This window comes from Streptomyces sp. NPDC001634 (genome assembly GCF_040298185.1).
Lineage (GTDB): Bacteria > Actinomycetota > Actinomycetes > Streptomycetales > Streptomycetaceae > Streptomyces.
On record NZ_JBEOZU010000082.1, the window covers coordinates 1 to 42,142 of the forward strand.

Genomic DNA, 42,142 nt, shown 5'->3' on the forward strand with positions numbered 1-42,142 from the left:
CCGCGCGACCCGCACGCCGCTGGTGCGCCACGGCGAACGCACGGGCCTGGCCGACCTGGTCCCGCCCGCCGAGGCCGAGGTCCACGCCCGTACCCTTCTCGCCCCGCTCGGCGCGAACCCCGCACTGACCGAGACCCTGCGCACCTGGCTCTCCCTGCACGGCAGTTGGGACCGGACAGCCGTGGCCCTGACCGTCCACCGCAACACGGTGCGGCAGCGGATCGCCCGCTGCGCGGCGCTGCTGGACGCGGACCTGGACGACCCGGACGTCCGTATGGAGCTGTGGTTCGCACTGAAGCGGACGGAACAGGACTGAGGCGCAGGCCCCGCACCCCCACGCATCCGCCGCCCACGGACGGCCGCGGCTGCGAGTGACGAACGTCCCACGCTGCGAAACGACGGCTGCCCGAGGGGGGCGCCCCGGCAAAATGGGTGCCATGCCGATACCCGGGATCCCCAGCCGCACCGAGCTCGTCGACCACCTCGTACGGACTCGTATCGCAGGCGACGTCGCCACGCCCCGCGAGAACAACCTCTCCCACTACCGCAAGCTCGCCAACGGCGACCGCAACTACTGGCTGGGCCTGGAACTCGGCGACCGCTGGAGCGACGAGCAGGACGTCCTCGCGGTGATGGCGGAGCGCTGCGGCGTCAGCGACGACCCCGGGTACCGCTACGGCCAGGACACCATCGACCCGGAGCTGACGGTCGACGCCCTGGAGCGCATGGCGGCCCGCCTGCGCAAGGCCGCCGACGGCGAACAGCGCGTCCTGTTCGCGACCGGGCACCCCGGCGGACTCCTCGACGTGCACCGGGCCACCGCCGCCGCCCTGCGCGCCGTCGGCTGCGAGATCGTCGTCATCCCGGACGGCCTGCAGACGGACGAGGGGTACGTCATGCAGTTCGCCGACGTGGCCGTCCTGGAGCACGGTGCCACCCTCTGGCACACGCACTCCGGCGAGCCGATGCGCGCGATCCTTCGGGGCCTGGAGGGCCAGGGCCGCCCCCTGCCCGACCTGGTGGTCGCCGACCATGGCTGGGCGGGCTGCGCGGGACAGCTCGGCATCGACTCCGTCGGGTACGCCGACTGCAACGATCCGGCGCTCTTCCTCGCCGAGGCCGAGGGCACCGTCCAGGTGACGGTGCCCCTCGACGACCATGTCACGAGCCCGCGGTTCTACGACCCGCTGACGGCGTACCTGCTGAACGCGGCGGGGCTGACGGACGGCGACTGAGACCCGTCAGCGGGGGACGCGGACCACGCCCTCCTGGATCACCGAGATGGCCAGACGTCCGTCCTGCGTGTAGATCCGGGCCTGGCCGAGCCCGCGTCCGCCGTACGCCGACGGGGACTCCTGGTCGTACAGGAGCCACTCGTCGGCGCGGAACGGCCGGTGGAACCACATCGCGTGGTCCAGCGAGGCCCCGACGACGTCGCCGACGGCCCAGCCGCCGCGCCCGTGCGCGAGCAGGACGGAGTCGAGGAGCGTCATGTCGGTGATGTACGTGGCGAGGGCGGCGTGCAGCTGGGGGTCCCCCCAGACGGAGTCCGGGGGAGGATCGTCGTCGAGCTTGCCGTTGGTGCGGAACCACACCTGGGAGTGCGGCTCGCGCGGCTCGCCGAACTTCCCGTACGGCGGCTCGTCGACGTACCGCAGGTCGACCGCCTCGCGCGCCTCCAGGAACCGCTCCACCACGTCGGGCGCGAGGTGGCCGTAAGCCCGCAGCCGCTCCTGGGAGGTGGGCAGCGTCTCCGGGTCGGGCGCGGGCGGCATCGGGGCCTGGTGGTCGAGGCCGTCCTCGTACCTCTGGAAGGACGCGGACAGGCCGAAGATCGGCTTGCCGTGCTGGACCGCGACGACCCGGCGCGTGGTGAAGGAGCGGCCGTCGCGGATGCGGTCGACGTTGTAGACGATGGGCGCGCCCGGGTCGCCGAGACGCAGGAAGTATGCGTGCAGCGAATGGGCCAACCGGTCCTCGGGGACCGTACGCCCGGCGGCGACCAGCGCCTGGGCCGCCACCTGTCCGCCGAAGACGCGCGGGACGACGGCGGAGCGGGACTGGCCACGAAAGATGTTCTCCTCGATCTGCTCGAGGTCGAGCAGATCGAGGAGATCCTGGAGTGCCTGGCTCATGGAGTCAGTTGTATCCGCCAGTAATTGCGTTCGGCTTACAGGCCCATGTCCTTCGCGATGATCGACTTCATGATCTCGCTGGTGCCGCCGTAGATGCGGTTGACGCGGTTGTCCGCGTACAGGCGGGCGATCGGGTACTCGTTCATGAAGCCGTAGCCGCCGTGCAGCTGGAGGCAGCGGTCGATCACGCGGTGGGCGACCTCGGTGCAGAACAGCTTGGCGCTGGCGGCCTCGGCGGGGGTCAGCTCACCGGCGTCGAGGGCCTCGGTCGCGCGGTCGGCGACGGCCTCGGCCGCGTCCACCTCGGCCTGGCAGGCGGCCAGCTCGAACTTGGTGTTCTGGAAGGACGCGACGGTCTGGCCGAAGACGGTGCGCTGCTGGACGTACTCCTTGGCGAACCGGACGGCGGCCTTGGCCTGCGCGTATGCGCCGAAGGCGATGCCCCAGCGCTCGGAGGCCAGGTTGTGGCCGAGGTAGTAGAAGCCCTTGTTCTCCTCGCCGAGGAGGTCCTCGACGGGCACCTTGACGTCGACGAACGCCAGCTCGGCGGTGTCGGAGGTCTTCAGACCGAGCTTGTCGAGCTTGCGGCCGACGGAGTAGCCCTCGGCCTTGGTGTCCACGACGAAGAGGGAGATGCCGTGCCGGCGGTCCTCGGGGGTGGGCGCGGAGGTGCGGGCACAGACGATCATGCGGTCGGCGTGGACACCGCCGGTGATGAAGGTCTTGGCCCCATTGAGGACGTAGTGCGTGCCGTCCTCGGAGAGCTTGGCGGTGGTCTTCATGCCCGCGAGGTCGGAGCCGGTGCCCGGCTCGGTCATCGCGATGGCCCACATCTCCTCACCGGAGACGAACTTCGGCAGATAGCGCTTCTTCTGCTCATCGGTGGCGAGCAGCTTGATGTACGGCAGGCCGAGCAGGACGTGCACGCCGGAGCCGCCGAAGGAGACGCCCGCGCGGGCGGTCTCCTCATACAGGACGGCCTCGAACTTGTACGAGTCGATGCCGGCGCCGCCGTACTCCTCGTCGACACGGATGCCGAAGACACCGAGCTCGGCGAGCTTGTAGTAGAAGTCGCGCGGCGCCTGGCCCGCGGCGAACCACTCGTCGTAGACGGGGACGACCTCGGCCTCGATGAAGGCCCGGATGGTCTCCCGGAACGCCTCATGATCCTCGTTGAACACCGTACGGCGCACCGCCGCCACCCTTCTGTGCGCCTAAACCGGCGCCGCTCTCGCGTACGTGGTTGCTCGCCGTGGGGGTTCCTCAATTGATGGTTGCGGCCCCATGGCTAAGCGCTTGCTCAGACAGAACCGTACCGGCGAGTACGGACAACCGTCCAGGGGAGTGGCCCCGTAACGCTCGTCACGCTTGCGGAGCAGCCGGCTCAGTCCGGCCCGGCCGCCGCGAACGCCCCTCTGGCCATCCGGTGCAACAGCTCCGCCGTCGCCCCTCGCCCCGGCAGCGACCCCGGCCGCCCCAGATGCGGTGTCGAGTTGAGCAGCCCGAAGACCGAGTGCACCGCGGAGCGGGCGGTCGGCTCGGTCAGGTCCGGATACACCTCGCGGACGATCTCCACCCACAGCTCGACGTACTGCCGCTGCAGCTGCCGTACGAGCTTGCGGTCGCTGTCCCGGAGGCGGTCCAGCTCCCGGTCGTGCAGGGTGATCAGGGGACGGTCGTCGAGCGCGAAGTCGATGTGCCCCTCGATCAGTGAGTCGAGGACCACCTCGGGGTTCCGCCCCGCCGGCCCCCCGTCGGCCTCGGCGACCCGCCGCCTGGCCCCGGTCAGCAGCTGCCCGCTGATCCCCACGAGCAGCTCGGCGAGCATCGCGTCCTTGCCCGCGAAGTGCCGGTACAGACCGGGTCCGCTGATGCCGACCGCAGCTCCTATCTCGTCGACCCCGACGCCATGGAAGCCGCGCTCGGCGAACAGCCGCGCGGCCTCCTTGAGGATCTGCTCGCGACGGGTGGGGGCGTCGGTTCTGGTGGCCATGGAAACAATTCTAGACAGGGAGGTTAGCGGTCGTTAACCTGAAGGAAATGCGTTAACGCTCATTAACAAGGTGAGGGGACCGCAGGATGCACGAGGCACCCGAGCTGACGAGCGCGGCAGATCCCGCGTCGGAGGCCTGGCGGGCCAATGAGGCGGCGCACCGCGGGCTGGTCGAGGAGCTGCGCGGCAAGCTCGCCGCGGCCCGGCTGGGCGGCGGCGAGAAGGCCCGCGCGCGCCACACCGCGCGCGGCAAGCTGCTGCCGCGCGACCGTGTGGACACCCTGCTGGATCCGGGGTCGCCCTTCCTGGAGCTGGCCCCGCTGGCGGCCGACGGAATGTACGACGGGCAGGCACCGGCCGCGGGGGTGATCGCGGGCGTCGGGCGGATCAGCGGGCGCGAGTGCGTGATCGTCGCCAATGACGCCACGGTCAAGGGCGGCACGTACTACCCGATGACGGTGAAGAAGCACCTTCGGGCGCAGGAGGTGGCGCTGGAGAACCGCCTGCCCTGTGTCTACCTCGTCGACTCCGGGGGCGCCTTCCTGCCCATGCAGGACGAGGTCTTCCCCGACCGCGAGCACTTCGGGCGGATCTTCTACAACCAGGCGCGGATGTCGGGTGCGGGCATCCCCCAGATCGCGGCCGTCCTCGGCTCCTGCACGGCGGGCGGGGCGTACGTCCCGGCGATGAGCGACGAGGCCGTGATCGTCCGCAACCAGGGCACGATCTTCCTGGGCGGCCCGCCCCTGGTGAAGGCGGCCACCGGCGAGGTGGTGACCGCCGAGGAGCTGGGCGGCGGCGAGGTCCACGCGCGCGTTTCGGGTGTCACGGACCACCTCGCGGAGGACGACGCGCACGCGCTGCGCATCGTGAGGACCATCGTCTCTACGCTCCCCGCGCGCGGGGAGCTGCCCTGGGAGGTGACCCAGGCGCTCGACCCGAAGGCGGACCCGTTCGGGCTGTACGGCGCGGTGCCGGTCGACTCCCGCACCCCCTATGACGTACGCGAGGTCATCGCGCGCGTGGTGGACGGCTCACGGTTCGCCGAGTTCAAGGCGGAGTTCGGGCAGACCCTCGTCACCGGCTTCGCCCGGATCCACGGCCACCCGGTCGGGATCGTCGCCAACAACGGCATCCTTTTCTCCGAGTCCGCCCAGAAGGGCGCCCACTTCATCGAACTGTGCGACCAGCGCGGCATCCCACTGGTGTTCCTGCAGAACATCTCCGGCTTCATGGTGGGACGGGACTACGAGGCGGGCGGCATCGCCAAGCACGGCGCCAAGATGGTCACGGCGGTCGCCTGCACGCGCGTGCCGAAGCTCACGGTCGTCATCGGCGGTTCGTTCGGCGCGGGCAACTACTCGATGTGCGGCCGGGCCTATTCACCGCGCTTCCTGTGGATGTGGCCGAACGCCAAGATCTCGGTGATGGGCGGCGAACAGGCCGCGTCGGTCCTCGCGACCGTCAAGCGCGACCAACTGGAGGCGGCCGGGGAGTCCTGGCCCCTGGAGGAAGAGGACGCCTTCAAGGCCCCGATCCGCGACCAGTACGAGCGCCAGGGCAACGCCTACTACGCGACGGCCCGCCTCTGGGACGACGGTGTGATCGACCCGCTGGAGACCCGGCAGGTGCTGGGCCTGGCCCTGACCGCGTGCGCCAACGCGCCCCTGGGTGAACCCCAGTTCGGCGTCTTCCGGATGTGAGGGGGATCCATGTTTGACACGGTGCTTGTGGCCAACCGGGGCGAGATCGCCGTACGCGTCATCCGTACGCTGCGGTCGCTGGGCGTGCGCTCGGTGGCCGTCTTCTCCGACGCCGACGCGGACGCCCGGCACGTCCGGGAGGCCGACACGGCGGTACGGATCGGGCCGGCGCCGGCGGCCGAGAGCTATCTGTCGGTCGAGCGGCTCCTTGAGGCTGCCGCACGGACCGGCGCCCAGGCGGTCCATCCGGGATACGGCTTCCTCGCGGAGAACGCGGCGTTCGCGCGTGCGTGCGCGGAGGCGGGGCTGGTGTTCATCGGGCCGCCCGCGGAGGCCATCTCGCTCATGGGCGACAAGATCCGCGCCAAGGAGACGGTGCGGGCCGCCGGCGTCCCGGTGGTACCGGGGTCGAACGGCAGCGGGCTGACGGACGCCGAACTGGCCGACGCCGCCGGTGAGATCGGCATGCCGGTGCTGCTGAAGCCGTCGGCGGGCGGCGGCGGCAAGGGCATGCGGCTGGTGCGGGACACCTCGGTGCTGGCCGAGGAGATCGCCGCGGCCCGACGCGAGGCCCGCGCCTCCTTCGGCGACGACACGCTCCTCGTCGAGCGCTGGATCGACCGTCCCCGCCATATCGAGATCCAGGTCCTGGCGGACGCCCACGGGAACGTGGTGCACCTGGGCGAGCGCGAGTGCTCCCTCCAGCGCCGCCACCAGAAGATCATCGAGGAGGCGCCGAGCGTGCTCCTCGACGAGGCCACGCGCGCGGCGATGGGCGAGGCGGCGGTCCAGGCGGCCCGCTCGTGCGGGTACCGGGGCGCGGGCACGGTGGAGTTCATCGTGCCGGGCGGTGACCCCTCGTCGTACTACTTCATGGAGATGAACACCCGCCTCCAGGTGGAGCACCCGGTCACCGAGATGGTCACGGGCCTGGACCTGGTGGAGTGGCAGCTGCGGGTGGCGGCGGGAGAGCCCCTGTCCTTCGGCCAGAAGGACGTCACGCTCACCGGGCACGCGATCGAGGCCCGGATCTGCGCCGAGGACCCGGCCCGCGGCTTCCTCCCCTCCGGCGGCACGGTGCTGTCGCTGCACGAGCCACAGGGTGATGGCGTACGGACTGATTCGGGGCTCTCGGCGGGCGGCGAGGTGGGCAGCCTGTACGACCCGATGCTGTCGAAGGTCATCGCGTACGGCCCGGACAGGGCGACCGCCCTGCGGAAGCTGAGGGCGGCCCTCGCTCGGACGGTCACCCTGGGCGTGCAGACCAACGCCGGTTTCCTGCGCCGTCTGCTGGCCCATCCCGCGGTCGTGGCGGGCGAGTTGGACACAGGGCTGGTGGAGCGGGAGGTGGACGGTCTCGTCTCCGCGGAGGTGCCCGAGGAGGTGTACGAGGCCGCGGCCGCCGTACGTCTCGACGCGCTGAAGCCGCGCGGCGAGGGCTGGACCGACCCGTTCTCGGTGCCGAACGGCTGGCGACTCGGGGGCGAGCCCAAGCCGATCGCCTTCCCCCTGCGGGTGTTCGAGCCGGTGGAGTACGCCCCCCGGGGCACCCACACGGTCACCGACGACCGGGTTTCCGTCGTGCTGGACGGTGTACGCCACACCTTCCACCGCGCCGCCGACTGGCTGGGCCACGACGGCGATGCCTGGCATGTGCGCGACCACGACCCGGTGGCCGCGTCGCTCACGAGAGCCGCGCACTCCGGCACCGAGTCGCTGACCGCGCCCATGCCGGGCACGGTGACCGTCGTGAAGGTGGCCGTGGGGGACGAGGTGGCGGCCGGGCAGAGCCTGCTGGTGGTCGAGGCGATGAAGATGGAGCACGTCATCTCCGCCCCGCACGCCGGAACCGTCGCCGAGCTGGACGTCACCCCCGGCACGACGGTCGCCATGGACCAGGTGCTGGCCGTGATCGCACCGCACGAGGACGACGACGAGGGCGGCCACAAGCACGGCGGCGCGGACGACCGCGAGGACACGGAGGCGGAGGAATGACCGCTCAGCAACTGCCCATGGTCGTACCGTCCGAGGACCTGCCCCCGCGGGTCAGGATCCACGAGGTCGGCGCGCGCGACGGGCTGCAGAACGAGAAGCGCACGGTGCCTACGGAGGTGAAGGCGGACTTCATCCGCCGGCTGGCGGACGCGGGCCTGACGACGATCGAGGCGACCAGCTTCGTCCACCCCAAGTGGGTACCCCAACTGGCCGACGCGGAAGATCTGTTCCCGCTGATCAGCGAACTGCCGGTGGCGCTGCCGGTGCTGGTCCCGAACGAACGCGGCCTGGACCGCGCCCTCGCGCTGGGCGCCCGCCGGATCGCCGTCTTCGCCAGCGCCACCGAGTCCTTCGCAAAGGCCAACCTCAACCGCACGGTGGACGAGGCCCTGGCGATGTTCGAGCCGGTGGTGGCCCGCGCGAAGGCGGACAAGGTGCACGTCCGCGGCTATCTGTCGATGTGCTTCGGCGACCCCTGGGAGGGCCCGGTGCCGATCCACCAGGTCGTCCGCGTCAGCAAGGCGCTCATGGACATGGGCTGCGACGAGCTGAGCCTGGGTGACACGATCGGGGTGGCGACCCCGGGCCACGTCCTGGACCTGCTGTCCGAGCTGAACGAAGAGCGCGTGCCGACCAGTGCGATCGCCGTGCACTTCCACGACACCTACGGCCAGGCGCTCGCCAACACCCTGGCCGCGCTCCAGCACGGCGTGACGACGATCGACGCCTCCGCGGGCGGCCTCGGCGGCTGCCCGTACGCCAAGTCCGCCACGGGAAATCTCGCCACCGAAGACCTCGTGTGGATGCTTCAGGGCCTCGGTATCGACACCGGGGTCGATCTCGGCCGGCTCACCGCCACGAGCGTGTGGATGGCCGCGCACCTGGACCGGCCCAGCCCGTCCCGAACCGTCCGAGCCCTCTCCCACAAGGAGTGACCCCCATGGACCACCACCTCTCCCCCGAGCTGGAGGAACTCCGGCGTACGGTCGAGGCGTTCGCTCACGACGTCGTTGCGCCCAAGATCGGCGACTTCTACGAGCGCCATGAGTTCCCGTACGAGATCGTCCGCGAGATGGGCCGCATGGGCCTGTTCGGGCTGCCGTTCCCGGAGGAGTACGGCGGCATGGGCGGCGACTATCTGGCACTGGGCCTGGCCCTCGAGGAACTCGCCCGCGTCGACTCGTCCATCGCCATCACCCTGGAGGCGGGCGTCTCCCTGGGCGCCATGCCCGTGTACCGCTTCGGCACGGAAGCGCAGAAGCGGGAGTGGCTGCCGCGGCTGTGCTCGGGCGAGATCCTGGGCGCATTCGGCCTCACGGAACCGGACGCCGGCTCGGACGCGGGCGGAACCCGCACGACGGCCCGCCTCGACCCCTCCACCAACGAATGGGTGATCAACGGCACGAAGTGCTTCATCACCAACTCGGGCACGGACATCACGGGCCTGGTGACGGTCACGGCGGTCACCGGCCGCACGGAGGACGGCCGCCCGCAGATCTCCTCGATCATCGTTCCGTCCGGCACACCGGGCTTCACGGTGGCGGCCCCGTACTCGAAGGTCGGCTGGAACGCATCCGACACCCGTGAACTGTCCTTCGCGGACGTCCGCGTGCCCGCGGAGAACCTCCTGGGCGAAGAGGGCCGCGGCTACGCCCAGTTCCTCCGCATCCTGGACGAGGGCCGCATCGCGATCGCGGCCCTGGCGACGGGCCTGGCCCAGGGCTGTGTGGACGAGTCGCTGAAGTACGCGAAGGAGCGCCAGGCCTTCGGTCGCCCGATCGGCGCGAACCAGGCAATCCAGTTCAAGATCGCCGACATGGAGATGAAGGCCCACACGTCCCGCCTGTCCTGGCGCGACGCGGCCTCCCGCCTGATCTCCGGCGAGCCCTTCAAGAAGGAGGCGGCCCTGGCGAAGCTCTACTCGTCCACGATCGCGGTGGACAACGCCCGCGACGCCACCCAGATCCACGGCGGCTACGGCTTCATGAACGAGTACCCCGTGGCCCGCATGTGGCGCGACTCCAAGATCCTGGAGATCGGGGAGGGTACGAGCGAGGTGCAGCGGATGCTGATCGCCCGGGAGCTGGGGCTGGCGGGCTGAACGGCCCGTAGCGGGAGCCTCGGTACGCTCGGAGCGTGCCGTACGTCAAGATGCGAGCCATCGCCGAGGAGTTGATGGCATACGCGGAGTGCCTGGAAGGGGCCTGGAAGGTCGAGATCGGCCCGTCCGGCCCCTTCCTCGCGATGACGGTCCCTTCGAAGCGTCATCAGGGCACGGTTCGCCGCATCCGCGACCAGCTGAACATGCAACTTCCCACTACCCACCCCGGCTACATCTGCGCGAACGGCCCCGAGATCGAGCATCCGTCGATCGGACGCATGCGGCGTCCGGACGCAGTTGTCATCCCTGAGCACGTACTCGACGAGGAGGGCCTCGCCGTGGACGCAGCGGAGGTGCTGGCGGTCGTCGAGATCGCGTCACCTTCCAACCCGGACAACGACCACGGCGAGAAGCTCACCGAGTACCCGGCCATCGGCATCGCCCACTACATGATCGTCGATCCCCGGACGGGCACCGTTGAGGTGCACTCCGATCCGTGCAAGGACCGCTACACCCGCAAGGGGCCCTACATCTTCGGAGACTCGGTGCCGTTCGGTCCCTGGACGGTGGAAACGTCTGCCTTCCGCCGGTACGGCAAGGCCGGAAACGGCACGAGCTGACGGTCGGCGACAGGCTACCGAGCGATCTCTCCGACAAAGGCCTGCCACGCCCCGACGGACACCGTGATCACCGGCCCGTCGGGGTTCTTGCTGTCCCGCACGGGCACGACACCGGGGAAGCCGTCGGCGACCTCGATGCACTCGCCGCCGTCCGCGTTGCTGTACGAGGACTTGCGCCAGCGGGCGGAACGCAGATCACGCGTGCTGTTCATGGTGTGTAGTCCTCCGCGAGTCGGCCAATGAAGGCGAGGGTCGCCTCCGGGGACATGGCGGCGGCCCTGGCCAGATCGTAAGACCTGGCGTTGTTCGTGACCACGGCCGGATCCTCGATCAACTGCCCTGAGTAGGCGCTCTCGGTGTACACCACGGGCGGCTCCTCGGCGAAGCTCATGAGCGTCATCGAGCCGTACAGGAGCGGATTCAGCCCACCCGAGAACGGCATGACCTGAACGATCGCCTGGTGGCTCCGGGACACATCGGCAATGTGCTCCAACTGCCCGCGCATCACCTTGTCCCCACCGACCGGCACCCGCAGCGCGGCCTCATGGATGACGAACCACAGCTCGGGATCGACCGGGTCCTTCAGCAGCGCACGCGCCCGCTCCTGCCGCGCGGCGACATGCTGTTCGATCAGTTCCTGGTCGACCAGCGGCCGCGCGGAGCGGATGAGAGCCCGGGTGTAGGCCTCGGTCTGCAGCAGGCCCGGCACCACCATGGTGGCGAAGTGACAGATCGTCTTCGCCCGCCGCTCCAACTCGGCCGCCGCCGCGAAGTAGTCTGCGTACTTCGACGCTTTGAGGATCGCCTCACACAACCGCCGGAAGAACCCGTCCGCCTTCAGCACGGCGTCGATCCGCTCGGACAGGTCCAACTGCGGCCTGCGGATGGCGATCTCGATCTGCCCGATATACGGCCCCGAGCAGTACACCAACTCCCCGAGCCCGCCCTGGGTCAACCCGGCGTCCTCCCGCCGCCTGCGTAGCTCCGCGCCGTAGAACTCCGCCATGGAGGCGGGGTCCAGATGCTTCGGCTGAGACATGCTGCCCCTCCTTCTCCGGCCCCGACATCGTCGTCAGAACCGACCACCCAAGCCTAGTCACCACGAGCAGCGACACCGACACAGAACGTAATATTGCTGCGCCGTCAGGACGTCACGTACCCACCGGGCTACCGCTCGGGCTCGCCGCTTCCCCGGCCTGTGAACCCCGCACGCTCCGCGTGCAGTTCGGAACGGAGGAATTCGAGGAGGCGGCCGGTCCAGTTCCGGCCGCGTCCGCCGTTGTCGCCCCAGAAGCCGGAGTCGGAGTCGTCGTAGATGAGTGTCGCGTCCTCCGTAGCCAGGAGAATCCGCGCCAGGGCCGGGTGCTGGGCGAACTTGGCCCGCAACAGGCCGGTCATCACAGCCGTACGGGCCTGCTCCCAGCCTTCGCGTCGGGAGGCGCCGACGGCCAGCTTCCGGGCGGCCGACGCGCTGCCGACTCCCGCGATCGCGGCCCGGGCGTCCGGGTCGGCAGTCGAGAGGGCCCAATATGCGTGGGCGGCGGAGGGGTAAGTGACACCGTCGACGTCTATCGGTGCCGGATAGTCGTTGCGAAGCGCCTTCGTGCCCGGATCGTCCGACGGTTTCATTGGATAGCTCTGGTAGAGGTGGATCGCAGGGGCGACCGGAGTCGCAGGTCCGTCCGCGGGGACCCGCGAAGACCGCTCGGCCATCCACTTCGCCCGGTCCTCGAAATAGGCGACCGCCTCGTCGTACGCCTCCTGGGTGACCGCTTCGTCCGGCCAGGCCTTCAGGTAACCGCCCGGACCGGCCACCAGGACTTGGAGCGGCCAGTCCTTGCGGTCCATGTCGCCAAGCGCATAGCGGCGCTGCGTTTCGGGGATGGCAAGGTAGGCGGCGCGAGCCGCGGTCCGTTTTTCCTCGGTCCGGTCGGCGAGGAATTCGTCGACAGCGGCCAGGCAACGCCCCGTTGAATCCGGGCGCCCGTTGAGCTGGTCAATGGTGTCGCGTACCTCGGCGAGAAGCAGCTCGGGGGTGAGCCAGGTGCGCGGCTCGCTGAACTTCCAGCCGGCCAGCTCGTGGCCGGATGCCCTAGCGCCGTCCGGGAGTTCGGTGGCGACCCAGCCGCTGCGCAGCTTTTCCTCGAACTCCTCGAGGGTGACCAGGCCCCAGCAGTTGACGAGTCCGTCCGCGTAGATGAACAAGTCGGTCAGGAAGTAGTCGCCGTTGCGGATGAAGGCATGCCGCCAGGTTCCGGGTACGCGTATGCCGTCCGCCATGCGGTAGGTGATCCGTTTGCCGATCATCGCGACATTGTGACGGACCCCTTGGCGGCGCGACGCCCCATTTCGCCCCCCCGGCTCATTCGCGTGCTCCGGGGCCCGAGTCGGTCCCACCCCCTGGACAACTACTAAGGTTAGGCTAACCTACCTTCGAACTTGCCCGGCGGACGCTCCGCCCCGTTCGAAAGCAGTCATACCCATGCCCAACGTCCGTGCCCCCCGCCCCACCCGCCGCGGCATCCTCGCCGCCGCCGGCGCCCTCGGCCTCGGTGCCGCGCTCGCGGCCTGCGGTGACGACAAGGGGAAAGACAGCGGATCGGACAGCAAGGCGACGGCCGCCTCGTCCGGCCCCTGGTCCTTCAAGGACGACCGAGGGCAGACCGCGAAGGCGGACAAGGCACCGTCGGGCATCGTCGCGTTCGTGGGCGTCGCCGCCGCGCTGCACGACTACGGCGTCGAGGTGAAGGGCGTCTTCGGGCCGACGAAGACCAAGGACGGCAAGGCCGACGTCCAGGCCGGAGACCTCGACATCGGCAAGGTCACGATCCTCGGCAACGAGTGGGGCCAGTTCAACATCGAGAAGTACGCGGCCCTCGCTCCCGACCTGCTGGTCAGCACGATGTTCGACGACGCCGGGACGCTCTGGTACGTCCCGGAGGAGTCGAAGAAGAAGATCCTCGCCGTCGGCGCCCCCAGCGTCGGGATCTCCGTCTACGACCGCCAGATGGCCGAGCCGCTGCAGCGCATGCTGGAACTCGCCAGGTCCCTCGGCGCGGACATCACCTCCGCCAAGGTCACCCAGGCCAAGAAGCGGTTCGAGGACGCCGCCGCCCGGCTGCGCGCGGCCACCAAGGCCAAACCCGGTATCAAGGTGCTGGCGGGCTCCGCGAGCCAGGACGTCTTCTACGTCTCCGGCTCCAACCTCTCCATCGACCTGGAGTACTTCAAGGCGCTCGGCGTGAACTTCGTCGAGCCGTCCGCCTCCGCCCTGAAGGCCGGCGGCGGCTGGTTCGAGAACCTGAGCTGGGAGAACGTCGACAAGTACAAGGCCGACGTCATCATGATGGACAACCGCTCCTCGGCCATCCAGCCCGCCGACATCACCGAGGCGACCTGGAAGAAGCTTCCCGCGGTCAAGGCGGGCCAGGTCATCGCCCGCAACCCCGAGCCCATCCTGTCGTACGACAAGTGCGCCCCGCTGCTCGAGGACCTCGCGAAGGCGATCGAGAACGCCAAGAAGGTCAGCTGACCCCAACATTCCTGACCCTCAGGAGCACTCATGACGACGGCCGTAGCCGCCCCGTTCCGTTTCTTCTCCCTCCAGGTCGTACGGACGAGGCGGCTCGGCCCGTCCCTCGTCCGCATCACCTTCGCGGGGGACGACCTGCACGCGTTCCACTCCGACGGGCGCGACCAGAGCCTCTCCCTCTTCCTGCCGCACCCGGGCCAGAGCGAGCCCGCCGTCCCGATCGAACTGGGCGACAGCTGGTGGCAGAGGTGGCGTGAACTCCCGGACGACGTACGGGCGGTGATGCGCTCGTACACGCTCCGGGCCCTGCGACGCGATCCCGACGAGATCGACATCGACTTCGTCCTGCACGGAATCCAGCCGGGTGCGACCGTTCCCGCAGGTCCCGCCTCCCGCTGGGCCTCCCGCGCCACCGCCGGCGACCGGGTCGTCCTCCTCGGCCCGGCGATCGAGGACAACCGCGCGATCCGCTTCCGCCCGCCCGAGGACACCGACCTGGTGGTGATCTGGGCCGATGAGACCGCCGTGCCCGCCGCCTCCGCGATCCTCGAATGGCTGCCCGCGGGCACGCGCGCCCAGGTCTGGCTGGAGGTGGGGCACGCCGCCGACATCCAGGACCTGGTGACCGAGGCCGACGCCGAGATCACCTGGCTCGTGCGCGGCGAGGGGTCCCCCATGGCCCTCGCCGCGCTACGGGACGCCGGACTCCCGGCCGCGCAGGCCCCGTACGTCTGGATCGCGGGCGAGTCCGGGCAGGTGAAGGAGTTGCGCCGGCACTTCGTGGGCGAGCGCGGGATCGACCGCCGCCGGGTCACCTTCGTCGGCTACTGGCGGCACGGGGTGAGCGAGGAGCAGCTGCGCGAACAGGGGTGACGGCGGTCACGGGAGGGGCGAAGTCGACACGAGCTCAATTTAGGTTAGGCTAACCTAAGTTGAACCTGGCGACTCCGCCCCTCTCCCGTCCCGCACGGACTGCCCCCACCGGAGGACCCCCGCATGCGCTCGCACCTGCTCAATGACCTGACCGCGGAGCAGTACCGCCGCTCCGTGACCGAAGGAGTCGAGCGGGTGGCCGCCAAACTCGCCACCACCGACCGTCCGTTCACCGGCGTCACGGTCGACGCCCTCTCGCCCCGTATCGAGCAGATCGACCTGGACCGCCCGCTGCACGACACCACCGCGGTCCTGGACGAACTCGAGGAGCTCTACCTCCGAGACGCGATCTACTTCCATCACCCGCGCTACCTCGCCCACCTCAACTGCCCGGTCGTCATCCCGGCCGTCCTCGGCGAGGCCGTCCTGTCCGCCGTCAACTCCTCCCTGGACACCTGGGACCAGTCGGCCGGCGGCACCCTCATCGAGCGCAGGCTCATCGACTGGACCGCCCAGCGTATCGGCCTCGGCCCCGCCGCCGACGGCGTGTTCACGTCCGGGGGCACCCAGTCCAACCTCCAGGCGCTGCTGCTCGCCCGCGAGGAATGCAAGTCCGACAGCCTGGCCGAACTGCGGATCTTCGCCTCCGAGGTCAGCCACTTCAGCGTGAAGAAGTCGGCGAAACTGCTCGGCCTGAGCCCCGAGTCGGTGGTCTCGGTCCCCGTCGGCCACGACAAGAGCATGCGGACCGTCGCCCTCGCCCACGAGCTGGAGCGCTGCTCCCGGGACGGTCTGATCCCCATGGCCGTCGTGGCCACCGCCGGCACCACCGACTTCGGCTCCATCGACCCGCTGCCCGAGATCGCGGAGCTGTGCGCGCAGTACGGCGTGTGGATGCATGTGGACGCCGCCTACGGCTGCGGACTGCTCGCCTCGCTGAAGTACCGGGACCGTCTCGCAGGTATCGAGCGCGCCGACTCCGTCACCGTCGACTACCACAAGTCCTTCTTCCAGCCGGTGAGTTCGTCGGCCGTGCTGGTCCGGGACGCCTCGACCCTGCGGCACGCCACCTACCACGCCGAGTACCTCAACCCGCGCCGCATGGTGCAGGAGCGCATCCCCAACCAGGTCGACAAGTCCCTGCAGACCACCCGCCGCTTCGACGCACTCAAGCTGTGGATGACCCTGCGCACGATGGGCGCCGACGGCATCGGCGCGCTCTTCGACGAGGTCTGCGACCTGGCGCAGGAGGGCTGGAAGCTGCTGGCCGCCGACCCGCGCTTCGACGTGGTCGTCGAGCCGACGCTGTCCACGCTCGTCTTCCGCCACATCCCCTCGGCCGTCACCGACCCGGCCGAGATCGACCGCGCCAACCTGTACGCCCGCAAGGCCCTGTTCGCCTCCGGCGACGCGGTGGTCGCGGGCACCAAGGTCGCGGGCCGCCACTACCTGAAGTTCACCCTGCTGAACCCCGAGACCACGACGGACGACATCGCCGCCGTACTCGATCTGATCGCCGGCCACGCCGAGCAGTACCTGGGAGAGTCCCTTGACCGCGCTTCCTGAAGCCACCGACAAGACGTACGACTTCGTGGGGATCGGACTGGGCCCCTTCAACCTCGGCCTCGCCTGCCTCACCGAGCCGATTGCCGAACTCGACGGTGTCTTCCTGGAGTCGAAGCCCACCTTCGCATGGCACTCGGGGATGTTCCTGGAGGGCGCCCACCTCCAGACGCCGTTCATGTCGGACCTGGTCACCCTGGCCGACCCCACGTCCCCCTATTCCTTCCTCAACTACCTCAAGGAACAGGGCAGGCTGTACTCGTTCTACATCCGCGAGAACTTCTACCCGCTGCGCGTCGAGTACGACAACTACTGCCGCTGGGCCGCCGGCAAGCTGACCAGCGTCCGCTTCGGCACGACGGTCAAGGAGGTCATGTACGAGGACGGGGTGTACGTCGTCCGGACGCGGGAGGGTGACACGTACCGGGCCCGTCATCTGGTCCTCGGCACGGGCACCCCGCCCCATGTCCCGGAGGCCTGTGCGGACCTCGACGGCGACGTCGTCCACAACTCCCGCTATCTGGACCACAAGCACCAGCTCCAGACCAAGGAGTCGATCACGCTCGTCGGCAGCGGCCAGTCCGCCGCCGAGATCTACTACGACCTGCTCAGCGAGATCGACGTCCACGGCTACCAGCTGAACTGGGTCACCCGCTCTCCGCGCTTCTTCCCGCTGGAGTACACCAAGCTCACGCTGGAGATGACCTCCCCGGAGTACGTCGACTACTTCCACGCGCTGCCCGAGCGGACCCGCTACCGCCTCACACAGCAGCAGAAGGGCCTGTTCAAGGGCATCGACGGCGACCTGATCAACGAGATCTTCGACCTGCTGTACCAGAAGAACCTCGACGGCCCGGTCCCCACCCGTCTGCTCACCAACTCGGCGCTCACCAGCGCCCGTTACGAGGACGGCACGTACACGCTCGGATTCCGCCAGGAGGAGCAGGAGAAGGACTACGAGCTGCGCTCCCGGGGCCTGATCCTCGCCACCGGCTACAAGTACGTCGAACCGGAGTTCCTGAAGCCGATCCGCGACCGTCTTCGCTACGACGGGCACGGCAACTTCGACGTGGCCCGCAATTACGCCATCGACACCACGGGCCGGGGCGTCTTCCTGCAGAACGCCGGCGTCCACGCGCACAGCATCACCAGCCCCGACCTGGGCATGGGCCCCTACCGGAACGCGTACATCATCCGGGAGCTGCTCGGCACCGAGTACTACCCCGTCGAGAAGACGATCGCCTTCCAGGAGTTCGCCGTATGAGCACGACCGGCATCGGGACCGGCACCTTCACCCTCCGCCCCGTCGACCCCGTCGAGGACGCCGAGTTCCTGCACGGCTGGGTCACGCACCCCAAGGCGGCCTTCTGGATGATGCAGGAGGCCAGGCCGGAGGACGTCGAGCGTGCCTATATGGAGATCGCCGCCGACGAGCACCACCACGCACTCCTCGGGCTGTACGACGGCGTGCCCGCCTTCCTGATGGAGAAGTACGACCCGGCCCACCGCGAGCTGGTCGGGCTGTACGAGCCCGAGCCCGGTGACGTCGGGATGCACTTCCTCGTCGCGCCGACGGACACACCCGTGCACGGGTTCACGAGGGCCGTCATCACGGCCGTGATGCGGCACCTGTTCGAGGACCCGGCGACGGCCCGTGTCGTCGTCGAGCCCGACGTACGCAACACGGCGGTGCACGCCCTGAACGCCGCCGTCGGGTTCGTGCCCGAGCGGGAGATCCAGAAGCCGGAGAAGACGGCGCTGCTGAGTTTCTGCACCCGCGAGCAGTTCCAGAAGGCGGTTGTGGCATGACCCTCGCCGACGCCGTCTCCCATCTCTCCCCCGAGCGCTGGGAGCGCGCCAATCGCCTCCTCGTCCGCAAGGCCCTGGCCGAGTTCGCCCATGAACGGCTGATCACACCCGAAGAGGACAGTGACGGCCAGTACGTCGTCCGCAGCGACGACGGGCTCACCCGCTACCGCTTCACCGCCACCCTCCGCGCCCTCGACCACTGGCAGGTGGACCCCGAATCGATCACCCGTCACCGCGACGGAGCCGAACTACCGCTGGCTGCACTGGACTTCTTCATCGAGCTCAGGACGTCGCTGGGGCTGAGCGAGGAGGTCCTCCCCGTGTACCTGGAGGAGATCTCCTCCACCCTCTCCGGCACCTGCTACAAGCTCACCAAGCCGAAGGTCACCTCCGCCGAGCTCGCCAGAAGCGGGTTCCAGGCCATCGAGACCGGAATGACCGAGGGCCACCCCTGCTTCGTCGCCAACAACGGGCGGCTCGGCTTCGGGATCCACGAGTACCTGGCGTACGCGCCCGAGACCGCGAGCCCCGTCCGGCTGGTGTGGCTGGCCGCGCACCGCTCGCGGGCGGCGTTCACGGCGGGGGCCGGGATCGAGTACGAGTCGTTCGTACGGGAGGAGCTGGGTGAGGTGACCGTAGAGCGCTTCCGCACGCGGCTCACCGACCAGGGGCTCGACCCCGACGACTACCTCCTCATACCCGTCCACCCCTGGCAGTGGTGGAACAAGCTCACCGTCACCTTCGCCGCCGAGGTCGCCCGGCGGCACCTCGTCTGCCTCGGCGAGGGCGACGACGAGTATCTGGCCCAGCAGTCCATCCGAACGTTCTTCAACCGCAGCAATCCCGAGAAGCACTATGTGAAGACGGCACTGTCCGTCCTCAACATGGGGTTCATGCGCGGGCTCTCGGCCGCCTACATGGAGGCGACCCCGGCGATCAACGACTGGCTGGACCGGATCGTCGAGAACGACCCGGTGCTGAAGTCGACCGGTCTCACGATCATCCGCGAGCGCGCGGCCGTCGGCTACCGCCATCTGGAGTACGAGGCCGCCACCGACCGCTACTCCCCGTACCGCAAGATGCTCGCCGCCCTGTGGCGCGAGAGCCCGGTGGCCTCGCTCCAGGACGGCGAGACCCTGGCGACCATGGCGTCCCTCGCGCATGTCGACCACGAGGGCGCGTCCTTCGCGGGCGCGCTGATCGAGCGCTCCGGGCTCACCCCGACGGAGTGGCTGCGCCGCTATCTGCGGGCCTACCTCACCCCGCTGCTGCACAGCTTCTACGCCTACGACCTGGTCTTCATGCCGCACGGTGAGAACGTCATCCTCGTCCTGAAGGACGGTGTCGTGCAGCGCGCGGTCTTCAAGGACATTGCCGAGGAGATCGCGGTCATGGACCCGGATGCGGTGCTGCCGCCGGAAGTCGGGCGGATACGCGTCGAGGTCCCGGAGGAGAAGAAGCTCCTGTCGATCTTCACGGACGTCTTCGACTGCTTCTTCCGCTTCGTCGCGGCGAACCTCGCCACCGAGGGGATCGTGGAGGAGGACGGCTTCTGGCGGACGGTCGCCGAGGTCGTCCACGAGTACCAGGACGCGAACCCCCAACTGGCCGAGAAATTCCGGCAGTACGACGTGTTCGCCCCGGAGTTCGCCCTGTCCTGCCTCAACCGGCTCCAGCTGCGCAACAACCGGCAGATGGTGGACCTGGCGGATCCGTCGGGGGCGCTTCAGCTGGTGGGGAATCTGAAGAACCCGATCGCCGGGCTGTAGCGGCCGCCACGACGGACGGGCACCCCGGAGTACGGTCCTCCGGGGTGCCCGTCACTGTGCTTGGACTACCGTGCGGGCCAGGGCACCTGCGGCGACCGGTAGTAGCCGATGCCGAGCGCCTCCCATCGCGGTGCCTGCGCCGCGAGCCGCACCCTGTACGCGTCCCAGTCGTGCGTAGCGGCCGGGGACCAGCCCAGTTCGGCCACGCCCGGCAGGCGCGGGAAGGTCATGTAGTCGATGTCGGCGTCCGTGACGATCGTCTCGGACCACAGCGGTGCCTCGACGCCTGCGATCGCCGAGGCCGGCACGTCCGGAAGATAGGCGCCCGGGTCCCAGTCGTAGGACCGCTTCACCTCCACCAGCCCCGCCCAGTCCTGTCCGAGCGGTGTGTCCTCGGTGTACTTCATGTCGAGGTAGATCCGGTCGGCCGGGGACAGGATCAGCCGGGTGCCGTTCCGCGCGGCCTTTGCGACCTGGGCCTTCTCGGCGGCGCTGGTGTCGTCGAGGCCCCAGTACTGCGCCAGCGCGCCCTTGGCCGGGTGCGCGCCGGTGAGCTGGTGCCAGCCGACCACCGTCTTGCCGTACTTGGCGACGAGGGGCTGCACCCGGTCCATGAACGTCACGTAGTCGTCGTGGCTGGTGGAGTGCGCCTCGTCGCCGCCGATGTGGAGGTAGCGGCCCGGTGTGATCGCGGCCAGTTCGCGGATGACGTCGTCCAGGAAGTCGTATGTCACCTGTTTGGGCACGCACAGCGAGCTGAAGCCGACGTCGGTGCCGGTGTAGAGCGGGGGCGCGACGCCGTCGCAGTTGAGTTCCGCGTACGAGGCGAGGGCGGCGTTGGTGTGGCCGGGCATGTCGATCTCGGGGACGACCTCGAGGTAGCGGGAGGCCGCGTAGCGGACGATCTCCTCGTACTCGGCCTTGGTGTAGTAGCCGCCCTTGCCGCCGCCGACCTCGGTCGAGCCGCCATGAGTGGCGAGGCGGGGCCAGGAGTCGATGGCGATGCGCCAGCCCTGGTCGTCACTCAGATGCAGATGCAGGGTGTTGATCTTGTAGAGCGCCAACTCGTCGATAGAGCGCTTGACCTGGGCGACGGTGAAGAAGTGGCGGGAGACGTCGAGCATCGCGCCGCGGTAGGCATAGCGCGGGGAGTCCTTGATGGTGCCGCCCGCGACGACCCAGGGTCCGGGCTGCACGGTCTTCTTCTCGACGGCCGCGGGCAGGAGCTGGCGCAGCGTCTGCACGCCGTGGAAGAGGCCGGCGGTCTTCCGGGCGGTGATGGTGACGCCCTGGGCGCCGCTGTCGAGGCGGTAGCCCTCGTCGCCGAACGGGCCGCCCGAAAGGCGCAGTTGGATGCCGCCGGTGCCGTGGGAGGTGACCGGCAGACGGTAGCCGGTGGAGGGCCGCAGGACGTCCGCGAGGTATTCGCCGACGCGGCGGGCCTCGGGCGAGTCGTCCACACGGATCCGCGTGCCATGGGTGATCTCGTACGGGGATCCGCCGGCTTCGACGGAGGCGGGCGCCGGGACCACCCGGCCGAGGGGTGTGGCGGTACGTCCGGACGCGGCGGGTGCCGCGCCGGCGACGGAGAGACCGGCAGCCGCCACGATCAGCAGCGTACCGAGGAGGCGGGGCGTTCTGTGGTGCCGACTCACATGCGCTCCCTTCCAGGAAGTCCCACGGCCTCGTCCGGACTGGGCCGATAGGTATAGACCATCCTCTCGCACAGCCGGTGGAACAATCCCCCTCATGGCGGAAATCATTCAGAAGGACGGCACGTGGGCCTTCGACGGGGACGCACTGCGATTGACCCCGGGGCGCGACAAGAACGTCAGTCTGTTCCGCAGGACACTGGGTGAACTCACCGTTCCGCTGGGCGCGTTGGCGGGCATCTCGTTCGAGCAGGGCAAGAAGACCGGGCGCCTGAGGCTGCGGCTTCGGGACGGCGTCGACCCGCTGCTGCAGGCGACCGGCGGCCGGCTCGGCGAGTCCGACGACCCCTACCAGCTGACCGTCGAGTCCGACCGCTACGGCGTCGCCGAGTACGTGGCGGACGAGGTCCGGGACGCGCTGATGCTCGACCAGGTGCCGTCCGACCCGGTCGACCGCTATCTGCTGCCCGGCCCCGCGCTGCCGCTGTCGGTGTCCGCGGGGGACGGCACGGCGAGCTTCGACGGTGAGCATGTACGCCTGGAGTGGAACTGGAAGACGGAGGACACGAAGGCGGCGGCGGGCGCCCGTCAGCTCGCCGTGGCCGACATCACCGGCGTGGAGTGGCAGCCGGCGGTCGGCCTGGAGAACGGCTACCTCCGCTTCACCGTGCGCCGCGCGGAGACCAAGGCGCCGCCGAAGTACGACCCCAATGCGGTGGAGCTGTGGGGCTTCAAGAAGGACCCGCTGATGGCGCTCGTCGCGGCGGCCGTGCAGTCCCGGCTGCCGCACCCGGCGGCACCCGTGGACGACGTACCGCCGGTGAAGGAACTCACCGTGCCCGCCCCGCGGACCCCGGCCGCCGAGAACGAGCACGACGCCCTGCTGCGCCGGCTGCGCGAGCTCGGTGAGCTGCACCGGACGGGCGTGCTGACGGACGAGGAGTTCACGATGGCCAAGCAGGCGATCCTCGGACGGATGTGAGGACCGCCTGCCGGTCGGTCGTGCGCCCTGCCTTCCGGGCGCACGGCAGGGACTACTTCGCCCGGCGCGCCACCGTGAAGTGGTCGATGCGGTCACCGGTCTCGGCGATGCCCTGGACCTTCAGGGTGGTGTAGCGGCCGCTCGGTGCGGGCGTGACGTCCACACGCAGGAAGGAGTAGTTCAGGTAGCGGACGCGCGACCAGGTGACGGTCTCGTTCTGCCTGGCACCGTCCTTGAGGCAGATGAACGAGGACACCGACTCGACCTCGTTCTCATGTCCCTCGTACGAGTCCGGGGCGGTGAACTTGTACAGGCTGCGGCCCGCCGCACCCGCCGTCACGTAGACCACGCCCTCGGTCTCGGAGTACGCCGTACCGCCGATCGGGAGCTTCTTGGTGACCTCGTTGCCCTTGATGACGTCCGTGCGCTCGTACTGGTGGTTGTGGCCGTTGATGACCAGGTCCACGGTGTACTTCTCGAACAGCGGCACCCACTCCTGTCGCACGCCCCCCTCCGAGGCGTGCGCCGTGGAGGTGCAGTATGCGCAGTGGTGGAAGAAGACGACGATGAAGTCGACGTCGTCGCAGGCCCGGTACTTCTTGAGCTGGGCCTCCAGCCATTTGGTCTGGGTGCCGCCGGAGATGCCGAGGTTGGCCGGGATCTCGAAGGAGACGTCGTTGGGGTCCAGCGAGATGATCGCCGTGTTGCCGTAGACGAAGGAGTAGACGCCCGGGAGGTTCGTCTTGTCCGGACCGTTGTCGGGAAGGGTCCAGCGGGCCTCCTCGCCACCGTAGCCGTTGGGCGAGTACCAGGCCTCCATGTCGTGGTTGCCGTACGAGACCATCCACGGTATCTGCTTGGCGACCGACTCGGTCTGGTACAGGAACTGGTCCCACACGCGCGAGTCGAAGCCGGTGTCGGCGGTCTTGCCCGCGCCGGCCGGGTCGGCGTAGGCGATGTCGCCGGCGTGCAGGTGGAAGGCCGGGTCCTGGCCCAGGATGAGGCTGTCGTTGGCCAGGCCGTGGTAGCTGACGCCCTGGTCGCCGAAGGCCGTGAAGGTGAACGGCTCGGAGCACCTGGGAGCGGTGGTGAAGGTGCCGAGGGTGCCGAGCAGGTGCGCCTCGGCCGGGTCGAAGCCCTCGTGGCCGACGCCGTAGTAGTAGGTCCGGCCCGGGCGCAGGTTGGTGAGCTGGGCGTGCAGGTAGTACTGGGTGTGGTCGCCGCTGGCGCCGACACCGGCCGGGGTGTAGAGGGTGCGGACCTCGGCCTCGATCTTGCGCGAGAGGTCCAGGGGGTTGGCGCCGATGCGGATGAAGGGCTTCTTGACCGCGACCGGAACCTGCCAGGAGACGGTGATCTCGGTGCGCGGGTCGTTGCCGAAGGCGAGGTGACGGCCGAAGGGGGCCACGAGGGCCCCGTCGACCATCTCGGTCGCGGGGGCGGTGCTCTGGGTCGGGACGGCGGCCTGAGCGGTGGCACCCGGTACGAACGCGCCACCCGTGACGGCGCCGAGCGTGACGGCGCCGCCTCTGATCATCGTGCGCCGGGAGAATCTCGCGCGCAGGTACTCGTGCTGCTCCGCCATGGTCATGCGGGCCGCGAGCTTCTCCGGTACTCCCATACGAGGAATGTCCATGTGGCCAGAAGTTCCTCCACATAAACAACGTGGCGCAAGACACAGAATGGACAGCCGTCAAACAGAACCCAATGAGAGCCCCAACTGACATCTGCCCGAAATCGGGCAGGATTCTTGCGAATCCGGCGCTCGTACCTCAGGATCTACCGGGTGCACGACGAACTTGTTGATCATCTGGCGCGGTCCACGCCCCTCAGCCGGGGCGAGGCGCTGCGTGTGATCCAGGACGTGCTCGCCTACTTCGACGAGTCGACCGAGGACTTCGTCCGTCGCCGCCACCGCGAGCTGCAGGCTCAGGGCCTGGTGAACACGTCGATCTTCGAGCGGATCGAGGCGGATCTGAGGTACCGCGCGGTGGCACCGCCCGAGCTCACGCTCCGGCAACTGCGCCGCATCGTCTACGGCTGACCGAACAACAGGCCGAACAACAGGCCGAACAGCAGACAGAACAACAAAAGGGACTTAAGGGCTTATATGTGCGGAATCGTCGGATACATCGGTAAGCGCGATGTGGCCCCGCTGCTGCTGGAAGGCCTGCAGCGGCTGGAGTACCGCGGCTACGACTCGGCGGGCATCGTCGTCACCTCGCCGAAGACGGCCGGCCTGAAGATGGTCAAGGCCAAGGGCCGGGTCCGCGACCTGGAGGCCAAGGTCCCCGCGCGCTTCAAGGGCACCACCGGCATCGCCCACACCCGCTGGGCCACGCACGGCGCCCCCTCCGACATCAACGCGCACCCGCACATGTCGGCCGACAACAAGGTCGCCGTCGTCCACAACGGGATCATCGACAACGCCTCCGACCTCAGGAAGAAGCTGGAGGCGGACGGCGTCGAGTTCCTCTCCGAGACCGACACCGAGGTCCTCACCCACCTCATCTCCCGTTCGCAGGCCGAGACCCTGGAGGAGAAGGTCCGCCAGGCGCTGCGGGTCGTCGAGGGCACGTATGGCATCGCCGTGATGCACGCCGACTTCCCGGACCGCATCGTGGTGGCGCGAAACGGCTCCCCGGTCGTCCTCGGCATCGGCGAGAAGGAGATGTTCGTCGCCTCCGACGTCGCCGCGCTGGTGGCCCACACCCGCCAGATAGTCACCCTCGACGACGGCGAGATGGCCACCCTCAAGGCCGACGACTTCCGTACGTACACCACCGAGGGCACCCGGACGACGGCCGAGCCGACCACCGTGGAGTGGGAGGCCGAGTCGTACGACATGGGCGGCCACGACACGTACATGCACAAGGAGATCCACGAGCAGGCCGAAGCCGTGGACCGCGTGCTGCGCGGCCGCATCGACGACCGCTTCTCCACCGTGCACCTGGGCGGTCTGAACCTGGACGCCCGCGCGGCGCGCAAGATCCGCCGTGTGAAGATCCTCGGCTGCGGCACCTCGTACCACGCGGGCATGATCGGCGCCCAGATGATCGAGGAGCTGGCCCGTATCCCGGCCGACGCCGAGCCGGCGTCGGAGTTCCGCTACCGCAACTCCGTCGTGGACCCCGACACGCTGTACGTGGCGGTCTCCCAGTCCGGTGAGACGTACGACGTCCTGGCCGCCGTACAGGAGCTGAAGCGCAAGGGCGCACGGGTGCTGGGCATCGTCAACGTGGTGGGTTCGGCGATCGCGCGTGAGGCGGACGGCGGTATGTACGTCCACGCGGGTCCCGAGGTGTGCGTGGTGTCCACCAAGTGCTTCACCAACACCACCGTCGCCTTCGCGCTGCTCGCGCTGCACCTCGGCCGGACGCGTGACCTGTCCGTGCGCGACGGCAAGCGGATCATCGAGGGCCTGCGCAGGCTGCCCGAGCAGATCTCCGAGATCCTCGAGCAGGAGGAGGAGATCAAGAAGCTGGCGGAGCAGTTCGCGGACGCCCGCTCGATGCTCTTCATCGGACGCGTACGCGGCTACCCGGTGGCCCGCGAGGCCTCGCTGAAGCTGAAGGAGGTCTCGTACATCCACGCCGAGGCCTACCCCGCCTCCGAGCTGAAGCACGGCCCGCTGGCGCTGATCGAGCCGGCACTGCCCACCGTCGCGATCGTGCCGGACGACGACCTGCTGGAGAAGAACCGCGCGGCCATGGAGGAGATCAAGGCCCGCAGCGGCCGGATCCTCGCGGTCGCCCACCAGGAGCAGGAGAAGGCCGACCAGACGATCGTCGTCCCGAAGAACGAGGACGAGCTGGACCCGATTCTGATGGGTATTCCGCTGCAACTCCTCGCCTACCACACGGCGTTGGCCCTGGGCCGGGACATCGACAAGCCGCGCAACCTGGCCAAGTCGGTCACGGTGGAGTAATCCGGAAGCGGACAACTCCCCTTCCCCGGGCCGGATGTGAACGACCCCCTGCTGCCACCAGCACAGGGGGTCGCTCTTTTCAGGGGGGCCGAGGCCGCCCAAAACCCCGGCCCGGCGCTGCCTCAGCCGGCGGCCGTCACCCCCCGGCCGGCAGCGCGTCGCGGCAGGGTGGTGGGCCATTTGGCCAGAACCGCTGTCGCCGCGTACCAGGCGACCGCGCCCGCGGCCACCGCGAACCAGCCGCCGACCTTGCCCAGTCCGTCGTTGCCCGCGAAGCGCGCGATGGCGAGCAGCAGCATCGAGACGAAGAGCAGCCCGTAGGTGCCCTGTTCGAGGACGCCACCGCCCGCGGCTCCGAGCGTCAGGCTCAGCGCAACGAGGGCGAACAGCAGGAGGAAGAGTCCGGCTGCGTTGTCGGACATCTGATTGCCGGCCGTGACGGCCCAGGTGAACCACAGGGCGCCGAGCACCGAGAAGGCCGTACCCGTGGCGGTGTCGCGGTCGCGGAAAGCGAGCAGACCGGCGACGAACAGGGCAACGCCGCCGACATAGTGGGCCAGTGACACGGCGTCGGCCATCGTCACGCCGTCGATCACCTTGGTGGATCCGAGACCGAAGGCCAGCAGCGTGATGCCCAGCGCGAGCCGGCCGACGATCGAGGTGGTGCTTCCCGCAGAGACGTCGTTGTCCACGGCGGGCTCCCTTCTTTCCTGCCTGTACGGTTGTGCGGTGACCGATATATGCCCTTCACAAGGGCACAAACACCTCTACGCGCGAGTAGATTCATGCTGTGATCGAAGGGATCCGGCCGTACCCAGAACTCATCTCACCTGGGACAACGGCGAGTTGCGGAATGACAACGTCACGGTTGCGACGGGGTCGCACGCGAGCAGGGTCCGACGGGGCGCGGGAGTGCGTGGTGGCCGTAAACGTGCGCGGGCGCACAAGTTCACATGGCTTCGCGGAACTCAGGGAACTCAGCGAACGCAGGGAACTCGGGAGACTCGAGGAACCCGGGTATCTCAGGGAATGACGACCACAGGGCGCTGGGCGCGCTTGGCGAGGCGGCCGGCGACCGAGCCGAAGATACGGCCCACGATGCCGTGCGTGGAGCCGACGACGATCGCGTCCGCCTCGTACTCCCGCCCCACCTCTTCGAGTTCGTGGCAGATGTCACCGCCGCGCTCGACCAGGATCCAGGGCACTTCGGCGAGGTAGTCCGCGCAGGCGAGCTCCAGCCCGAGGACCTCGGTGCGGTGGTCGGGCACGTCGACGAAGACCGGGGGCTCGCAGCCCGCCCACACCGTGGTGGGCAGCCGGTTGGCGACATGGACGATGATCAGGCCCGAGCCTGAGCGGTGCGCCATGCCGATCGCATACGCGAGGGCACGCTCGCTGGAGGTGGAACCGTCGAAGCCGACGACCACGCCGTGTTTGAAGGCGGGGTCGCAGGACGGGCGTGACTCTTCCGCCGCCAAGGGCTCGGCCGCCGTGGGATCGGCAACGGGGCGCTTGCGGTTCGCGGGATCGAATTCGTGACCGGCCATGGGTATCTCGGCGTTTGGATCCTCGTGGGTGGGACGACAGTGTGCGGCGGAGCTGTGTCCGGGAATCATCTTCCCAACCCCATACCCCCAAGGGTACGGCGGCACGCCTCCTTAGCCCAGATCCCGCGCACTCCGCACGGGGTTCCAGGGAGCATGCACGAGGGGACGCCCGTAACGCAATGGTTGCTGCCTCGTACAGGCGGTTTGCACAGGGTTCACCGAGGAGCCGGGGCGCCGGAGGATCCGGCAGTGACCGACCGATCGAACAGGCGTTGAACGGGGCGTACCGCCGCCCCAGGGAGCACACCGTGTCCGGACCCCGCACCGACCCCCCGAAGCACCCCGAGCCGGACTCCGCGAGCGACGTGATCCGCTGGGCCGCGTTCAGCTGTGTCCTGGTCCCCGTGGTCCTGGTCTGGTACGGCACCTCGCTCGCCGGAGCGATCAGCACCATGCTGGGTCTGGCGGCCGTGACCGCGGTGTGCCGGGTGCTGCTGCGGGAGTCCGAGCGGGGTGCGGCCCGACTGCAGGCCGAGGAGAGCGCCCCGCACCGGGGGCGGCACAGCAGGACCGGAACGGGGGCGCACAGGGGCGGTCGGCACGCCGGGGGAAACACTCCGGTTGGCTGACCGGTTTCCGCGCACGCCCCCGAATCTTTTCAGCCAACTTCTCACCCCCGTGCATTCGAGGGCCGAACTGCCCCCCACCCCCCGTTCGACCTGCAATGAAAGGGCCCCGACGGGCGTGTGCACCCTACGTGGATTGGCCACCGGGACGAGGCGCACTTCCCTGTACGGCCCACGAGTGCAACGCTTCGTGATCGAATGCTTCACGCCAAGTTGCCATGTCGACAATGTGCCGGATCGTGAACTGGTCACGCCGGCACCACGGGACACAGTAGATTCGATCATGACTGTCTACGGCGGGGGACTCGTGCAGGACCGAGGGGAAACGTGCAGGAGCGACACAACCGAGGAGCCGCGACCACCGAGGGGGGCTTAGCAGGATGAGCCACGACTCCACTGCCGCGCCGGATGCCGCGGCCCGGAAGCTGTCCGGGCGACGCCGCAAGGAGATCGTCGCGGTGCTGCTGTTCAGCGGCGGCCCCATCTTCGAGAGTTCCATACCGCTTTCGGTGTTCGGGATCGACCGCCAGGACGCCGGAGTGCCGCGCTACCGACTGCTGGTGGCCGGAGGCGAGGAAGGCCCGCTACGGACCACAGGGGGCCTGGAACTCAGCGCGCCGTATGGGCTGGAGGCGATCTCGCGGGCGGGCACCGTCGTCGTGCCGGCCTGGCGTTCGATCACCTCACCGCCGCCGGAGGACGCGCTCGACGCACTGCGCCGGGCGCATGAAGAGGGTGCCCGCATCGTCGGGCTGTGCACCGGCGCCTTCGTGCTGGCCGCCGCCGGGCTGCTGGACGGACGGCCGGCCACCACGCACTGGATGTACGCGCCGACGCTGGCCAAGCGCTATCCGTCGGTGCACGTCGATCCGCGCGAGCTGTTCGTGGACGACGGAGACGTGCTGACGTCGGCCGGTACGGCGGCGGGCATCGACCTCTGCCTCCACATCGTGCGCACGGACCACGGCAACGAGGCGGCCGGCGCGCTCGCCCGGCGCCTGGTGGTCCCGCCGCGCCGCAGCGGCGGTCAGGAGCGCTACCTCGACAGGTCTTTACCAGAGGAGATCGGCGCCGACCCGCTCGCGGAGGTCGTCGCCTGGGCGCTGGAGCACCTCCACGAACAGTTCGACGTGGAGACGCTGGCCGCGCGCGCCTACATGAGCAGGCGGACGTTCGACCGGCGCTTCCGCTCGCTCACCGGGAGCGCGCCGCTGCAGTGGCTGATCACGCAGCGCGTGCTTCAGGCCCAGCGTCTGCTGGAGACGTCGGACTACTCGGTGGACGAGGTCGCGGGCCGGTGCGGTTTCCGCTCCCCGGTGGCGCTGCGCGGGCACTTCCGGCGCCAGCTCGGCTCGTCCCCGGCCGCGTACCGGGCCGCGTACCGGGCGCGCCGCCCGCAGAGCGACCGGTCGGGGGACATGGACGGCCCCGGGGGCCCACCGGTGCCGCAGGTCCCGCAGGAGGCCGCCGCGGTTCCTCTGCAGACCCGCCGCACGGCGGCCGCGAGCGCGCTCGGCCCGGCCGCGTCGCTGGCCGCGGACCACGGCAAGCACGTCCCGGAGCTGTATGCGGCGAGCCGCCCGAGCCTCCCGGGGCAGCGCAGCGCGCCGTAGTACCGCCGTACCCGCCGTACCGCCGATGACGGGCGGGATCCGCGAGGTCGTACCCCTGGGGTACGCACCCCGGATCCCGCCCGTCCCACGTGTTACCAGGCGCCTCCCCCGATACACGGGCGGTCCGTACCGCCCGGGTGGGCCATAAGGTGGGACACATGAACGATCGCATGGTGTGGATCGACTGCGAGATGACCGGACTCTCGCTGTCCGACGACGCGCTCATCGAGGTGGCCGCGCTGGTCACCGACTCCGAGCTGAACGTACTCGGCGAGGGGGTGGACATCGTGATCCGGCCTCCGGACGCGGCGCTGGAGACGATGCCGGAGGTGGTGCGTCAGATGCACACCACCTCGGGACTGCTCGACGAGCTGGCGGCCGGCACGACGCTCGCCGACGCCGAGGAGCAGGTCCTCGCGTATGTCCGGAAACATGTCAAGGAACCGGGCAAGGCGCCGCTGTGCGGCAACTCCGTGGGCACGGACCGTGGCTTCCTGGCCCGTGACATGCCGACGCTCGAGGACTACCTCCACTACCGGATCGTGGACGTCAGCTCGATCAAGGAGCTGGCCCGCCGCTGGTATCCGCGGGCGTACTTCAACAGCCCCGAGAAGAACGGCAACCACCGGGCGCTGGCCGACATCCGCGAGTCGATCGCGGAACTGCGCTACTACCGGGAGGCGATCTTCGTGCCGCAGCCGGGTCCCGACTCGGACACGGCGCGCACCATCGCGGCCCGCCACGTGCTGCCCGCCCAGTAAGGATTCGACGGGGCCCGTCCGGGCCCCGGAGAAACGCGGGCGCGAGCACCCCTTCGGACCCTGTACACTTTTTCTCGGCCGGTGGGGGAAACCACTCAGGAAACACCGGTCATGGTGGGTGTAGCTCAGCTGGTAGAGCACCTGGTTGTGGTCCAGGATGTCGCGGGTTCGAGTCCCGTCACTCACCCCAAGCGATCAAGGGCTGGCTCCGGAAACGGGTCAGCCCTTGGTCGTCTTCGTCTCGCGCGAACATCACGGGACCCCGATACTTTCCGACGCAGCATCAGGATCGCCGGCACACGTTACGAGCTGCGCTGCAACGGCTACGGAGTACCCGTCAAGCTTCGCCCCGAGGTCAGAGGATGAGGTGGACGGTGAGCTTCGAATCCGCGGGACTGACCTGGACGTAGCCCTGCGCTGTGCGGTAGTTGGCTGTGCCTCCGGTGATCGCGAGCGTGGCCGGCTCAAGGCCCGTGTTGGTGATGGTGAGCTCGCCTTCAGCGATGAGGTCTCCTTCGGGTAGGCGGAGCGTGACCGTGCACTGCAGGTCGGCCACGCCGCCTGGGGCTGCCCGTGTGATTGCGCAGAACTCAGACCAGGTGCCGACAGTGGTGCCGTCGCGCAAGAGATCGCCGTGGCCGATGAATTCGTCCCCCAAGCTGGTGGTGGAAGATCCGTCCACATCGACGAAGCGGGACTCCGTCACCGTCGCGACCAGCGGGATATCTACCTCCACACGAGTGGCCGGTGCGCCCTGCGGTCCGGTGTCGCCCTTCGGGCCCTGCGGGCCGGTGTCGCCCATCGGACCCTGAAGCCCGGTGTCACCCTTCGCGCCCTGCGGGCCGGTGTCACCCTTCGGCCCCTGGAGCCCAGTGTCTCCCTTCGGACCCTGCGGTCCAGTGTCACCCTTCGGACCCTGCGGACCTTGGGGCCCTCGCGGACCAGGCCAACCCCTGGGGCCCCGCGGTCCCCTGCCGCCATGTGGATCATCATGGTCACGCGCGGCTTCCCCCGCCCTCGTTACGGGTGTGAAGGTGTCACTCATGGTGCCGATCGGGCCGGGAATCGCCTGGCTCCGCCCGTGATTCGCATCGGCGAGAGCGACCGTGCAGGGGAACAGGCTCAAAGCGGCGGCGAGCGTACCCACGGAGACCATGGTGATTGCCCGCACACGGGCCGCCGGAAGCGACTTCTGGATCACAGGAAGACCTCTCTGACCAAAGAACAGCAAGCACAGACGCGAATGACCTGGGTGCAGGAACGACGCCGTACCTTCCCTGGCACCCGCTCGCCCGAGAATCCTGCGGCCCCAGGAGCCCACAGCCGACCACGGCGCACCACGGGACACCCAAACAGCGCGACACGCTCACCTGGAGGAAGTCACACGCCATACGGAAGCAAACGATGCCGAAGGCGCCCTTGACTGGACGTTCCCGGCGACCCAGCAGCACCCGAGTGAATCAAAAGTCACATACCGAGACATCGGCGCCGGACACCCACAGGGAGACCGACGCAGAGAAACCCGCAGAGACACCCGCAGGACCACCGACACAAAGGGGACAACCAAGTGCTCGCTGCCGAGCCCATCCACACCGCCCGCCTGGACCTCCTGCCCCTCCGCGTCGAACACGCCGAGGAGATGGCCGAGGCCCTGTCCGACCCGGCGCTGCACACGTTCATCGGCGGCACGCCGTACTCCCCCACGGCCCTGCGCGCACGCTACGAGCGCCTGGTCGCCGGATCCCCCGACCCGGACCGGTCCTGGTGCAACTGGGTCCTGTACCTGCGCGAGGAGTCCCGTCTCGTGGGCACGGTGCAGGCGACGGTCACGGGGCGCGACGCGGAGATCGCCTGGGTCGTGGGGACGCCCTGGCAGGGGAAGGGGCTGGCCACGGAGGCGGCGCGGGGACTGGTCGGCCGACTCGGACGGCGGCACGTGACCACCGTGATCGCCCATATCCACCCGCACCACCGGGCGTCGCAGTCCGTGGCGGCGGCAGCCGGGCTGACGCCGACGGATCAGTGCCAGGACGGAGAGGTCCGGTGGTCGTTGTCGCTGCCGGGTTGAGGCAACGCGGCAGCGAGGTCGTCGTTGTCGCTGCCGGGTTGAGGCAACGCGGCAACGAGGTCCCGGACGCGGAGTGCGTCAGGAAGAGTCCCTCGGCACCAGTTCCGTCGGCAGGACCACCTGACGACGGTCCAGGCTCCGTGAGGCGGCCGGGCGGCGGTCCGCTATCTCGTCGAACAGCAGGTCGATCATCGCGCGCCCCATCTCGTCGATCGGCTGGCGCACGCTCGTCAGGGGCGGGTCCATGTGACGGGCGATCGCCGAGTCGTCGTAGCCGACCAGCGCCACGTCGTCGGGGATACGGCGGCCCGCCTCGCGCAGCACCTGACGGGCGCCCGCCGCCATCACGTCCGACTCCGCGAACACCGCGTCCAGGTCCGGGCGGCGGGCCAGGAGTTCCGTCATCGCCCGCCGGCCGCCCTCCTCGGTGAAGTCACCGGGGATGATCAGGGCCTCGTCCACCTCGCGGCCCGCGTCCCGCAGGGCGTCCCGGTAGCCGTCGACACGGCGCTGGGCACCGTACACATCGAGGCGGCCGGTGATCGTGGCGATGTGCGTACGACCGCGCGCGATCAGGTGCTCGACCGCCGAGCGGCCGCCGCCGTAGTTGTCCGAGTCCACCGACGGCAGCGTCTCCCACTCCGAGCGCGGGCCGCTGATCACCGCCGGGATCTCCAGCTGGACGAGGAGGTCGGGCAGCGGGTCGTCGGCGTGCACCGAGACCAGCAGCACGCCGTCCACCCGGTGGGCGGCCAGGTACTGGGCCAGGCGTTGCCGCTCACGGTCGCTGCCGGCGAAGATCAGCAGCAGTTGCATCTCCGTGTCCGAGAGCTCGGCGCCCACACCCCTGAGCATGTCCGAGAAGTACGGCTCCGCGAAGAAGCGGGTCTCCGGTTCGGGGACGACGAGGGCGATCGCGTCCGTGCGGTTGGCGGCCAGCGCCCGGGCCGCCGTGTTCGGCACATAGCCCAGCTCCGCGACGGCCGCCTCGACGGCGGCGCGGGTCGCGTCACTGACCCGGGGTGAGCCGTTGATCACCCGGGAGACCGTGCCGCGGCCGACACCGGCGCGTGCGGCGACCTCCTCCAGAGTCGGCCGCCGGCTACTCCGGCCCCGCGTTCCGTGGCCTGCCATGGGCTCCGCCTCCTGTCGCACCGCGCGCTCCGCGCCTGGCCTGGAATCTAACAGTCATCCCGGGGAACACGGCTCGGTCCTCGATCGCCGGGCACACCGCCGCTTTCCCGGTGACACGAGCCATCACACCGCCGCCCGACACCCTTCAGCCATCACCCCGCCCGTCAGCTAACAGGCCGGTAACTGAAGGCAGCTCTCTTCGCTTGCTCCCTTGACACCCCCGCACGAACCGACGACTCTTCAACACATCACTCGTGGGAGCGCTCCCACGGTACCTGACACATACACATCCCGCACGTTCCCCGCCCGAGCCGCAGCGAGAACACACGGGCCCAGCAAAGAAGTTGGCCGGGGGGTCGGCACGTCAGGGCAACAGGAGGACGACATGCGAGCACGTACCCGATCTGCCCACAGGGCGGTGGCTTTCGCGGCCGTCGCAGCGCTGGGCGCCGGGCTGCTGGCCGGCTGTGCCAACGACAGCGGCGGGAGCAAGTCCGGCTCGTCGTCGGACGGCGGCGGCAGCGGGAAGACCACGATCACCCTCGGTCTTTTCGGTGCGTTCGGCTTCAAGGAGGCCGGACTCTACACCGAGTACGAGAAGCTCCACCCGAACATCAAGATCCAGGAAAACGTCATCGAGAAGAACGAGAACTACTACCCGGCTCTCATCAACCACCTCACCACCAACAGCGGCCTGCAGGACATCCAGGCCGTCGAAGTCGGCAACATCGCCGAGGTCGTCCAGACCCAGGCGAGCAAGCTGGAGGACCTCTCGAAGGCGCCGGGCGCGAGCAAGAGCAACTACCTGGACTGGAAGTGGCAGCAGGCCACCACCAAGGACGGCCAGACGATAGGCCTGGGCACCGACATCGGCCCGATGGCGATCTGCTATCGCAAGGACCTCTTCCAGCAGTCCGGACTGCCCACCGACCGCGACAAGGTGGCCCAGCTGTGGTCGGGCGACTGGAACAAGCTCGTCTCCGTCGGCGAGCAGTACAAGAAGAAGGCCCCCAAGGGCACCACCTTCATGGACTCCCCCGGTGGTCTGCTCAACGCGATCCTCAGCAGTGAGAAGGAGAAGTTCTACGACTCCTCCGGCAAGGTCATTTACAAGTCGAACCCGGCCGTGAAGAACGCGTTCGACCTGACCGCCAAGGCCGCCCAGGAGGGCCTGCTCCAGGCGCAGACGCAGTTCCAGCCGTCCTGGGACACGACGATCGCCAACGTCAAGTTCGCGGCGATGGCCTGCCCGCCGTGGATGCTCGGCTACATCAAGGGCAAGTCGAAGTCGGACGCCGTCGGCAAGTGGGACGTGGCGCAGGCTCCCAGGGCCGGCAACTGGGGCGGCTCCTTCCTGACCGTGCCCAAGTCGGGCAAGAACGTGACCGAGGCCGAGAAGCTGGCCGCCTGGCTGACCGCGCCCGCCCAGCAGGCCAAACTGTTCAGCGTGCAGGGCAGCTTCCCGAGCGCGCCTCCCGCCTACACCATGTCCGCGGTGACCGGCGCCAAGAACGACATGACCGGTGACGCCCCGATCGGCACGATCTTCGCCAAGGCCGCCAAGTCCATCCCGGTCCAGGTGATCGGCGCCAAGGACCAGATCATCCAGCAGGGTCTGACGGACAACGGCGTCTTCCTGGTCACGAAGGGCAAGTCGGCCGCGGAGGCCTGGCAGACGGCCACCAAGACCATCGACAACAACTTGGAGAAGTGACCGGCATGGCCACCCGGCACGACACCGCCGCGCCCCCCGCAATGAAGGGGGGCGCGGCCCCGGCCCGTACGGCCGGCGACGCCGTACCCGCCGACGAGGAGCGGCGCCGGTCCCGGCTTTCCCGCCGCTGGCAACGGGACGTGCGCTGGAGTCCGTACGCCTTCGTCTCGCCCTTCTTCCTGCTGTTCGCCGCGTTCGGCCTGTTTCCGCTGATCTACACGGGCTGGGCCTCGCTGCACACGGTGGAGCTGACCGCGCCCACCGACATGCAGTGGGCCGGACTGCACAACTACACCCGGATCTTCGACGACGACTTCTTCTGGAACGCGGCGAAGAACACACTGACCATCGGCATCATCTCCACCGTTCCGCAGCTGCTGATGGCCATGGGGCTGGCCCATATCCTCAACTACAAGCTGCGCGGCTCGACCTTCTACCGGGTCGTGATGCTCGCGCCGTACGCGACGTCGATCGCCGCGGCCTCGCTCGTCTTCGTCCTGCTCTTCGGCCGTGACTACGGCATGATCAACTGGGTGCTGCACTTCGTCGGCATCGGCCATATCGACTGGCAGAACGACAAGTGGCCCTCGCAGATCGCCGTCTCCTCGATCGTCATCTGGCGCTGGACCGGCTACAACGCGCTGATCTACCTGGCCGCGATGCAGGCCATTCCGCAGGACCTGTACGAGTCGGCGGCCCTCGACGGCGCCAACCGCTGGCAGCAGTTCTTCCATGTCACGCTGCCGCAGCTGCGCCCGACCATCCTGTTCACCTGCGTGGTCTCGACGATCGGCGCGAGCCAGCTGTTCGGCGAACCCCTGATGTTCGACGCCAACAAGGGTGCGTCCGGCGGCGGCGAGCACCAGTTCCAGACGCTCGGTCTGTATCTGTACGAGCAGGGCTGGGTGAACCAGCACCTGGGCCGGGCCTCCGCCATCGCCTGGACGATGTTCCTGATCCTCATCGTGATCGGGATCGTCAACTACGTCATCTCGCGCCGGTTGCGCGCCAGCAGTTAGGAGAACCGGCCGTGACGACGACCCTGACGAAGCCCGCGGAGAGGGCCCCGGAGCCCAAACGCATACGCCGCCCCAAGGCCGCGCGCGCCGGGGGGCAGCTCCACGCCGGTCCGGTGGCGTACGCCGTCCTGATCCTGTTCAGCATCGGCTCGCTGTTCCCGCTGGTGTGGACGGCGATCGCCGCCTCGCGCAACAACAACCGTCTTGCGCAGACGCCCCCGCCCTTCTGGTTCGGATCGAACCTGTCCAACAACCTCAAGGTCGCCTGGACGGACGCCAATCTGGGCAAGGCGTTCTTCAACACCACGTTCGTGGCGGGCGTTTCGGCGGCGACGATCGTCTTCCTGTCGACGATCGCCGGGTTCGCCTTCGCCAAACTGCGTTTCAGGGGCCGGGGCGCCCTGATGCTGATCGTCATCGGCACGATGATGGTGCCGCCGCAGCTCAGCGTGATCCCGCTGTACATGATGGTCGCCAAGCTCGACTGGACCGACCAGCTGCAGGCGGTGATCCTGCCGTCGCTGGTGAGCGCGTTCGGGGTGTTCTTCATGCGGCAGTACCTGATCCAGGCGCTGCCGGACGAGATCATCGAGGCCGCCCGCGTGGACGGCGCGAGCAGCTGGCGCGTGGTGTGGCACGTCGTGTTCCCGGCGGCCCGCCCCGCGATGGCCGTCCTGGGGATGCTGATGTTCGTCCAGACGTGGAACGACTTCCTGTGGCCGTTCCTGGTCCTGACCCAGAACGGCAACCCGACCGTGCAGGTCGCGGTCGCGGGTCTGGGCCGCGGCTATACCCCCGACCAGTCGCTGATCATGGCGGGCGCGCTGCTCGGCACGCTGCCGCTGCTTCTGGTCTTCGCGATCTTCGGCAAGCAGATCGTGGGCGGCATCATGCAGGGCGCCGTCAAGGGCTGACGCCCTGCTCCAAGGGGGCCGGGTCACCGCCGCCCCGGCCCCTTCCACCTCCACGACCACCCGTCGGCCTCCACGACCTCCAATGGGAGCGCTTCCATGTCTGAGTCCGCACAGCCGGTGACCCCGGTGACCTTTCCTCCCGCCTTCCTCTGGGGCGCCGCGACCTCCGCGTACCAGATCGAGGGGGCGGTGCGGGAGGACGGCCGCACGCCCTCCATCTGGGACACCTTCAGCCATACACCGGGCAGGACCGCCGGCGGCGAGACCGGTGACATCGCTGTCGACCACTACCACCGCTACCGCGAGGACGTCGCGCTCATGGCCGAGCTGGGCCTGACGGCGTACCGCTTCTCGATCTCGTGGTCACGCGTACAGCCGACCGGCCGGGGACCCGCGGTTCAGCGGGGACTGGACTTCTACCGCCGCCTGGTGGACGAACTGCTCGCGCACGGCATCAAGCCGGCGATCACCCTCTACCACTGGGACCTGCCGCAGGAGCTGGAGGACGCGGGCGGCTGGCCGGAGCGGGATGTGGCATTCCGGTTCGCCGAGTACGCGGGGCTGGTGGGCGAGGCGCTGGGCGACCGCGTGGAGCAGTGGATCACGCTGAACGAGCCGTGGTGCAGCGCGTTCCTGGGATACGGCTCCGGGGTGCACGCCCCGGGCCGTACGGACCCGGCGGCGTCGCTGCGTGCGGCCCACCATCTGAACCTTGCCCACGGCCTGGGCACGTCGGCGCTCCGGTCCGTGATGCCGGCCCGCAACTCGGTGGCGGTGAGCCTCAACTCCTGCCCGGTGCGGACGGTGTCGCAGGACCCGGCGGACCTCGCGGCGGGCCGGAAGATCGACGATCTGGCGAACGGCGTCTTCCACGGCCCGCTGCTGCACGGGGCGTATCCGGAGACACTGTTGGCGGCGACGTCGTCGGTCACGGACTGGTCGTACGTCCGCGACGGCGACCTGGAGTCGATCAACCAGCCGCTGGACGCGCTCGGCCTCAACTACTACACGCCGACGCTGGTTTCGGCGGCCTCGGAGGCGGACACGAGCGGTCCGCGGTCGGACGGTCACGGCGCGAGCGAGCACTCGCCCTGGCCGGGCGCGGACGATGTGACGTTCCATCAAACCTCCGGCGAGCGCACGGAGATGGGCTGGACGATCGACCCGACGGGCCTGCACGAGCTGATCATGCGGTACACGCGGGAGGCGCCGGGCCTTCCGCTGTACGTGACGGAGAACGGCGCGGCGTACGACGACAAGCCGGACCCGGACGGCCAGGTCCACGACCCGGAGCGGATCGCGTACCTGCACGGTCATCTGTCGGCGATCCGGCGCGCCATCACGGACGGCGCCGACGTACGCGGTTACTACCTGTGGTCCCTGATGGACAACTTCGAGTGGGCGTACGGCTACGGCAAGCGGTTCGGGGCGGTGTACGTGGACTACGCGACGCTGAACCGCACACCGAAGTCGAGCGCGCACTGGTACGCGCGGGCGGCACGGACGGGGCAGCTTCCTCCGGTCGAGGACTGACCGCGCAGGACCCGGCCGAGGAGGAACCGGCCGAGGAGGAACCGGCCGACTGGGACGGGCTGCTCGGGGCGCGGCACGGGAGGGAGGTGCCGCGCCCCGGCGGTTCACGCACCTGCGGCCTGTTCATGAGAAATCGTTTGCTGTCGTGGTGGGGAGCCGACACCATCCCGGCATGGCTACCTCCTCCCGCGACGGTCGTGCGGGCATCGACGCGACACTGGTGAGGCGCCTCATCACTGCGCAGTTCCCGCAGTGGAGCGGTCTCTCCGTGACACCGGTCGAGGTCGACGGCTGGGACAACCGGACCTACCGGCTCGGCGAAGCGATGACCGTACGCCTTCCCACGGCCGAGCACTACGCCCCCGCGATCACCAAGGAAACGCGTTGGCTGCCGGTGCTCGCGCCATTGCTGCCGCTGGACGTTCCGTCGATCGTGGCGCAGGGAGCACCGGGCGAGGGCTATCCGTTCCCGTGGTCGGTCCGCGGCTGGCTGGACGGCGAGGTCGCCCGTGCCGAACGCATAGACGACATGCGGGAGTTCGCGACATCGGTGGCCGAGTTCGTCCTTGCGCTGCAGCGCATCGACGCCACGGACGGGCCGCCCGCGGGAAGGCACAGCTTCTACCGGGGTGCGCCGCTGTCCCACTACGACGACGAGACCCGCCGCGCCCTGTCCGCGTTGCGGGGCCGTGTCGACACCGATCGGGCCACCGCCGTGTGGGAAGCGGCCCTGCAACCACACCGGCCGGGGCGGCCGGTGTGGTTCCACGGTGACATCGCCGCCAACAACCTGCTGGTCAGGGAGGGAAAGCTGGCCGCCGTCATCGACTTCGGCACGTCCGGCGTCGGCGACCCGGCCTGTGACCTGGTGATCTCCTGGACGATGTTCTCGGGCGCCGACCGCGAGGCGTTCCGCCGCACCGTGGCGCAGGACGACCCGATGTGGGCGCGCGCCCGCGGCTGGGCTCTGTGGAAGGCCCTGATCTGCCTGGCAGAGCACATCGACACCGATGCGACCCAGGCCGCAGAGCATCGCCGGGTCATCGACGAAGTCCTGGACGACCACGACCGGTTCGGCTGACCGGCCGGGCACCGGCGGGCCTGCGTACGACGCGGACGTCGGAGCCGAGGCCGAGCGGTGGGTGGAGCGGCTCGGGGGAGTCTGTCCGCCCTCGGTGGCGGGGACAGCGCGGCCGCCCGGCAGGCCCTCGCCGATGCCGCCGAGCGGCACCGCGCGGCGCAGGGGCAGCTCGCCACCGCCTGCAGTCCGGCCCAGTACGCGCTGGTGAGGCAGACCGCGGTGGAGGGCCTGCACCACGTACGTGCCGCCCGTACCGCCCTGGGACTCGACCCGGGCCCCGCACTGCCGGAACTGGGCACCGGCACGGCCCGGGACGGCCGGGTCACGGTCGGCGGCGCGACGTACGCCGTCGCGTCCCAGCCGGGCTCCGCGACCCCGTACTACCACCCGGGCGGTGTCGTCGGCGGGCGCGCGGTGCCGGGCGGCTGGTACAGCTCCCCCTGGTGGAAGACGGCCCTGGTGGCGGGCGCTGCGGGAGTGGGCGGCATGCTCCTTGCGGACGCGCTCTTCGACGGCTTCCACCACCACGGGCCGGGCGGTCCCGGCGGGTTCGGCTTCGGGGACTTCGGCGTTCCCGGGCCCTTCTGACCGTGCGCAGGACTCCCGGGCGACTGTCTCCGGCCGGGCCGGCCCATGGCAGGCCACTCTCACGGCGGAATGTCCTGCGGGGGCAACTGCCCTAGGGTGTGATCACGTGAGCAGCGCCCCTGACGATCCATCAGCAACCGTCTACCAGTCCTCCGGACGTACGACGTGGCTGGTGGCTTTCGGCTCGGTCGCGCTCGTGGTGGGTGGCGTCTGGATGCTGATCGCTCACGACTCGTTCATCGGCATCCTCATCGGCGCGTTCGCCGTGCTGTTCTCCGGCCTGTGCGCCTGCGTGGCGATCGGCCGCGTCCTGCGGCCGCGGCCCGAACTCGTGCTCACCCGTGAGGGCCTGACGCATGCGAGGCTGGGTTCGATCAGCTGGTCGGAGATCGCCGAGGTCCGGGTCCGGGAGATCGAGACCAGCTACACGTCCCAAATGGTGATCGAGCTGGTGCTGCACGACCAGTCCGCCTATCTGGCGCGGGCACCACGACTGACTCGGATCTTCGGCTGGGTCAACCTGCTGTTCGGCTACAGCCCGACGACCATCTCCGCGACCACGCTCCCGGTGGACTTGGACGAGGTGGTGAGGGCCATGCGGCACCACCACCCCAAGCTGAAAATCAGATCGTAGGCAGGGGGCGGCCCCACCTCGGACTACGCCCCCTCCCCCAGCCCCAACTGCGCGCACGCCAGCAGTGCCACCTCGATGTCCAGGCGGTTCTCGGTGAGGGGATGGCCCAGGATCTCCTCCGCCTTGCGTATGCGGTATTGACATCCTCCCCCTCTTAAAAGAGGGGGATTCCAACCCGGGTGGGTTGAGGTTCACGGGCGCTCGAACGGCCGGTGGCCGCCGTCACCCCTCCGGCACCGGCTGTTCGCCGGGGGC

39 protein-coding genes and 1 tRNA gene are annotated in these 42,142 nt (G+C 69.3%); 28 read left to right on the forward strand and 12 right to left on the reverse strand.

The features are described from left to right. Window positions 1-316, forward strand: a 316-nt coding sequence (locus tag ABT186_RS37270) for a helix-turn-helix domain-containing protein (protein WP_351928885.1), incomplete at its 5' end; no start/stop codon positions are given. A 121-nt stretch (window positions 317-437) separates the two neighbouring features. Continuing rightward, a complete protein-coding gene (locus ABT186_RS37275; RefSeq protein ID WP_351224288.1) occupies window positions 438-1,235 on the forward strand; it encodes a phosphatase in 798 nt (265 codons plus the stop codon). 6 nt (window positions 1,236-1,241) lie between these two features. Here ABT186_RS37275 and ABT186_RS37280 read toward each other — a convergent pair whose 3' ends face one another. The 3 genes from ABT186_RS37280 to ABT186_RS37290 all read right to left on the reverse strand — a co-directional run bounded on the left by ABT186_RS37280 (window position 1,242) and on the right by ABT186_RS37290 (window position 4,128). Next, window positions 1,242-2,135 (reverse strand): acyl-CoA thioesterase, encoded by an 894-nt coding sequence (locus tag ABT186_RS37280; RefSeq protein ID WP_351928887.1) that lies wholly within the window; start codon window positions 2,133-2,135, stop codon window positions 1,242-1,244. 35 nt (window positions 2,136-2,170) lie between these two features. Continuing rightward, complete coding sequence (locus tag ABT186_RS37285) at window positions 2,171-3,328, reverse strand: acyl-CoA dehydrogenase family protein (RefSeq protein ID WP_351224292.1); 1,158 nt, start codon at window positions 3,326-3,328, stop codon at window positions 2,171-2,173. A 191-nt stretch (window positions 3,329-3,519) separates the two neighbouring features. Further along, on the reverse strand, window positions 3,520-4,128 hold the full coding sequence (locus ABT186_RS37290; protein WP_351224294.1) for an SACE_7040 family transcriptional regulator: 609 nt from the start codon (window positions 4,126-4,128) through the stop codon (window positions 3,520-3,522). 86 nt (window positions 4,129-4,214) lie between these two features. Here ABT186_RS37290 and ABT186_RS37295 point away from each other — a divergent pair, with 86 nt between their 5' ends. Genes ABT186_RS37295 through ABT186_RS37315 form a run of 5 tightly spaced genes read left to right on the forward strand, consistent with a single transcriptional unit; the run spans window position 4,215 to window position 10,547 of the window. Next, window positions 4,215-5,831 (forward strand): carboxyl transferase domain-containing protein, encoded by a 1,617-nt coding sequence (locus ABT186_RS37295; RefSeq protein WP_351928889.1) that lies wholly within the window; start codon window positions 4,215-4,217, stop codon window positions 5,829-5,831. Window positions 5,832-5,840: 9 nt separating this feature from the next. Then, entirely contained in the window at window positions 5,841-7,826 is a 1,986-nt protein-coding gene (locus ABT186_RS37300; RefSeq protein WP_351224298.1) for an acetyl-CoA carboxylase biotin carboxylase subunit, read from the forward strand. Continuing rightward, window positions 7,823-8,761, forward strand: a complete 939-nt coding sequence (locus ABT186_RS37305; protein ID WP_351224300.1) for a hydroxymethylglutaryl-CoA lyase — start codon at window positions 7,823-7,825, stop codon at window positions 8,759-8,761. The genes ABT186_RS37300 and ABT186_RS37305 overlap by 4 nt, the downstream gene beginning before the upstream one ends. A 5-nt stretch (window positions 8,762-8,766) precedes the next feature. After that, window positions 8,767-9,927, forward strand: a complete 1,161-nt coding sequence (locus tag ABT186_RS37310; RefSeq protein ID WP_351224302.1) for an acyl-CoA dehydrogenase family protein — start codon at window positions 8,767-8,769, stop codon at window positions 9,925-9,927. A gap of 35 nt (window positions 9,928-9,962) precedes the next feature. Beyond that, a complete protein-coding gene (locus ABT186_RS37315) occupies window positions 9,963-10,547 on the forward strand; it encodes a Uma2 family endonuclease (protein ID WP_351928891.1) in 585 nt (194 codons plus the stop codon). Between the two features lie 14 nt (window positions 10,548-10,561). On the opposite strand, the gene ABT186_RS37320 is transcribed toward ABT186_RS37315, so the two are convergent. The 3 genes from ABT186_RS37320 to ABT186_RS37330 all read right to left on the reverse strand — a co-directional run bounded on the left by ABT186_RS37320 (window position 10,562) and on the right by ABT186_RS37330 (window position 12,854). Beyond that, the gene (locus ABT186_RS37320) at window positions 10,562-10,759 is read right to left on the reverse strand and encodes a DUF397 domain-containing protein (protein WP_351224306.1); all 198 of its coding nucleotides are present in this window, start codon (window positions 10,757-10,759) and stop codon (window positions 10,562-10,564) included. Next, entirely contained in the window at window positions 10,756-11,586 is an 831-nt protein-coding gene (locus ABT186_RS37325; protein ID WP_351224308.1) for a helix-turn-helix domain-containing protein, read from the reverse strand. Before ABT186_RS37325 ends, ABT186_RS37320 begins: the two co-directional genes overlap by 4 nt. Window positions 11,587-11,714: 128 nt before the next feature. Continuing rightward, a complete protein-coding gene (locus ABT186_RS37330; protein WP_351928893.1) occupies window positions 11,715-12,854 on the reverse strand; it encodes an NADAR family protein in 1,140 nt (379 codons plus the stop codon). 175 nt (window positions 12,855-13,029) lie between these two features. Here ABT186_RS37330 and ABT186_RS37335 point away from each other — a divergent pair, with 175 nt between their 5' ends. The 6 genes from ABT186_RS37335 to ABT186_RS37360 all read left to right on the forward strand — a co-directional run bounded on the left by ABT186_RS37335 (window position 13,030) and on the right by ABT186_RS37360 (window position 20,093). Further along, window positions 13,030-14,079: an ABC transporter substrate-binding protein gene (locus ABT186_RS37335; RefSeq protein ID WP_351928895.1), complete on the forward strand. Its 1,050-nt coding sequence runs from the start codon at window positions 13,030-13,032 to the stop codon at window positions 14,077-14,079. A gap of 30 nt (window positions 14,080-14,109) precedes the next feature. Beyond that, window positions 14,110-14,952 (forward strand): siderophore-interacting protein, encoded by an 843-nt coding sequence (locus ABT186_RS37340; RefSeq protein WP_351928897.1) that lies wholly within the window; start codon window positions 14,110-14,112, stop codon window positions 14,950-14,952. A gap of 123 nt (window positions 14,953-15,075) precedes the next feature. Then, window positions 15,076-16,518, forward strand: a complete 1,443-nt coding sequence (gene desA / locus ABT186_RS37345) for a lysine decarboxylase DesA (protein ID WP_351224316.1) — start codon at window positions 15,076-15,078, stop codon at window positions 16,516-16,518. Further along, complete coding sequence (locus tag ABT186_RS37350) at window positions 16,502-17,779, forward strand: lysine N(6)-hydroxylase/L-ornithine N(5)-oxygenase family protein (protein ID WP_351928899.1); 1,278 nt, start codon at window positions 16,502-16,504, stop codon at window positions 17,777-17,779. The genes desA and ABT186_RS37350 overlap by 17 nt, the downstream gene beginning before the upstream one ends. Continuing rightward, a complete protein-coding gene (locus ABT186_RS37355) occupies window positions 17,776-18,324 on the forward strand; it encodes a GNAT family N-acetyltransferase (protein ID WP_351928901.1) in 549 nt (182 codons plus the stop codon). The genes ABT186_RS37350 and ABT186_RS37355 overlap by 4 nt, the downstream gene beginning before the upstream one ends. Next, complete coding sequence (locus ABT186_RS37360) at window positions 18,321-20,093, forward strand: IucA/IucC family protein (protein ID WP_351928903.1); 1,773 nt, start codon at window positions 18,321-18,323, stop codon at window positions 20,091-20,093. Before ABT186_RS37355 ends, ABT186_RS37360 begins: the two co-directional genes overlap by 4 nt. A gap of 65 nt (window positions 20,094-20,158) precedes the next feature. On the opposite strand, the gene ABT186_RS37365 is transcribed toward ABT186_RS37360, so the two are convergent. After that, on the reverse strand, window positions 20,159-21,748 hold the full coding sequence (locus ABT186_RS37365) for a beta-N-acetylhexosaminidase (protein WP_351224324.1): 1,590 nt from the start codon (window positions 21,746-21,748) through the stop codon (window positions 20,159-20,161). A 94-nt stretch (window positions 21,749-21,842) separates the two neighbouring features. Here ABT186_RS37365 and ABT186_RS37370 point away from each other — a divergent pair, with 94 nt between their 5' ends. After that, a complete protein-coding gene (locus ABT186_RS37370; protein ID WP_351224326.1) occupies window positions 21,843-22,727 on the forward strand; it encodes a DUF4429 domain-containing protein in 885 nt (294 codons plus the stop codon). Between the two features lie 52 nt (window positions 22,728-22,779). On the opposite strand, the gene ABT186_RS37375 is transcribed toward ABT186_RS37370, so the two are convergent. Continuing rightward, a complete protein-coding gene (locus ABT186_RS37375; RefSeq protein WP_351928909.1) occupies window positions 22,780-24,348 on the reverse strand; it encodes a purple acid phosphatase family protein in 1,569 nt (522 codons plus the stop codon). A gap of 165 nt (window positions 24,349-24,513) precedes the next feature. On the opposite strand from ABT186_RS37375, the gene ABT186_RS37380 reads away from it, so the two are divergent. Together ABT186_RS37380 and glmS are read left to right on the forward strand one after the other, a co-directional pair. Next, complete coding sequence (locus tag ABT186_RS37380) at window positions 24,514-24,771, forward strand: hypothetical protein (RefSeq protein WP_351224328.1); 258 nt, start codon at window positions 24,514-24,516, stop codon at window positions 24,769-24,771. 66 nt (window positions 24,772-24,837) lie between these two features. Next, window positions 24,838-26,655, forward strand: a complete 1,818-nt coding sequence (gene glmS, locus ABT186_RS37385; protein ID WP_351224330.1) for a glutamine--fructose-6-phosphate transaminase (isomerizing) — start codon at window positions 24,838-24,840, stop codon at window positions 26,653-26,655. Window positions 26,656-26,777: 122 nt separating this feature from the next. On the opposite strand, the gene ABT186_RS37390 is transcribed toward glmS, so the two are convergent. Both ABT186_RS37390 and ABT186_RS37395 read right to left on the reverse strand, forming a co-directional pair. Further along, entirely contained in the window at window positions 26,778-27,347 is a 570-nt protein-coding gene (locus ABT186_RS37390) for a GPR1/FUN34/YaaH family transporter (protein WP_351224332.1), read from the reverse strand. A gap of 330 nt (window positions 27,348-27,677) precedes the next feature. Next, window positions 27,678-28,202 (reverse strand): universal stress protein, encoded by a 525-nt coding sequence (locus ABT186_RS37395; RefSeq protein WP_351224334.1) that lies wholly within the window; start codon window positions 28,200-28,202, stop codon window positions 27,678-27,680. A gap of 308 nt (window positions 28,203-28,510) precedes the next feature. On the opposite strand from ABT186_RS37395, the gene ABT186_RS37400 reads away from it, so the two are divergent. From ABT186_RS37400 to ABT186_RS37415, 4 genes are all read left to right on the forward strand, one after another. Then, window positions 28,511-28,831, forward strand: a complete 321-nt coding sequence (locus ABT186_RS37400; protein WP_351224336.1) for a hypothetical protein — start codon at window positions 28,511-28,513, stop codon at window positions 28,829-28,831. Window positions 28,832-29,208: 377 nt separating this feature from the next. Beyond that, a complete protein-coding gene (locus ABT186_RS37405; protein ID WP_351928905.1) occupies window positions 29,209-30,441 on the forward strand; it encodes a helix-turn-helix domain-containing protein in 1,233 nt (410 codons plus the stop codon). A 158-nt stretch (window positions 30,442-30,599) separates the two neighbouring features. Then, window positions 30,600-31,202, forward strand: a complete 603-nt coding sequence (gene orn / locus ABT186_RS37410; RefSeq protein WP_351224340.1) for an oligoribonuclease — start codon at window positions 30,600-30,602, stop codon at window positions 31,200-31,202. A gap of 114 nt (window positions 31,203-31,316) precedes the next feature. Further along, window positions 31,317-31,392, forward strand: a tRNA-His gene (locus ABT186_RS37415). A 165-nt stretch (window positions 31,393-31,557) separates the two neighbouring features. Here the strand turns inward: ABT186_RS37415 and ABT186_RS37420 are convergent. Beyond that, complete coding sequence (locus tag ABT186_RS37420; protein WP_351224342.1) at window positions 31,558-32,004, reverse strand: allene oxide cyclase barrel-like domain-containing protein; 447 nt, start codon at window positions 32,002-32,004, stop codon at window positions 31,558-31,560. A 765-nt stretch (window positions 32,005-32,769) separates the two neighbouring features. On the opposite strand from ABT186_RS37420, the gene ABT186_RS37425 reads away from it, so the two are divergent. Next, window positions 32,770-33,270: a GNAT family N-acetyltransferase gene (locus tag ABT186_RS37425; protein WP_351224344.1), complete on the forward strand. Its 501-nt coding sequence runs from the start codon at window positions 32,770-32,772 to the stop codon at window positions 33,268-33,270. A gap of 78 nt (window positions 33,271-33,348) precedes the next feature. On the opposite strand, the gene ABT186_RS37430 is transcribed toward ABT186_RS37425, so the two are convergent. Further along, window positions 33,349-34,404, reverse strand: coding sequence for a LacI family DNA-binding transcriptional regulator (locus ABT186_RS37430; protein WP_351224346.1), 1,056 nt, complete (start codon window positions 34,402-34,404; stop codon window positions 33,349-33,351). 385 nt (window positions 34,405-34,789) lie between these two features. Here ABT186_RS37430 and ABT186_RS37435 point away from each other — a divergent pair, with 385 nt between their 5' ends. From ABT186_RS37435 to ABT186_RS37465, 7 genes are all read left to right on the forward strand, one after another. Then, entirely contained in the window at window positions 34,790-36,118 is a 1,329-nt protein-coding gene (locus ABT186_RS37435) for an ABC transporter substrate-binding protein (RefSeq protein ID WP_351928907.1), read from the forward strand. Window positions 36,119-36,123: 5 nt separating this feature from the next. Next, a complete protein-coding gene (locus ABT186_RS37440) occupies window positions 36,124-37,137 on the forward strand; it encodes a carbohydrate ABC transporter permease (protein ID WP_351224350.1) in 1,014 nt (337 codons plus the stop codon). A gap of 11 nt (window positions 37,138-37,148) precedes the next feature. Beyond that, window positions 37,149-38,051: a carbohydrate ABC transporter permease gene (locus ABT186_RS37445; protein ID WP_351224352.1), complete on the forward strand. Its 903-nt coding sequence runs from the start codon at window positions 37,149-37,151 to the stop codon at window positions 38,049-38,051. Window positions 38,052-38,147: 96 nt separating this feature from the next. Then, on the forward strand, window positions 38,148-39,584 hold the full coding sequence (locus ABT186_RS37450) for a GH1 family beta-glucosidase (protein ID WP_351224354.1): 1,437 nt from the start codon (window positions 38,148-38,150) through the stop codon (window positions 39,582-39,584). A gap of 172 nt (window positions 39,585-39,756) precedes the next feature. Beyond that, window positions 39,757-40,665, forward strand: coding sequence for an aminoglycoside phosphotransferase family protein (locus ABT186_RS37455; RefSeq protein ID WP_351224356.1), 909 nt, complete (start codon window positions 39,757-39,759; stop codon window positions 40,663-40,665). A 57-nt stretch (window positions 40,666-40,722) separates the two neighbouring features. After that, window positions 40,723-41,253 (forward strand): hypothetical protein, encoded by a 531-nt coding sequence (locus ABT186_RS37460; RefSeq protein WP_351224358.1) that lies wholly within the window; start codon window positions 40,723-40,725, stop codon window positions 41,251-41,253. Window positions 41,254-41,359: 106 nt separating this feature from the next. After that, the gene (locus ABT186_RS37465; RefSeq protein ID WP_351224360.1) at window positions 41,360-41,887 is read left to right on the forward strand and encodes an STM3941 family protein; all 528 of its coding nucleotides are present in this window, start codon (window positions 41,360-41,362) and stop codon (window positions 41,885-41,887) included. Window positions 41,888-42,142: the final 255 nt, after the last annotated feature.

Bases quoted from the DNA above. Each gene is read 5' to 3' on its own strand.
- ABT186_RS37375 (WP_351928909.1), bottom strand. From the start codon at position 24,348: ATGGGAGTACCGGAGAAGCTCGCGGCCCGCATGACCATGGCGGAGCAG.
- ABT186_RS37355 (WP_351928901.1), top strand. From the start codon at position 17,776: ATGAGCACGACCGGCATCGGGACCGGCACCTTCACCCTCCGCCCCGTC.
- ABT186_RS37395 (WP_351224334.1), bottom strand. From the start codon at position 28,202: ATGGCCGGTCACGAATTCGATCCCGCGAACCGCAAGCGCCCCGTTGCC.
- ABT186_RS37435 (WP_351928907.1), top strand. From the start codon at position 34,790: ATGCGAGCACGTACCCGATCTGCCCACAGGGCGGTGGCTTTCGCGGCC.
- ABT186_RS37360 (WP_351928903.1), top strand. From the start codon at position 18,321: ATGACCCTCGCCGACGCCGTCTCCCATCTCTCCCCCGAGCGCTGGGAG.
- glmS (WP_351224330.1), top strand. From the start codon at position 24,838: ATGTGCGGAATCGTCGGATACATCGGTAAGCGCGATGTGGCCCCGCTG.
- ABT186_RS37325 (WP_351224308.1), bottom strand. From the start codon at position 11,586: ATGTCTCAGCCGAAGCATCTGGACCCCGCCTCCATGGCGGAGTTCTAC.
- ABT186_RS37290 (WP_351224294.1), bottom strand. From the start codon at position 4,128: ATGGCCACCAGAACCGACGCCCCCACCCGTCGCGAGCAGATCCTCAAG.
- ABT186_RS37275 (WP_351224288.1), top strand. From the start codon at position 438: ATGCCGATACCCGGGATCCCCAGCCGCACCGAGCTCGTCGACCACCTC.
- ABT186_RS37450 (WP_351224354.1), top strand. From the start codon at position 38,148: ATGTCTGAGTCCGCACAGCCGGTGACCCCGGTGACCTTTCCTCCCGCC.
- ABT186_RS37420 (WP_351224342.1), bottom strand. From the start codon at position 32,004: ATGGGCGACACCGGCCCGCAGGGCCCGAAGGGCGACACCGGACCGCAG.
- ABT186_RS37340 (WP_351928897.1), top strand. From the start codon at position 14,110: ATGACGACGGCCGTAGCCGCCCCGTTCCGTTTCTTCTCCCTCCAGGTC.
- desA (WP_351224316.1), top strand. From the start codon at position 15,076: ATGCGCTCGCACCTGCTCAATGACCTGACCGCGGAGCAGTACCGCCGC.
- orn (WP_351224340.1), top strand. From the start codon at position 30,600: ATGAACGATCGCATGGTGTGGATCGACTGCGAGATGACCGGACTCTCG.
- ABT186_RS37455 (WP_351224356.1), top strand. From the start codon at position 39,757: ATGGCTACCTCCTCCCGCGACGGTCGTGCGGGCATCGACGCGACACTG.
- ABT186_RS37295 (WP_351928889.1), top strand. From the start codon at position 4,215: ATGCACGAGGCACCCGAGCTGACGAGCGCGGCAGATCCCGCGTCGGAG.
- ABT186_RS37280 (WP_351928887.1), bottom strand. From the start codon at position 2,135: ATGAGCCAGGCACTCCAGGATCTCCTCGATCTGCTCGACCTCGAGCAG.
- ABT186_RS37320 (WP_351224306.1), bottom strand. From the start codon at position 10,759: ATGAACAGCACGCGTGATCTGCGTTCCGCCCGCTGGCGCAAGTCCTCG.
- ABT186_RS37300 (WP_351224298.1), top strand. From the start codon at position 5,841: ATGTTTGACACGGTGCTTGTGGCCAACCGGGGCGAGATCGCCGTACGC.
- ABT186_RS37440 (WP_351224350.1), top strand. From the start codon at position 36,124: ATGGCCACCCGGCACGACACCGCCGCGCCCCCCGCAATGAAGGGGGGC.
- ABT186_RS37330 (WP_351928893.1), bottom strand. From the start codon at position 12,854: ATGATCGGCAAACGGATCACCTACCGCATGGCGGACGGCATACGCGTA.
- ABT186_RS37305 (WP_351224300.1), top strand. From the start codon at position 7,823: ATGACCGCTCAGCAACTGCCCATGGTCGTACCGTCCGAGGACCTGCCC.
- ABT186_RS37405 (WP_351928905.1), top strand. From the start codon at position 29,209: ATGAGCCACGACTCCACTGCCGCGCCGGATGCCGCGGCCCGGAAGCTG.
- ABT186_RS37310 (WP_351224302.1), top strand. From the start codon at position 8,767: ATGGACCACCACCTCTCCCCCGAGCTGGAGGAACTCCGGCGTACGGTC.
- ABT186_RS37335 (WP_351928895.1), top strand. From the start codon at position 13,030: ATGCCCAACGTCCGTGCCCCCCGCCCCACCCGCCGCGGCATCCTCGCC.
- ABT186_RS37370 (WP_351224326.1), top strand. From the start codon at position 21,843: ATGGCGGAAATCATTCAGAAGGACGGCACGTGGGCCTTCGACGGGGAC.
- ABT186_RS37430 (WP_351224346.1), bottom strand. From the start codon at position 34,404: ATGGCAGGCCACGGAACGCGGGGCCGGAGTAGCCGGCGGCCGACTCTG.